Genomic DNA, 51,882 nt, shown 5'->3' on the forward strand with positions numbered 1-51,882 from the left:
AGGTCGACGGCATTGGTGCTCTGGGCAAGCGTCGCTTCGAGGAAGGCCGAGCGGGCCAGCACGGCCGGATCGAAGCCGCCGGTGACACCGCCGGCCGCCGTCAGGATGGTGTAGGTCTGGCCGTCCTGGTAGCTGGTCTGCGCGTCGAGTGCCGTCACTGCCACGGTGCCGCCCCCGATCGTCGCCTTGCCGCCAGCCGCGATGCGGTCGCTCACGCCATTGCCGGCGATCTCGACCTCATAGGTCGAACCGGCGGCCATCGAGAAATCACCGGCGATGTTCAGCGTGCCGATCGAATTGCCGGGCGCGACGATGCCGTCGCCGGTGACGGCCAGGCTGCCTATGGTGCCCCTGCCTTGCAGGCGGCCGCCATCCAGCGCCGTCACCGCGCCGCCAAGCTTGCCGTCAACCGACAGGATGCCGTTCTGGACAAAGGTCTGGCCGGTGAAGGCCGAACTGTCACCGCCGAGCTTCAGCGTGCCCGATCCGATCTGACGGATCGTGCCGCTGCCCGAGACCGCGCTGTCGAACGTCATCACATCGCTGCGGTCGAAGGCCAGCGTGGCGTTGTTGACGACGTCGCCGATGATCGAGCCGGTGGTGCCACCATCGCCGAGCTGCAAGGTGCCGGCGCTGATCGTCGTGCCGCCGGCGTAGCCGTTTGCGCCGGTCAGCATCAGCGTGCCGGTGCCGATCTTCTCCAGCGAGATCGTCGAGAAACCGGAGGGGCCGATGATGCCGGAAAACCGGCCTTCGCCGACCCGCAGGGATGCGTCTGGCACCAGATAATTCACCACGAAGCCGGAGCCGTTCAGGCTGCCGATCGTCTGGGTGATCGGCTTAGGCCCGGCGCCGCCATTGCTGTAGAAATCCAACCGGCCGTTGACGGTCAGCGCCGCATTGGCGGCGAGCTGCTCGTCCTGCAGCAGCGTCAGCACACCCTGTTCCCGGACAAGGACGGGGCCGGCAAGCACGGCCTGCCCTTTCCTGCCGAGTTGCAGATAGCCGGAGTTGATCGTGACCGGTCCTGTGAACTGGCCAGTCCCTGAGCCGGTCAGGAAGACGGCATGGCTGCCGCTGTCGAAGCCGAGCGGGCCGGAACCCTCGACATCGCCGGTCAGGAAGGTGTCGCGGATGCTGCTGCGGATGACTGCGCCATGCGGTCCGACCGACAGCTTGTTCGCCAGGGTGAAGTCAGCGGCGCGGGCAAAGTCGAGAACGCCGCCGTCGACGATGACCTCGCCCGTGCCGAGCGGTCTGGCATCAGTGCCGGCAACGCGGAGAACGCCGTCGAGGATCGACGTCGGCCCGGAATAGCTGTTTGCTCCGGTCAGCACCAGCGTGCCGTTGCCGGTCTTGGCGAGGCTGGTGGCGGCCGGCCCGTCGACAAGCCTGCTGCCGACGAAGGCAGTGGCGCCGCCATCGACAAAGATGGTGCCGGCCGACCCGGCAGCCGGATCGAAGGTCAGGCTGCCGCCCTCGACACGATAACCGTCGGTGAGGAACTGCAGCGTGTCGAAGTTCTGCGTGCCGGCGACGGTGACGGTGCCGGCAGCGCCGGTGAACACGCCGACGGACCGCAGCCAGGGCTGGTTCGTCGCCCCGTCGACGCCTGTCCAGTTTGAACCGATGACATCCCAGGTGCCGGAGCCGCCGTCGACATTGCCGTTTTGCGCGGTGTTACCGCCGTCCCAGAACTGCACGGTCTGCCCGGCGCCGCGCGCGATCAGATAGACCTGTCCCGGGACATCGAGGCCGACGATGTGGTTGGCGACGGTGAAACCGGCATTGGTCGACGCCACCGTCACGCCATCGAATGTGTTGCCGAGGGCCAGCGCTCCGTATTCGAACAGCTTGTAATACCCGGCCGAAGCGAGCTGTGCCTCCAGCCTGCCGCCGAGCACGAGTGTGCCGCCGACCTTGACCAGGTCGTTCGTCGCCCCGCCGGTCATGCCCGGGGTGCCGAGTTCGAACCGTGTCGTCGCGCCGGCCTCCAGAATCAGGCTGCCGGCGATCGTCAGGGTTCCAGGGCTGGCGCCCGGCGCCAGCACGCCATTGTTCTTCACCGCGACATCACCGGCGATGGTGCCGCTGCCCTGCAATGTCCCGCCGGTCACATTGACGGTCGCGGCTTTGCCGGCGGTGTCGCCGAACACGCCTTCGACGCGCAGCACGCCCTGTGCAACGGTTGCCGTGCCGGTGAACTGGTTTGCCGTAACGTTCGATCCGTACAGTGTCAGCGTTCCGGTGCCGGACTTGGTCAGGCCGCCGCTTCCCGTGATCAGGCCGCCATAGCTGGTGCTGCCGGACTGACCGACGCTCAGCCGGCCGCTGCCGAGCGCAACGGTGCCGCCGGCTCCCGACAGCGATGCCACGGCCAGGTTGTTGCCGTCGAGATCGAGCCTGCCGCCATTGACCTGAAAGTCCATAGGATTCAGGAACACCAGCGGCGCGCCAAGCTTCAGGGTGCCGCCGTTCAGCGAGGTGCCGCCGCCGAAACTGCTGAGCCCGGTGAGCGTCTGGCTGCCGCCGGAGATCAGCAGGCTGCCACCGAACCCTTCCATGCTGCCGGCAAACGAGCCGCCGGCATTGGTCAGCTCCAGCCGTTGGCTGCCGAGCCGAACGGTGCCAGCGCCGGCAAGGCGGGTTATGGTGGCACCGGCGTTCGCGGCCGAGATATCGAAGGTGCCGGAGGGACCGAGATTGACGCTGCTGGAGCTGGCGATGCTGCCGTTGCCGGAGAGCGCCAGCGTGCCGTTGATGACCGAGGTTTCGCCGGTATGGCTGCTGCTGCCCGAAAGCGTCAGCGTGCCGGTGCCGAGCTTGGTCAGCGCGCCCGAACCGGTCAGCGTTCCCTGATACTGGGTGCTGGCGTTCTGATCGACGGTGAGAAGGGCGGTTCCCAGATCCACCCTGCCGCCATTGCCGGAAAGCGACGAGATGGAAAGGTCGAGGCCGCCGAGATCGAGCATGCCGCCATTGACGCTGTAGGCCAGGCCGGTGCCGAAAGCACCCGCATTGCCGGCCCGCAGCGTGCCGTCGCTGACCGTCCATCCCTGCGTTGCGCCGCCGTTCAACGTCCAGGTGCCACTGCCCTGCTTCTCCAGGCGCTCGAAACCCTGGATGGGGCTGGCAAGGTCGAACGTAGCGGATTCCGAACCCGTAAGGACAAACTTGTTGCCGGTGCCTTGCGCCACCAGACCGCCATTGAAGACCGCCCCCTTGGTGACGGCGAGCGTGTTGTTGTTGCCGATCAGCTCGACGGCATTGGCACGGGTGGTGCCGTCGCCATAAAGACCTCCCGAGATCGTGCCGGAATTGCTCAGTTCCGCACCATCCGCCAGGATGCGCACGCCAACGCCGCCGACGCCATGCGATGGGCTCTCTGTGCCATCATCGATTTCATAAAGTCCGCCTTTGCCGCCGCTGATGACGCCGGAATTGGTGATCGTGGCAACGCCCGGATTTTTCTCGAACACGATGCCGTCGCCTCCGTGGGCCGCGACCTTGGCGGGGAGGCCGCCATAACTCAGCATGCCGCCGTCACCGCCGGTGATCGTGCCTTCATTGCTGATGCCGGTCGTCCGGTTCCAGCCGGAATCACCATAGAGGCGGATGCCGGCGCCACCCTCGCCGCTTGCAAACAGGCCGCTGCCGCCCGCCCCGCCGACGATCGTGGCCTGGTTGCGATGGTAGCCGCCATTGGCCAGCACACCGGCGCCGCCGGCGCCACCGGTGCCGGGGTCCATTGCGAACTGCAACGCGCCACCCCCGGCCCCGCCGCTGATCGAGCCCGCGCGATTGTTGAGGTCGCCGCCGTCGACGAGAAACAGGCCGGCGCCACCGCCACCGCCATGGGAGCCCATGCCGCCGTCGCCGCCCGCGAGGGTGGCACCGTCATTGGTGAAGGTTTCCGAGAAATACTGCAGGACGAGACCGACGCCGCCGCCACCGCCGCCGAAGGTGAATTCTCCGCCCTTGCCGCCAAGGATGTCAAAGCCCTGGGAAAGCGAAAAGGACGAGGTGTGGGGGAGATAGACCCCGGCTCCGCCGCCGCCGGCTCCGCCGCCCCAACCCCAGTTGATGCTGTTGGGCCCGCCGCTCGCTCCCGCTTCGCCCCGGGTGCGGAGAGCCCATGGATATTGCTGCCAGCCGGATGGCCAGTAATTGCCCTTTCCGCCGGCGCCGCCTGTGCCGCCAACACCCGGTCCGTGTTGGGAATTGAGCGGGGCCGAGCCGCCGCCACCGCCGCCGTCCCATACGTTGCCGCTGCCGGCGGCGCCTTTTCCAGGGGTACCGTTGTTGGCGACACCGCTGTCCTGACCGGATTGCCCACCGTCGCCGCCCGCTCCGCCCATATGCCCTGGAGCTGCGGACGAGCTGGCGCCCCCACCACCACCGCCGCCGCCGATGCCGCCGGCTCCACCCGGAACGATCGCGCCGGCACGGTCTCCGCCGCCGCCGCCAGCCCCGCCGCCAACGGTGATGGGTCCACCGGCCTGCGCGGCAGAAAGCGCGCCGATCAGGAGCGCCAGGGCCGATGTGCTGGCCAGCGCCGTCCTGCGCAGGCCGGCATGCCGGCAGCTCGTCGCCGCAGTGCCCGCGGGATATGTCGCCCCTTGCATGCGCGTGTCGCTGCCGCCGGAAGGACGGGCTGGTCGGATCATGATTTCCCCTCGCCGGCCGCCTGCCGGAAACCAAAGCGCAGTTCGACCACAAGGAAGGCGGCCGAAAAATACGGCAGATGCCGTATATCGACACCCGGCCGGCCGCTATTTTGCCGCGGCGCCGATGGCGGAAGGTTTTGAGGGCCGCCCGCCACCCTGGCCCAAAAGCGTGGCGGCCGAGGTCGTTGAATGCCTGCCAGCCAGGGCGATAATCCGGCGCGACACCGATGGAGATGCCCATGACCCCGCCCATGGACTGGAACGCCTTTGCCGAGCGCTGGTGCGCTGACTGGAATGCGCACGATCTCGAGCGGATCCTGTCGCATTTCGCCGAAGACGTCGTCTTCACCTCGCCGATCGCCGCAGGCCTGTTGCCGCACAGCGGCGGCAGGCTGGTCGGCAAGGCGGCGTTGCGCGCCTATTGGCAGCTGGGGCTGAGCCGCATCCCCGACCTGCATTTCACCATCGAACGCATTTTCGGCGGCATCGACACGCTGGTGATCCAGTACCGCAACCAGAAAGGCGCCAGCGTCAGCGAAGTGCTGCGCTTCGAGGACGGCAAGGTGGTGCGTGGCGACGGCACCTATGCGGTCGGCGCCGACAACCCGGCCGGGCTCAGCGGCTAGATCCCGAATTCAGCCAACGCCTCGGATCACTTGCCGGAGCAGGGAGCGGAATGGATCGCGTTCCGTTCCCTGCTCGCCCGGCCTGAGCCGGGCGGGCAGAACACGAGCTAGCTTCCCCAGCCGCTGCCCACCGTCTTGCAGCCGAATGGCGTGCAGACCTTGAACGAGCCACCTCCACCGCGGCCTGACCCCGGCTTGTTGTGGACGAGCATCGCCTCGGCCGGCCTGGCGTCCTTGACTATCACCGCCTTTGCCGGAACGCCGGCGGAAGCCGCGCCGGTCAGCATGAAGACGGCGGCAGCGGCCACGATCATCATTTTCATCTCATCCCTCCTGTTTGATGCATTGCGGCCCGGACCATGCCGCGGCGGAGGAAACGGCGACATACGGCAGATGCCGTAGATCGGCGGAAAGGCGGGAAAGATGGTTAGCGGCGGCTGAACGCGCACTGTCGCAAGCAAGCAGTGGCGGATGGCCGGCAACGATCGTTGCCGCGGTTGCCTTATCGCTGCGCCGGGGCGCTACCCTGCGGCGCCTTCTTCCGCTCCAGGACGGCGAGCTTCGCCTTCAGCGCCTCGACTTCCCCCGCCAGCCTGGCGGCCTCGGCCTTGTCGGTGGCGGCCTGGATCTCGGCTTGCCTGGCGGCGATCTGTCGCTTGAGCGCGGCTTCGGCCAGCTGGCCGAAGCCGGGGAAGATCGGACGCGGCGGCGCGAACGAGATCGACGAAACCATGAGCGGCCCCTGTTGCGGATCGCCCGATGGAAGGCGACGAAAATCGAGACATGGTCGAGGAATCGTCGAGATGTGGCGCAGGAGATGCGGCCTTCCACCACCGGCAAGACCAACACGCTGACGAAGAAGAAAAACTGGAGATGAAGAGAAAACCGGGCCGATACGGTCAACGGCCCCTGCAGCCAGCGCCCGGCGCATGGCAGGAAACAAGGGGAGGGCGAGGCCCGATCTGGGAGCATGCCGAAGCAAAATCGGGCCTCAGCCCACTGACTTACCCCTCGTCAGCAGATTGAAGTTTGCCAGCAAACGGTGAGTCGGACAATTGCCGGCCGGTCCGGCAACAGTGGACTTTAGGCGAAGCCCGGATGGCGCCGGCAGGGGCTTGCGGCACCCAGTCCAGCCGGCTCTTCGCGATCGCCAATGACCATCCGCTTGTCCGGCCGCATCATTACCCCACGAACCTAGCCTGCCGACGCGCCGGACCTGCGCTCGTTCTGGATCGTGTCGATCAGCGCGCGCAGGCTGCTCGAAACATGGCGGCGGCCGGGGTAATAGAGGCACACGCCCGGGAAGACCGGGCACCAGTCGACGAGAAAGCGCTCGAGGCTGCCTGCCGCAAGCGCGTCCCGAACCAGGAAATCGGGCACGAAGGCGATGCCGATGCCATCGATGGCCGCATCCACCATCAACGCCTGATCGGTGAGCGTGAGCGGGCCGCTGACGGTGATGGTTTCTGCAATGCCGTGGCGCTCAAACTCCCAGCGGTAGAGCGCGCCGCTTTCGAAGCGGAAGCGGATGCAATCGTGCTGATGGAGATCCTGCGGGACGGCAGGACGGCCGCGACGCCGGACGTAATCGGGGGAAGCGACAGCGGCGAACTGCACCGTTTCGGTGAGACGCACCGCGATCATGTCCTGTGGCACGGCTTCGGCAAGGCGAATGCCGGCGTCGAAACCGGCGGCGACGATATCGCTCAGCCTGCCATCGGTGACGATGTCGAGATGGATCTGCGAGTACTGACCGAGGAACCGCGCTAGAAGCGGGCGCAGGATCATCCGTATCGCCGCATCGCTGGCATTGATACGCACCGTGCCGCTCGGCACTTCGCGGAAATCGTTGGCCTCCTGCAGCGCCTCCGCGATCGAGGTCACGGCGGGGCGCAGCCTGGCTGCAAGGCGTTGTCCCGCCTCGGTCAGCGAAACACTGCGCGTGGTGCGGTTGAACAGGCGTACGCCCAGGCGCTGCTCGAGGCTGCGGACGGAATGGCTGACGGCGGAACCGGTGACATTCAGTTCGATCGACGCCGCGCGGAAACTGCGATGGTTGGCCACCGCGAGAAACACGTTGAGCGCGAAAAGATCGGTCGATTGATGAGCATTGTTCATCACACCACCAAGGATTGGCGAGATTGTTGCGACAGTCAAGGTTGCCTAGTTTTCAGCAGGTCCCCTCTGGGCGACGTCGCGGTCGCGCAGAGGGGATGGCCTATCGGACTGAAAAACGAGGACAACCATGTCAAAGACAATCCTGATCACCGGAGCCAGCTCCGGTTTTGGCCGCGGCGCGGCGATCGAGCTCGCCCGGCGCGGGCACAAGGTCGTCGCCACCGCCGAGACCTGGCCGCAAGTTCGCAGCCTGCGCGCCGATGCAACCGATGCCGGCGTCTCGCTGGAGGTGATCAAACTCAACCTGCTCGACGATATCGATATCGCGCACGCCGCGACTTATGACCCCGACATCCTCGTGCTCAACGCCGGTGTCATGGAAAGCGGATCGGTGCTCGACATCCCGCTGCAACGCATACGCGAATCCTTCGAAATCAATGTCTTCGGTCACATCAGGCTAGCACAGGGCATCGTGCCGAAGATGGTCGCCCGCAAGGCGGGGAAGGTGGTCTGGACCTCGTCGATGGGCGGCATCCTGGTCATCCCGTTCCTCGGCGCGTACTGCGCCACCAAGCACGCCATCGAGGCCATCGCCGGGTCCATGCGGGCGGAACTCGCGCCTTACGGCGTCAAGGTCGCTACGGTAAACCCCGGCGTCTTCGCCACCGGCTTTAACGACACCGGCGCCGAGAGCCACACGCAATGGTACGACCCCAAAAGCGCTGTCGTTCCGATGCCGGACTTCGGCGCCGCACTCGCCGATCAATTCGACCCGCAGGAGATGATCGACGCGATGGTCGAGATCATCCCGGCCGAGGAACACCTTTACCGCACGATGCGTCCGCTCGGCACCATCGCCACCGCCAGGCAGTGGCAGGAAACGGAGTGGACCCAGAATGCCTGAGTTGACGCTCGACCACGCACGGCGCCTGGTGGCGCAGGGTGAAACCGCTGCCAGGGGGATCGGACTGAAAGCGGTGTTCGCGGTGCTCGACACGGGCGCCAACCTGGTGACCTTCTCCCGCATGGACGGCGCCTGGCTGGCGTCGAATGAACTGGCCATCGCCAAGGCGCGCACTGCCGTGATGTTCCAGGCACCGACCGAAACGCTGAACGCGCCGCTGCAGATCGGCGAACCGGCCCTGCATTTTGACCATATCCACCATGGCGGGCTGCTGTTGATCGGTGGCGGCGTGCCGCTGCACGACAGCGATGGAACGCTGATCGGCGCCGTCGGCGTATCGGGCGGCGCCCCGGAGCAGGATGCGGCGATCGCGCGCGCGGCTGCTGCGGCATAGGGGTCGGCCCGGCATGATTGCCCGGATCAGCCCGCTGATGCGATCAGTGGGCTGATCCGTCAGATCATTTGTGCTGGAGCGCGACTTTTACCAGCCGCCGCGCCAGACGCGCTCACGCCAGCAGCGCACGCGCCATTCGCCACGACGATAGACGCGGCGGCAGACACGGCGCCAGCGCGGGCCGCGGCCGTAACGTGGCCCGTCACGCCAGTGGTGGCGGCGCCAGCCGGGGCGACCGTCCCAGCCGGGGCGGCCATCCCAGCCGCGGCGATGCCAGCCGCGATGGTCGACCTGCTCGACCTGCGCCTCGGCGTCGCCGTCGAGAACCGCGGGCTGCGCCCTGTCCAGTTCGTCCAGGATGCCGGGCCCGGGGGCTGCGACACCCGCGAGGGCCTGGGCGGGCCGCATGGCGGAAACCGCTACTGCTGCTCCGGCGAGACCGAGAGCCGACATCAGAAACTGCCGTCGTTCCATTGTATCCTCCAAGAAAAAGCGTCCCTGAGTCACTGAACAGCCGGAACGCTGAATGGTTCCTGAACGATGATGCCGGCTTTTTATGGGTCCCGGCACCAGGCGCCGCAAAAACCGTGTCGCCCGCTGGGCGATGGACGTTCGCCCTCCCAAAGAGGCGGATGAGCGCCGATGCGCCGACCGTTGAGCCGTCGACGGGATGCAAGAAGGGACCCCGGCCGAAGCCGGGATCCCTGCCTCCTCCACCTATGCTTTCATGGCCGGCGGCGCCACGTCCTTGCGAAGTCTTGCGGATGGGCGAGGCCTTGCGGATGGCCGCCGCGCGGTTCAGGGCAGACGGCTGAACCAGCTGTCGACGTCGTTCCTGGCGCGATCCTTGGCGATGCCGTAGCGCTCCTGGATCTTGCCTTCGAGCTGGTCGCGGCGGCCGGCGATCTGGTCGAGATCGTCGTCGGTGAGTTTGCCCCACTGCTCCTTGACCTTGCCCTTGGCCTGCTTCCAGTTTCCTTCGATGCGGTTCCAGTCCATGGTTTCTTCTCCATTGGGCGGGGATCGCCCGTTTGCGGTTTGCGGCCTCACCGGCCGCATTCTTGGGTATTGGCCTTCACGGCCATCGCGCGGCCGGCCGGCCGCGCTGCCCCGATCATCCAACCCTTGTTCCGGCCCCGAGGGTCAGTGCCAGAACAAAAGGATCAGGATGATGATCGGGATGGGAATGCCGAGCAGCCACAACAGAATGCCACGACCCATTGGCAGGTCCTCCTTGCAGGGATGGCCTCAACATGGACCGCGCGAGCACGGTCCGGCGAAGATGGATGGTTCCAGCGCAAAAAGAGGGCTGGAGCGTTGCCGCGTTTGCGTGGAAACGCTCTAGATGCGGCTGGAGCGCAACCGCTGCGCCGGCGCGGCGCGCGCCTTCGGCTGGCCCGGCAGCCTGATCGCCGGCGCGGCAAGCCCGGCCAGCCTGACCGGCGTGGCCGCCCTGCCCCGCTTGCGTTTCAGCCCGATATCCTTCCGCAGGGTATCGTCATGGGCCGCATCCTCGCGGTCGATTTCGCGCAGGGCCAGCAGCCAATGATGCTCCTGCTGGTCGCCGGGGCATCCTTCCCGCAGCCATATCTCGGCTGCCCGGGCCCGGATGCGTGCGTAACGCTCATTGCGTGCGTGACCCAAAACAGCCTCCTGGTTGAAATTCGTCATGGAAGGGCAACCGCTCAAAAGAGAGATGGTTCCGAAAAAGTTCGGCAGTCGGCAGAGAGCATGCGCGACAAACCGGGGTGCAACACTTTCGCAGCCCGGCTGCCCGCCATCTGCGCCAACAGGGGGCGAGCGACTGCGCCGTGCTTTGCCATTGCAGCCTGCCGGCGGGAAAGGCTACCAGTGCAGTCGGCTTCCCGAAGGCACGCTGCCGGGATCGGGACAGGCGCGGGAGACTTGCATGACTGAAGAGCTCGTCACGCTCTGGCGACCGGTGGGACCGGAAGAGCTGGAACTGATCCGCCAGGCCGGCATGAAGGCCTTCCCGCCCCGGCTGCCCGACCAGCCGATCTTCTATCCCGTGACCACGCAGGACTATGCGGTGAAGATCGCGCGCGACTGGAACGTGCCGCGCAGCGGCGTCGGCTATGTCACGCGGTTCGCGGTGCGCCGCGATGTGCTCGACCGCTATCCGGTGCAGGAGGCGGGCGGGCGCGCGCACAGCGAATACTGGGTGCCCGCCGAGGAACTCGATGCCTTCAATGCCGCGATCGTCGGCGACATCGAGGTCATCCAGCAGTTCGGCGGCGACACCGGCGCGGCATGACCGGCGCCCGCTGCCCCTGCTGCGGCTTCCGCACGCTCGGTGAAAATGGGGCGTTCGAGATCTGTCCCGTCTGCCTCTGGGAGGATGACGGCCAGGGCGACAGCGATTGCGACACCGTTCGCGGCGGCCCGAATGGCGACCTCTCCCTGCAACAGGCGAGGTTGAACTTCGCGGCGTTCGGCGCCTGTTCGACGCGGGCCGTGCGGCATGTGCGGCCGCCGCTGGATGCCGAACGGTAGCGTGGAATGTCGTACGCGGAGGAAAATGGCCAAGGGCCGGTTTCAGACATGATGGAGAAGATCCTCGTCAGCGCCTGCCTGCTCGGCCGACCGGTCCGCTACAATGGTTCGGCCAAGCCTCTCGAACATCCCGCGCTGGAGCGATGGCGGCAGGAGGGGCGGGTCGTCGCGATCTGTCCTGAACTGACCGCCGGCTTCAGCGTGCCGCGCCCGCCTGCCGAGATTGCCGGGGGCAAGGACGGCCAGGCCGTTCTTGCCGGAAGCGCAAGGGTGTTCGAGCAGACGGGCGGCGATGTCACCGGCCTCTTCGTCGCCGGCGCGCAGGCAGCGCTGGCGCTGGCGCGCCAGCACGATTGCCGGTTTGCCCTGCTGATCGATGGCAGCCCTTCCTGCGGCAGCGGCTTCATCCATGACGGCAGCTTCAGCGGACAGAAACATGCCGGCGCCGGCGTGACCGCCGCCCTGCTGCGCGAGCACGGCATCGAGGTGTTTTCCGACGGGGACATCGAGGCGCTGGACCACCGGCTGACACGGAAGACCTGAGTTTCGTATCATGGCCTGGCGGGCCGGTTGCGTGCCATCAAAAGACGGGTGCGGGATGTGGGATGAAAGGGAGATTGGCGAGAACCTGGTTGCGGCGGGATTCCGCAAGACCCGCCCGCGCAACTGGGTGCGGCGCACGGACGATGTCGTCCAGCTCGTCAACCTGCAGCGCTCGCAATGGTCGAAAGAGGACAATTATCTGAATTTCGCGCTTTGGCCGCTGGTTATGGGCGAGCCGCCGTCGCTTTCGGAAAGCAGATTTCCGTTCCGGCTGCGCGTGGAGGGCAACCTCGCCGCCCTCCTGCCGCGGCTGGAGCGCGACTTCGGCTCGCTGCAGCGGCTGCGGCAGTCGATCGAGGCCTATCGCACCGCCTGGGTGACGCTGGAACTGCGGGCCATCCTGGACGGCAACGGCTGAAGGCTGCCCCGGAGCGCGCGCGGCCGGGTCATTTCAGGTGCCCGATGACGCGAAAGCCCAGTTCGGTCTCCTCGATCGGGTAAAGCTTGCCGGTGGCTTCGATCGCCGCCCGGATGGCGTCTATGTCCTGGGCGACAAGCCTATCCGGTAGATTGTTCGACCTTTTGAACTTCACGATCCGCCTGAATTCGATCCACTCGATCTCGACGAGCGGGTAAATGTTCAAAGGCCACAGATCGATGAATGCGTGAGGCGGATAGACGCCGGGAAACACCGGCGGATATTCACGGGCCTCTTCACCGACGAACTTCACCGCAACGCCCTTGACCTCATCCTCGATTGTATCCAGCGCCTCGAAAAGCGCGCGCCACTTCGAATTGGACATCAGCGAGGCGGTATAGTTCCGGGCCACCTCTTTCTTCGCCTCCAGGCGATAGGCTTCCATGTCGACCGCAGCTTTTGCCATTGGTTCTCTCCGGGGCCTCAAGAGTAGAGCAAAAGCAATTTCCCGTCCAACGCTGCAAGGCGAACGACCTGCAGCATGGCCGCAGCCAGTGAAAACGCAGGCGCCCCCCGCAGCGCAACAGCAGCGCGCCACTCACATCCGGATGTCGCCATCGCACTGGTAGGTGAGGCTGACCTGCTCGCGGGCAATGCTCACATCCACCACGCTCTCGAACATGCGCGTGCCGATGCTCATGACGAGGACGATCAGAGAGCCGAACCTTGCCTCGCAGATGACGCCGTTGTCGCCCGGCACGCAGCCAAGCGTTTTCGGCGCCGACGGCTTGCCGTTGAATGTGCCGGTCACGGCGATCCTGTTGCCGATCACCTCGATCTGGCGCACGGCGCTAACCCGCATGTTGCCCCAGCGCCCCTCGATCGAACGGCATTCGACTGCGCTCGCCACCGTGGGGATGAACAGCAACAGCCCGGCAATGCGCAGGATTTTCCGCATCGCGATTTTCATGGCAACGAACCGTAATCCCGCCGTTTCAGCCACAGCGATCTAAGCCGCTTTCGCCAGGGCCGACAAGCGGCCGCGCGAGCGGCGGGCTCCTCACGCCGCCCGTATCGCCGCGATCCGGCTGTCGATGGCCGCCTTGCGGGTCGGCACGTCCATATGGGCATCGGCATAGTCGAGCAGGTCGCGCTCGGCTTCGAGACTGTCGATCATGTGCTGGCGCTCTCCGGGCGAGGTCGCGGCAAGCGCGCCCTGCGCCGTCTCGTTCCTGGCCCTGGCGATGGCGCAGGCTTCATGATGGAAACGGGCATGGTCGGCGCAGGCGTCGAGCGCGCGCTGGAACGACCAGTGGCGATCGCGGCAGCCGATCCAGGCGATGAAGGACGAACCGTCCTTGGTGACGGTGCGCTCGTGCACGCCGTCGATGGTGACCAGCCAGCGGTTCTCACCCGTCTTGCGGAACACCAGACCGTCGGTGGCATCGATGTGGCTGGACATATCCATCCCCTGTTGAGCATGGATACAATTATCACATTGCGTGAAGTTATCAATCTCAAAATTCACACTTTGTGAATATCATCAACCGGGATTGCGTCCGACCGAAGACGGTGCGCGCCCGCAAAAAGAAAGCCCGCGCGAGGCGGGCACCGTCAGGATGTGACGCTCGGCTCGCCTTTGCCACCACCCGCGGAACGCCGGGGATCTGCAACAGCGCCCGGGCGGCGCTTCAGCCCGCCTGGCGCGGCGCGGCAATGGCGCGCGCTCCTGCTGATCCCGCCCGAACATCAGCCCTCAAGACCAGGACCAGCGCCCGCCCGCCGGAGACGCATGAAAGCCGGGCCCGCCGTCGCGGCAGCCCGGCCGTCACCCTGAAGCCGGCTGCGACGCTTCAACGGCGGCGAACCTGCCGCGACAGAACGCCTGGCGCGGAGCGCGCCCGGAGCATTTCCGGCGACAGCAGAATCGCCCGCAACGCTCTCGTTGCTTGACGCAATTCCGGACGCAAAACCGCTGTGCACTTTGCTGGAATTGCTTTAGCTGGATCCAGTCAGAACGAACGCACGCACGGTTTCGGCTCTCATCCGTTGCCCGGACACACCCGGCGCATCCGCCAGCACCTTGAGGAACTTCTGGTTCACTTCGCAGGCACGAGGATCCTGCGCGCCGGCAGCCAGGCTCTTCAGTTCCGCCGCGGTGCCGCCGCTGGCGACAAACTGCGCTGCAATGGCTTGCCAGTCATCCGCCGTCACGGCACTGATTTCCACCGCCGACTTTTCGCCCGCCCCCATGGCCCGCATGACGGCGGCGGCAAAGCGATCGGCAGGCGCGGCATAGGTTGCGCTCTTCGCCTGCATGGCAGGGGTCATGGTGCCCGTCACGATCCAGCTGCCACAATCCTGCGCCGTTTCGTTGGCCTTGACCAGCTCGAGCATATCCAGCTTGGCCTGGAGCACAGCCAGCACCAGCGCAGGGTCTGCCTTGCGCAGCGCATCCGCATGGCGCCGGCGGATATCAGCCAGGTTCTTGCCGATGAAAGCAGTCGTCTCCTGGGCGCTGCGGCCCTCCTTGGCCAGAGCGAGGTATCCGGCCATGAATTTATCGTACTCGGCGGGCAGCGCCTCCTGCAGCGCCGTGAAGATGGTCAGCCCCGATTTTTCGGCTTCGGCGGCCACGCCCTCCACAGTGGGAGCCGGCGGCTTCGAGAAGCGCGAGACGATGCCCGACACCGAAAACGCGGCGACGACGAGCAGAAAAGCAACAACGATCTTCCAAGGTTTCATCGAATCCCTCACCGGAGCACCGCGTGTCCGCCACGCAAAGGATGCCCGCCCCTTGATCTGGCGCATGAACTCTTCCCGGAATCGACGCCGATTTCGAGCCCATGCGCTTGGCCCGGACGCGACATGATCAGCTTTTCCAGCCTTCCACAAGATGAGTATAAGTTCTTGTTTCGTTCTTGACAAGCAGCACAGGAATTGGTTCCTAATACCGGCTCCAATCAGGAGTGCAGCGGGTGGGTGGAATGGATGCAAAGCTGGACGCCGACGGCCATCTGAAACGGGTGGCCTGCCAACTCTACACGCAGCTGCCGGAAGACAAGCGCGAGGCGCTGCTGGTGCTGCGTTATGTGCGCCAGATCATCTTCTGCCTGGGCGAGGACTGGGAAGCGGTCACTCGCTCCGCGCCGATCCTGCCTTTTGCGGGCGATCGGAAAGGTCGGGCAGAATCTCCAACATCTTTGCGGGTAATCCAGACCGGTCGCCAAGATACAGCCAATCCAGAGTGACCCCGGTCTTCGACTGGATGGCGATGGCCACGTCGAGATCCGGGCGCCTGAGCCCTTTCAGATAATTGTTGAGCGCCGGCTGGCTGATGCCGATCAGCTGGGCAAAGGACGTCTGGTTGCGATTGAGCGCCGCAAGCAGCGCCGCCAGCCGCATCGCTATGTCTTGATTGGAACGTCCGCCATCAGCCATGGCCTGTTTTGCCATATTCACGCCGTGAAAAGAATTAACGCATATGGGCTTGCAATTAGTTCACATAGCGTGATATTCAGGATCATGAACAGCGCCTCCCGGCGACGGTGATCCCACCCAAAGCCGGGCGCCCCAACGCAGCTTTCCGTCATGCGCCGCACCACCGGCGCTTCCCCATCCGCGGCCCTGTCGCGGACGGCCGACGCCTGGGCAGGTCTCCCCTCCCGCCGCCCGGGCGTCGGCTGCCTCTGAGCGAACGGCCCCGAACAAAGAGGAGTTCCGCCGATGAAATACGATTTCGACGACGACCTGCGCGGCCCCGAGCCCTCAGAGAAATTGCATCTGCTGGTCATGGCCGGGCTCGGCGCCGCCGTGGCGCTGCTGACCGGCTTCATCTTCTTCTGCTTCGCCTGGAGCGTGCTGACGTTATGACCGGGGCGCTTTGCATGAAGGCCCGCGCCCTGATCGCGGCCGAGCCGCGGCTGGCCCGCGAAGTGGTGCGGCAGCTGGCGCGCGAGCGCGAGAACAAAGGGGCGGAGTGCCTCCGCGGTTCCGTGAAAAACGGAAACCCTCCGGGCAGAACCGGCGGTATGACCGCGCGCCAGCGCGACCTGCTTATGTTCGTCAAGACTTACATAAACCAATATGGCTTCGCGCCCTCCTTCGAGGAGATGAAAAGCGCGCTGGGGCTGGCCAGCAAGGCCGGCATCCACCGCATGATCGCCGGACTGGAAGAGCGCGGCTTCCTCACCCATGCGCCCCGCCGCGCCCGCTCGATCCGCCTGGTGGCTGCGCCATGACGGAACGCGCAAGCGAAGGTCTCGGCACGCCTCAAGACAGACGCATCCCCACCCGCGACATCGCCGATGCGCTGGAGCGCATGGTGCATGGCAAGCAACTCACGGATTTCAGCCGCCGCAAGCGCGCCGACCAGGAGGTCCGGCAGAAGCCCGCCTTGCCGGCCGCGAAGTGCTCCTTTCATGGGCTCCAGAAGCGCCGGGAGCTCGCCGTTCTGCAACAGGCGGCTTTCGGCCACCGCCAGACGGTGGAGCGCCGGCCATGAGCAAGAAACGCTGGTTCCGGCTCTACATCGAACGCTGGCGCGACGGCACCTTCGGGCTGACGCCCAACGAGATCGCCGCCTACATCACGCTGTTGTGCGAGCTCTACGACCATGACGGCATCCTCATCCGTGCCGATCTCGCCCTTCTGGCGCGCCGCTGCGGCATGCGCCCAAGCAGTTTTCGGAAGGCTTTCGAAACGCTGACCCGGCGCGGAAAGCTTACCCTTGACGGTGATGTCATCACCTCCAAGGCGGTCTCCGAAGAAATCATAAGCCGGGAGAGACTCGACGGGAAATCGGCGGAAGGCCGCCAGAAACTCGCCGAAAAACGCAGTGTTATCAACGGAATCAGACAAAGACTGCCGACTGATACAGAGGAAAGAATCAAGACAAGAGTCTTAGATTCTCTGCCGCTTGCCGCCGGCCAATCCCCTTCCGTCCAGAACTTCATCAAGCGCCGGGAAATGGCCCGGCGCAGGAGCACTTGAGCCATGTTCATTGCCCGTTACGAAAACACCATGCGCAACGCCAGGCCGAAAGGTGTCGAGCCCGAGCCGCGCAAACCAGGACCCCAGCCCACCCGCCAGGACCCTGCCGTTGCCGCCTATCGCTCGATCGACGTGCTGGAGCCGAAAATGCCGGCGCGCGAGATCATCAGCCGTGTCGGCGCGCTGCATGGCTACACGCTTGCCGAGATCACCGGGCCGCGGCTGGAGAAGAAGCTGGTGCAGGCGAGGTTCGACGCCATCAAGGCGGTGGCCGATGCCCGGCCGGATATGTCGCTGCCGCAGATCGGCCGGATCTTCAACCGCGATCACACCTCCATCCTGCACGCGCTGAAGAAGCGCGGCGGCCGCCGCCAGGAAACCGCAGAAGCCCGGGAACAGGGAGCAGCCAAATGAGCGCGCCGCAGAATGACAATTACGGCGACAATCGCGGGGACGGCGGCTGGTACATCGTCAGCTGCCATCCCCAATCGGAACGCCAGGCCTGCGCCGAGATCGCCGCGCTTGGCCAGACGGTCTACCTGCCCGCCTTCCGCAAGGAATTCCACCACCGCCGCTACCGCAAATGGATCCGCCAGCACTATCCGCTGTGGCCGGGCTACCTGCTGGTGCTGGCATCCGAGCACTGGTCCCGCGTGCTCGACTGCCAGCATGTGACGCGCGTGCTGCGCAGCCAGACCTATGCCGGCGCCGGCGCCCCGATCGCCATCCGCGACGCCGACGTACAGGCCATCCGCCTCGCCCAGGACGCCGGCGAGTTCGACCAGATGCGCATGGACCGCGCCGCGGTGAAACCGGGCGACAGGCTGAAGCTGCACGAAGGTGCGTTCACGGGGCAGAACGGCACGGTGGAGAGCGTTGGAGATGACAGGATCGTGCTGCTGATCAATGCGATGGGGCGGGAGTTGCGGACAGTGGTGCCGGTGGAGAGGGTAGGGTGTAGATACGAAAATCGGACTGACGCACCTATCGTTGAAATTAGTTGTGATCTGAAAAACAAATCACCGCGCTCAACCGGAACAAAGTGCGAACAATTGCTTGCCAGACGGGAATCTAGGTGACAGAGTGTCAGAAAACGACCCAGAAAAGAATCGAGACGAACGCATGCGCGCAACTGTAACTACTGAATTCACTCGATTGCGCGAACAGGCCGGCCTCACCCCGGAAGAAACGGCGGATCTTATCGCTGTCACTCGACGAACAGTTTACCGATATGAGGATGGTACAAGCGAGCCGAGGAAGCTTGCACTCCGCATCTTGCAGGATGTCGCCCAAGAGCGCTTCAGAGGGCACGACGAAGAGACTGTAGACTTCCGTTTCGTCGATCTATTCGCAGGTATCGGGGGGCTGCGGCTGGGCTTTCAATCAATCGGCGGACGGTGTGTATTCACATCCGAATGGGATCGGTTTTCGCGGGAAACTTACGCGCTCAACTTCCCAGACAATCATGAACTCGGTGGCGATATTCGGGAGTTTTCACAGGACCCCGACAAGATACCCGAGCATGACGTGCTCTTAGCGGGGTTTCCATGCCAACCATTTTCAATTGCGGGAGTCTCAAAGAAGAACGCGCTCGGGCGCAGTCATGGCTTCATGGACGAGACTCAGGGAACATTGTTCTTCGACACAGCCCAAATCATAGCACATCATCGCCCTGCAGCCTTTGTCCTTGAGAACGTGAAAAACTTGGAAAGCCACGACCAAGGCCGAACCTTCCGCACGATCATGCGCGTGCTTGAGCAGGGGCTGAATTATCATGTTCAGGCAAGAGTTATCAGCTCTGAGCCTTGGGTGCCACAAAAGCGGGAACGCATTTTCATAGTCGGCTTTCGGGAACACAGCGAGTTCGACCTATCGAAGCTCGTCGTACCACCTTCCGGCTCCGGTCCAAAGCTGGAGAGTATCCTACTACCACACGATGAAGTAGACTCGAAATACACCCTAACCGAGCACCTGTGGACCTACCTCCAAAATTATAAAGAGAAACACCAGTCTGCAGGCAATGGCTTCGGGTACAGCCTATTCGGTCCGAATGATGTCGCCCGCACCCTGTCGGCGCGATATTATAAGGATGGTTCGGAAATCCTGATCGCCCAGCCGGGAAGTCGTCCACGCCGCCTTACCCCCCTAGAGTGCGCTCGATTGATGGGATTTGACCGACCGGGAAAGCCTTTTCGTATTAAGGTTTCTGATACACAAGCCTATCGACAGTTTGGCAACGCGGTGGTGGTGCCTGTAGTGGAATTTATCGCGAACTCGATGAAGCCGTACCTTATGGCCGCCATCAATAGTCAGAAGGCCAGTGCACCGAGATTTGATGCCATCTCGCATTTGGAGCAGGCTCGCGCGGAGAATGGCTGACATCGTACCACCGGATGTAAGAAGCCGGATGATGTCCGGCATCCGGGGAAAGAATACCAAACCTGAGCTAGTGATCAGGAAAGGCTTGCATGCCATAGGCTTCCGTTTCCGTCTGCACGTCAAAGCGCTGCCGGGCAAGCCTGACTTGGTTCTTCCAAAATATCGAGCAGCGTTGTTTGTGCACGGCTGCTTTTGGCATGGACATAACTGCCATCTCTTCCGACTACCGAGTACACGGCAAGATTTCTGGCTCGCCAAGGTTGATGGAAATAAGCAGCGGGACGCTCTGGCCGAATCGCACCTTGTATCGGAGGGTTGGCGTGTCGGGGCGATATGGGAGTGTGCTTTGCGTGGGAGAAACGCATTGCCGTTTGAAGATGTTATCGAGCTGTGCGCTCACTGGTTAAAAAGCGATGCGCCATTAATGGAGATACGCGGAAGAGATGAAGCGGGGAATGCTCTCGGACTACTTTACCGGCGTGGTGGTGAAGCGCCTTTCGATGGTTGAGACTGCTCCAAGGGGTAAAGGCTCAAATCAGCACGAATTCAATAGCTCCAAGGCACTCAAAGAGCTCTTGGGCAACGCTGATCGCAAGGAGATACCCGTTCGTTTCATCTGGCTTGGGGAAGAACAGGAGGGAGTCGCCGAAGATGGGATCATAAGCTGGTATGATAGTCGCAAGGCCCATCCGAAACGATCGGAATTCCGTCTCTACTATCAAGGCAATGCTGTGACAGAATTAATGAGGAAAGACGACGCTTTTTTCCTCGCGATGCGAACGGATAATACAGGCCTCGCCATTATAGCACCGGCAAGCAGTACCGTCGAGAACCAGCTTCTCTATCTATTCGGCTTGGATGAGGAGCTACAGGAGGATTTCTTCTACAAGCCTGTAGCAGGCAACGAAGACATGCGAATGGATTTCGCTGCCCGCTATATTCTTGATGAGCTTGGGGTGGAATTCGAGGAGCCAGAGTCTGTCCTGCTGGATGAGCTTGTCGCACCGTTCGGACTTAAATTTCCCAAGACTCAGCCCTTCTCCGAACTGGCTCGGAAATCCCTGCCGCAGGTTGACCCCCGCGACAACCCTGATGCGGCTCTTATGGCATGGATCGAACGGGAGGAGATGATGTTCCGCCGTTTGGAGCGAAAGATTGTTTCCGAACGATTGAAGGAAGGCTTCATTGCCAAAAATAAAGCCGATGTAGACGGCTTTATTGACTTCTCGCTAAGTGTACAAAATCGGCGCAAGTCCCGTGTCGGGCAGAGTCTAGAACACCACCTGAAAGCGTTATTTACGGCTTGCAAGGTTCGCTTCTCGCACGGTGCGGTAACGGAAGCCGGAAACAAACCCGATTTCCTTTTTCCAGGGATAGCTGAATATCACGATAGCGATTTCGATCGAGCAAAACTGACCATGCTGGGCGCAAAATCCACGCTCAAAGACCGTTGGCGCCAAGTTTTACCAGAAGCGGACAAGATCCAGACCAAGCATGTTCTCACGCTTCAGCCCAGTATCTCAACGAAACAGACGACACAAATGGAAGGCGTTGGCGTTAGATTGGTCATACCTCTAGCCATCCACGCCTCATACAAGCCAACGCAGCAGAGCTGGCTGATGAACGTGACTGAGTTCGTGAAACTGGTCGCGTCAAGGCAATAGTTCAGTTAAGCTCGCAGCTACCATCTTCCTTCGAAGGTGTAGCGTAGGTCGGAATCTGACCGAAGCGCCTCGAGAAGAACCTCGATTGCTTCGGCAACCAGCGTGTTATTACGATCAGAATCCCTGTTGCCAGACTTTCCTCCATGCACGAGATTGTTCCTGACACGGCGAACGGCTGCCATCAAATCTTGCACACTTACTGGCGGCGTAGCATTCTCCCAGGCGAGGGTCTGGCCGGCCAGAATCTGCTTGCTAGGTGGCTTGGCCAAGATGGTCGGCGCAATGTTCTCGTCACGGACTTTCTTAAGGAAGGTGGCCTTGAGAGCCTTGTTAGCAAACCCATCCCAATCCACCCCGACTTCGCCATTCTTCCCAGATTTGCCGAACCCGTTTTCCTTCAAAGCATACTCAAACCGCGTCACAACACGTAAGAGTTCGTCCCCTCGTGCCGGTAAATGATTGGCCTTCGACATATCAATCGCAGCATTGGTAGTCATGTAAGCCCCGCTCAATTGTGCTCAGTTCTGATTACCCAATCCTATTCCCTCCAGAAACCCCTGCAATCTTGGCACCACGAAATCCAGGAACACCCGCACCCGCTGCGGCATCCTTTGCCCGCCTAAAAACACCGCGTGCATCTCCTCCTCGTCGGGTTCCACGACATCGGCCAGCACTTCCACCAGGCGGCCGGCGTTAAGGTCGGCGCGGGCGTGGTAGCCGCCGAGGCGGGCGAGGCCGACGCCGGCCAGCGCCATGCGGCGCACCGTCTCGCCATTGTTGGCCAGCAGCGAGCCGTTGACGGCGCGGTCGACGATGCGGCCGCTTTCCTTCAGCGGCCACACCGGCTCGGCGCGGCGGAAGTTGAAACCCAGGCAGTTGTGGCCGGCAAGATCCCCCACCGAACGCGGCACGCCGGCGCGCTCGAGATAGGCAGGGGCGGCGACGATCTTGCGGCGTGAGCTGCCGATGCGGCGCGCCAGCATGCCGGAATCCGGCAGCGTGCCGATGCGGAAGGCGATGTCGGTGCGGTCGAGATAGAGGTCGACGATCTCGTCACTCAGGGAAAGATCAACGGCGATGTTGGGATAGGCGCGCCAGAAGTCGGGCAGGATCGGTTCCAGCCCCAGAACGCCGATGGCGACCGAGACGTTGACCCGCACCGTGCCGCCGGTGGCCACAGCGCCGCAAGTGATCTCCTGCTCGATCCGGTCGAGCTCCTGCAACAGCGCCTGGCCGCGCTGGTAATAGAGCTGGCCCTCGGCGGTCAGCGACAGCGCCCGCGTCGAGCGCTCGATCAGGCGTACGCCAAGGCGCGCCTCCACACGCGACACCAGCTTGCTGACGGTCGATGGCGTCAGCCGCAGCAGCCGGGCGGCTTCCGAAAAACTGCCCGCCTCGACCACGCGCAGGAACACCTGCATTTCACCGGTGCGGTTGTCCATGGCTTGCCTGCCTGTGATTTCGTTTCACAGATGATGGGAATGGCGACGGGATAATCAAGCCTCGGGCGGCTGATTATGTGATGGCCTGAAACAAATCGCCGGGTTTGCGGCGGCTGAAAGAAGGACATCGCCCATGTTAACCGTCACCGCCCATGGGGCCAGCATCCCGGCGCTCGGCTTCGGCGTGTTCCGCATGGCGGACGCCGAGGTGGAGCGGGTGGTGCCGGCAGCGCTCGAAGCCGGCTTCCGCCATTTCGACACCGCGCAGATCTACCAGAACGAGGCGGCGCTTGGCCGCGCGCTGGAGCGCGCCGGGGCGCGGCGCGAGGAGCTGTTCCTGACCACCAAGGTGTGGGTCGACAATTACAGCGCGGGCCGGTTCGCCGCTTCGATGGATGAAAGCCCGGAGAAGCTCAAGGTCGACCGGGTCGACCTTCTGCTGCTGCACTGGCCGGCCGACACGGTGCCGGTCACCGACCAGATCGACATGCTCGATGCGGTGCAGGCCGCGGGCAAGACACGTTTCGTCGGTGTCTCCAACCAGAATATCGCGCAGATGCGGCAATCGGTCGAACGCTCCTCGGTGCCGATCGTCACCAACCAGGTCGAGTTGCATCCCTATCTGCCGCAGCAGGCTCTGGTGGCGGCGGCGCGTGCAGCCGGCGTTGCAGTCACCGCCTATTACGGCATGGCCGACGGCGCCGTGCCGCAGGACGAGATGTTGCAGGTGATCGGCGCCAAATACGGCAAAAGTGCCGCCCAGGTCGGCCTGCGCTGGCTGGTGCAGCAGGGTTTCATCGCGCTGTCGAAGACGGCGAACCCGGCGCGCGTGGCCGAAAACATCGCCATCTTCGATTTCGCGCTGGACGACGCCGACATGGCGGCGATCGCCGCCCTGGCGCGGGCGGATGGACGGCTGGTCTCTCCTCCCGGGCTGGCGCCGACGTGGGATGTGTGAGGCGGGCGTCACATGAAAGGCCCCGTCGCTGACGACCCCTTCTCCCCTTGTGGGAGAAGGCAAGACGAGCCGCGCAGCGAACCAAAGAATATGCCGAACACCGGGGAGCGTGTTCCGGCTGATCGTTTCAACAACCCGATGCCCAAAAGGGCGCAGTGAAGGCTGAAGCCATGAACACTGACGTGATGAACACCAAAGATAGCAAAGGCGCCGCCGCGACGGCGACCCCCGCGCGGCTGGCGCTGCTGGCGCTGGCGATCGGCGCGTTCGGCATCGGCACTACGGAATTCTCGCCGATGGGGCTGTTGCCGGTGATCGCGCAAGGGGTCGACGTGTCGATCCCGACGGCGGGCCTTCTGATCAGCGCCTATGCGATCGGCGTACTGGTCGGCGCGCCGTTCATGACGCTGGCGTTCAGCCGCTTCGGCAAGCGCACGGCGCTGATGCTGCTGATGAGCATCTTCACCATCGGCAATCTGATGTCGGCGATGGCGCCGGGCTATTTCACGCTGCTGGCCGCCCGCCTCGTCACCAGCCTCAACCATGGCGCCTTCTTCGGCCTGGGCGCGGTGGTGGCGGCCAGCGTGGTGCCGAAGGACAAGCAGGCCAGCGCGGTGGCCGCCATGTTCATGGGGCTGACCATCGCCAACATCGGCGGCGTGCCGGCCGCCACCTGGGTCGGCCAGCAGGTCGGCTGGCGCATGGCCTTTGCCGGCACGGCGCTGATCGGCCTTGCCGCGATCGCAGCACTGTGGTTCGCGCTGCCGAAGGGCGAGCGCGGCCAGATGCCGGATGTGAAGCGCGAGCTTCAGGTGCTGACGCGCCCGGCCGTGCTGCTTGCCATGGCCACCACGGTGATGGGCGCGGGTGCGATGTTCACGCTTTACACCTATGTCGCGCCGACGCTGGAAACATTGACCGGCGCTTCCGGCAGCTTCGTGACGCTGGCGCTCGCCCTGATCGGCGTCGGCTTCACCATCGGCAACTGGCTGGGCGGCCGGCTGGCCGACTGGTCGCTCGACGGCGCCACCAAGATCTTCCTCGCCGCGCTGGCGCTGATCATGCTGGTGCTGCCGCTGCTGTTCGCCAGCCATGCCGGCGTCGCCATCGGCCTGCTGGTCTGGGGCGGTGCTGCCTTCGCAATCGTGCCGCCGGTGCAGATGCGGGTGATGCAGGCGGCATCGGAAGCGCCCGGCCTCGCCTCCTCGATCAATGTCGGCGCCTTCAACCTCGGCAACGCGCTGGGCGCGGCGCTCGGTGCCGCCGTCATCAGCCTCGGCCTCGGCTACGCCGCCGTCTCCATCGCCGGCGGTTTGCTTGCCGCGGCCGGCCTCGGGCTGGTGTTCGTGGGTGGATGGCAGAAGGCAAGGACGATGGCGGTGTGCGGGGCTTGAGGGGTGGTGACGCTGTTTCCGGCGGGCGCATCAGGTCGATTGGGCGCCACGCCGGAAGACGAAACGCTGCAGGCGCGGCGCCTCTATCTCCCCCCTTGCGGGGGAGAAAGCGATTTCAGCATCTTAGACGAGCACGCCCTTTAGGGCGGCGCAGGCTAAGTGCTAGAAATCGCAAGAGAGGGGATTTTCAGCCGTTACGCTGACAATCTGCGTCCCTCGCATTCGACAAAGAGAGGGCTCTCATTTGCGAAGCACCTCAGCTGAATATCCCCTCTCTTGGATTTTCTACGACTTAGCTGTGCCGCCCTGCGGGCGTGCTCGCTAAGATCGTGAAAATCCTTTCTCCCCCGCAAGGGGGGAGATAAGAGGCGCCGCGCCTGGCCTCGGCTGTTCGCCCCCCTTAAACGCCTGGCACACAAATTCAGCGCGCGTCCCCGGATGACCATTGCCGGAGGAGCCTCTATAACTATGTTCAACCAGTGAAGGGGAGACGATGCGCTACATACGTCCGCTTACGATCGAGGATGCCGTCGGCCAATTGGTCGGTTCATCCGGAACGGCCGCCATCCTGGCGGGAGGCAGCGACCTGCTGGTGAGGATGAAGGGCGGGTTCGTCGAACCAGACCTGATCGTCGACATCAAGGCGATCGCGCATTTGAGTGAAATCCGGGAAACCGCGGAAGGCTTCAGCATCGGCGCCGCCGTGCCCTGCGCGGTGCTGGGCGAAAACAAGGTGCTGAAAAAGGCATGGCCGGGCGTCGTCGAAGCGGCGAAGCTGATCGGTTCGAAACAGGTGCAGGGCCGCTGCACCATCGTCGGCAATCTCTGCAACGCCTCGCCGGCCGCCGATTCGGTGCCGGCGCTGGTGGCGGCCGGCGCGAGGGCCGTGGTGGCCGGGCCGTCGGGCAAGCGCACGGTTGCCGTCGAAAGCGTGCCGACCGCGCCGGGCCGGACCTCGCTCGCCAAAGGCGAGATCATCGAGGCGATCCTGCTCGACAACAGAGCACCGCGTTCGGGCGATGCCTATCTGCGCTTCATCCCGCGCACCGAAATGGACATCGCCGTGGTCAGCGCCGGCATCAACCTGACGCTCGACGAGGCGGGCACGGTCAAGTCGGCGCGCGTGGCGCTGGGTGCCGCCGCGCCAACCGTGCTGCTGGTCGAGGAGGCGGCCGAAGTGCTGGTCGGCTCGAAACTGGACGAGGCGACGCTGGAGCGGCTGGCCAAGGTGTGCTCGGGCGCCTGCCGCCCGATCGACGACAAGCGCGGCACCATCGAGTTCAGACGCAAAGTCGCGGGCGTGCTGGCCAGGCGCGTGGCCACCGCCGCTTACGAACGTGCAGGAGGCAAATGATGGCCGGTATCGCGGTTTCCACGACGATCAACGGCGATGCCGTCGAATATCTCTGCCAGCCCGACGAGACCCTGCTGGAGGTGCTGCGCGACCGGCTCGGCCTGACCGGCGCCAAGGAAGGCTGCGGCACCGGCGACTGCGGCGCCTGCAGCGTCATCGTCGACGACCGGCTGGTGTGTTCGTGCCTGGTGCTGGGCGCGGAAGCGGAAGGGCGGCAGGTCGAGACCATCGAAGGCATGGCGCATGGCGAGAAGCTGCATCCGCTGCAGCAGAAGTTCCTCGAACATGCCGCCCTGCAATGCGGCATCTGCACGCCGGGCTTCCTGATCGCGGCCAAGGACCTTTTGGCCAAGAACCCGGACCCGACCGAAGAGGAGATCCGCTTCGGCCTGGCCGGGAACCTGTGCCGCTGCACCGGCTATGACAAGATCGTGCGCGCCGTCCAGGACGCCGCCAGCGTGATGAGGGGCTGAGGCGATGAATTTCGATCCGCGTCTGACCAACCGCAGCTTCACCGCCGTCGGCACCCGGCCGATCCGCCCCGACGGCATCGACAAGGTGACCGGCCGCGCCCGCTACGGCGCCGACTTCAACATGGCCGGGCAACTGGTCGGCCGCGTGCTGCGCAGCCCGCATGCCCATGCCGTCATCCGCGGCATCGACACCGCGAAGGCGGAAGCGCTGCCCGGCGTCAAGGCGGTGATCACCGCCGCCGACCTGCCGGACCTTACCAATGGCGACAGCGCGCTGCGCGACATCCTCGACAACTGCATGGCGCGCGGCAAGGCGCTCTATGACGGCCATGCCGTGGCGGCGGTGGCGGCGATCGACGCCCGCACGGCCAGGCAGGCGCTGAAGCTGATTTCGGTCGACTACGCGGTGCTGCCGCATGTCACCGATGTCGACGAGGCCTTCCGCCACGGCGCACCGCTGATCAACGAGGCGATCTTCACCGAAGGGCTGGAGGAAAAGCCGGTCAAGCCGTCCAACGTCTACAAGCGCACGCAATATGGCCATGGCGACGTGCGCAAGGGGTTCGCAGAGGCCGATTACATCGTCGAACGTTCGTTCAGGACCGAACAGACGCACCAGGGCTATATCGAGCCGCATGCCTGCGTGGCGAGCGTCAGCTCCGACGGCATGGCGGAGCTGTGGGTCTGCACGCAGGGTCCGTTCGTCTACCGCCAGCATTGCGCCCAGCTGCTCGGCATGGAAGCCTCGAAGCTGCGCGTCACTTCGTCGGAGATCGGCGGCGGCTTCGGCGGCAAGACCCATGTCTGGGCCGAACCGGTGGCGCTGGCGCTGTCACGCAAGGCGGGCCGGCCGGTGAAGCTGGTGATGACGCGCGACGAGGTGTTCCGGGCGTCGGGCCCGACCAGCGCCACCTCGATCGACGTGAAGATCGGCGCGCGCAAGGACGGCACCATCACCGCGGCGGAAGCGACGCTGCGCTACAGCTGCGGCCCCTATCCCGGCATGTGGGCCGAGGTCGGCGCCATGACGGCGTTTGCCTGCTACAGGCTGGACAATGTCAGGACGGTCGGCTTCGAGGTGCTGGTCAACCGGCCGAAGACGGCGGCCTATCGCGCGCCGTCGGCACCGATGGCGGCGTTCGCGGTGGAAAGCAGCATCGACGAGCTGGCCAGGAAGGTCGGCATGGACGCGGTCGACTTCCGCATCAGGAACGCGGCGCAGGAAGGCACGCGCGCCTCCTACGGCCCGGTCTACGGCCCGATCGGCATCGGCCCGACGCTTGAGGCGGTAAAGAAGCATCCGCACATGCAGGCGCCGCTCAAGGAAAACCAGGGCCGCGGCATGGCCTGCGGCTTCTGGTTCAACTTCGGCGGCCAGACCTGCGTCGACCTCAACATCGGCATGGACGGCTCGGTCTCGCTGGCCGTCGGCACCGTCGATGTCGGCGGCTCGCGCGCCTCGCTGTCGCTGGTGGCGGCCGAAGAGCTCGGCATCGACTATGCCCAAGTCAAGGCGATCGTCGCCGACACGTCCAGTCTCGGCTACAACGACATGACCGACGGCAGCCGCGGCACCTTCTCTTCGTCGATGGCGACGATTTCGGCCGCGCGCAACGCCATCAGGATCCTGCGCGAACGCGCCGCGCAGATGTGGGACATCCCCGCCGACGACGTGGTCTGGGAAAAGGGTCATGCACTGGCCCGAGGCGAGAAATACGGCAACCTGTCGCCGCTGTCGCTCAAGGAGATCGCCGCCCAGTCCGGCACCACCGGCGGGCCGATCGCCGGCCACAGCGAACTGGTCGCCGACGGCGCCGGCGTCTCCTTCGCCACCCATATCTGCGACATCGAGGTCGACCCCGAGACCGGGGCGACCCGGGTGCTGCGCTACACGGTGGTGCAGGATGCCGGCAAGGCGGTGCACCCGACCTATGTCGAGGGGCAATACCAGGGCGGCGCGGCGCAAGGCATCGGCTGGGCGCTCAACGAGGAATACATCTACGGCAAGGACGGGCGGCTGCAGAATGCCGGCTTCCTCGACTACCGCATCCCGGTGTGCTCGGACCTGCCGATGATCGACACACAGATCCTCGAGATCCCCAACCCGAACCACCCCTATGGCGTGCGCGGCGTCGGCGAGACCTCGATCGTGCCGCCGCTGGCGGCGATCGCCAATGCGGTGTCGAACGCGGTCGGCGTGCGCATGACGCACATCCCGATGTCGCCGCCGCGCATCCTGGCGGCGCTCGAGCAATTCCGGGAAAAGTGAGAATGGGATTGCGTGAAAACAAAGGGTCAGAGCGTTTCCGCGTTTCCGTGACAGACGGAAACGCTCTCGAACGAGGCGGCTGATGGTCGCCGTCACGCTCTGGGGGTCGCTCGCGGCTGCCACCGGGGGCCGGGACAAGCTCGACATCGAGGCCAAGGACATCAGGGAACTGTTCAGGAAACTCGCCGAACAGTTCCCGGCCATCGAGCCGTTCATCGACCGCGGCATCGCGGTCGCCATCGACGGCACCATCTACCGCGACACCTGGTCGAAGAAGCTGCCGCAAGGATCGGAGATCTTCCTGCTGCCCAGACTCGCTGGTGGCTAGAGGCCCCGCCTTTGGAGCCTGGCGATCGTTGCCGGCAAGTCCTCATACAAGGTGCGTCCTTCGAGGCTCGCTTCGCGAGCACCTCAGGATGAGGGCCGCTGTGCCTTTCGGGCGAGAATCCGGAACGTCCTGGAGCATTTTGTAGCCGAGCGGAATCGCTTGGCATTACAAAAGCTGCGAAAACAAAACTTAGAGCGTTTCCGCGTTTCCATGAAAGATGGAAACGCTCTTGGGATTGAGCGCCGTTTCGCCCAACGCCCCTCATCCTGAGGTGCTCGCCCGCACATCGACCGAAAGCACAGCCCGGCCCTCTGCGGGGCGAGCCTCGAAGGACGCACCAGGGCGGGTTGGAGGTGCGTCCTTCGAGGCTCGCTTCGCGAGCACCTCAGGATGAGGGCCGCTGTGCCTTTCGGGCGAGAATCTGGAACGTCTTGGAGATGGCGCGCCGTTTCGCCCAACGCCCCTCATCCTGAGGTGCTCGCCCGCACATCGACTGAAAGCACAGCCCGGCCCTTGCCGGGCGAGCCTGGACGCACCAAACGGCGGGTTGGAGGTGCGTCCTTCGAGGCTCGCTTCGCGAGCACCTCAGGATGAGGACCGCTATGCTTTTCAGGCGAGAATCCGGAACGTCTTGGAGATGGAGCGCCGTTTCGCCCAACGCCCCTCATCCTGAGGTGCTCGCCCGCACATCGACCGAAAGCACAGCCCGGCCCTTTTCGGGGCGAGCCTCGAAGGACGCACCGATGCCGGCAAGGATCCGCGCGGCGGCCCGGATTTCGCGCCGCTGTGGTCGGCCCTCGACCTCACGCCCGAAGGCCGCGGCGAGACATGGTACCCCAGGCTGGACTATTATTGAGCACGGGCGTCCCTGCCCGGCGCCGGCAGTCGGCGCGAAGCGTGCCGTGCCCTCACGCGCGCTTGACGTTGGCCGCCACGACCTGCCTGATGTCATCGACCTGGGCGGGTGTCAGCACCCGCTTCGGCAGCATGTTGAACACGCGTGGCCCCTGAAAGAGGAGGATCACCTTGTCGTCCTCTGCCCATTTCAGGTAGTCGCTCCAGGCGTTGTTCCAGTCACCCTGCTGCGCAGTGCTCCTGAAGCCGTCGGCCGACCATGAAACCGTCATCGGGTGCTGCAGGGTTTTCTGGGCTGCGTAGGCCCGGCGGGCAAAAACGGCCGCGCCGACGAAATACTGGTAGAACGGCAACGCGATCACGACCGCGAAACCGATATAGACAAGCGGCGCATAAGGCGCATCGTGCATCTGCAATGCCGGGACGAAGAGCATGCCGAGCAGCAGCGCCACGAAGCCCAGCCAGGAAATCAACGGCCAGCGCGAGGTCGCGTATTTCAGCATGAAAAGCCTGTTGGCCGCGACATAGTCATCCGCGGTCAAGGTAAGGGTGACACTGCGGTTCAGATCGTGCTGGCGCTGATTCATTTCGCTCTTCCTGCCAAATACGTCGCCGCAGGTTAGTGGAAGCGGGTGGATGCTGGCCACCCGCTTCTCGTCAGGTCGAATGGCGTTGAGAAAGCGCGGCGCCCCTTATCTCCCCCGCAAGGGGGGAGATAAGGAGCCTCGCTTGACCCATGAACATACGAACCATATATGCTCCGTATATTCAACGGAGACGACCATGGGCATCGTGAAGATCGACGAGGAACTGCATGAGGAGGTGCGGCGCGCCTCGACCGTGATGTGCCGTTCCATCAATGCGCAGGCCGAATTCTGGATGAAGATCGGCATGCTGGCCGAGGCCAACCCGACGCTGTCCTTCACCGAGATCGTCAAGCGGGAGCTGGCCACGGCCCACGATCCCTCCTCTCTCAATCTGGCGGTAGCCTGATGCTGGTCGCGATCTTTCAGATGCGCTCCTGGCGCCTCAGGTCTCTAGTTTTGCGCATGCCGTTCTCGCAAAACCGCTTCGCACTTTTGCGCGGCATGCTGACATGGTGAAAACCCCGGACGAGCTGGCGCTGATGCGCCAGTCGGGCAGGCTGCTCGCCTCCGTCTTCGAGATGCTGGACGGGCTGGAGCTTGCCGGCATGTCGACGCTCGAGGTCGACACGCTGGTCGACCGCTTCATCACGCAGGACCTTGCCGCCCGCCCCGCCAGCAAGGGGCAATACGGCTTCAAGCATGTGCTGAACTGCTCGATCAACGACGTTGTCTGCCATGGCGTGCCGGACGCGGCCGCGATCATCCGCAACGGCGATATCGTCAATTTCGACATCACGCTGGAGAAGAACGGCTTCATCACCGATTCCTCCAAGACCTATCTGGTCGGCGATGCCTCGCCCGTTGCCAGACGGCTGGTGCGCGTCGCCCAGGAGGCGATGTGGCAAGGCATCCGGCAAGTGCGGCCCGGCGCGTTTCTCGGCGACATCGGCTACGCCATCGAGAAACACGCGAAGAAGAACGGCTATTCGGTGGTGCGGGAATATTGCGGCCACGGCATCGGCCGCGAAATGCATGAGGAGCCACAGGTGCTGAACCACGGCCGGCCGGGCACCGGCGTGCGGCTGCGCGAAGGCATGGTGTTCACCGTCGAGCCGATGGTGAACCAGGGCACGCGCCGGGTCAGGACCGCGGACGACGGCTGGACGGTGCTGACCCATGACGGCAAGCTCTCCGCCCAGTTCGAGCACACCGTCGCCGTCACCGCCACCGGCGTCGAGGTGCTGACGCTGCGCAGCGACGAAAAGCTGGTGGCGTAGGGCAGCCACCAGCGCACACCATTCCTGCCCGACGCTATTTCAGCGGCAGGAACAGTTCCACCACCACTTCATGCGCCGGCACCTCCGGGATGAGGGCGAGCCGGCGCCGGCAATAGACAGGGAAGTCACGCACCTCCTCGCCGCTGGCCGGAAGCCACTCGCGATAGAGGTAGAGTGCAGCAGGTTCGAGATTGTTGGTGTTGCCGGGATAGCGCAGCACCGCGCAGCGTCCGCCGGGGATGATGCCGGCCTTCATCAACGGATCGTCCGGATCGACCGGCTGGTCCGTCTCGACGCACAGGTCCATCGCGTAGTCGGCCGGATTGGCGGGACAGCGTTCGGAGCGGAACACCATGAAGGTCGAGCGCATCTCGGCCGACAGGCCGGCGGCCTTGCCCCAGGCCCTGAAGCGCTCGGCTGTGGTGCCGAGCATGGCCCTGTCGCCGCGATGCTCCAGCATCGCCACCGGGGTGGGCTCCTCATCGCGGATCGTCACGTCGTCTTCGCTAAAAATGATCTGCATCAGCTTGCTCCTCGCAACATCGAGAGGCCCGAAGGCCACAAGCCACGGTTCCCAGTCGGGCGACTTCCGGAACGACGAAGGCGATTGGCCCAGCCGTTGCCGGAAGGCGCGGGCGAAGGCGTCGGGTGCGTCGTAACCGGCATCCATCGCGATCTCCGTGACGCTTTCGGCGTCGGGAGCGGCCAGCCTGCGTGACGCGCGCTTCATGCGGGCCAGCTGGACATAACGATGCACGGACAGCCCGAAGGTCGCCGTGAACTGCCGGTGGAAGTGGAATTTCGAGAAGGCTGCAACCCGGCTCAGCGCATCAAGATCCAGATCGCCGTCGAGATGACGGTCGATGTGGTCGAGTACACGCAACATGCGGGCATGATAGGTCCGAAGCGCCGCCTTCATCGTCTTTCTCCGTGGCCGCCCCAGATAGCCAACCGGCGTCATGATGCGCTCGACCGATCTTGCGGTTTTAAACGCGGGGGGCGAGACGGCTCAAGCCGGGCCTGCACGCAGCCGGGGCTTCCCTGAAGCCGTTCGATTGAACCCGGCGGCCGCTTGCGGCGTTGAGCACCGCAAACCCGTGCCAAGGAGCCCCGCATGACCGTTCGCAAATTCTCCGTGTCCGACGCAAATTTCGAGCATGTGCCTGGACTGGATGGGGAAGTCCTCACCGGCAACCTGGTCGACCAGCGCCACGGCGCCCCGATCACCATCGGTTATGGCCGCTACGGGCCCGATGTCGGCATCGACATCACGCTCGCCGTCGACGACGTCATGGTGGTGCTGAAAGGACAGCTGTCGGTGTCGAGCGAAGCCGGCACGGTCACTGCCGGCCCCGGCGAGATCGTGCACATGCCGAAGGGCGACAGGGTCACGATCCGTGCGCATGGGGAAGGCGCGATCACCGCCTATGTCACCTATCCGCACTGGCAGGAGGCCGAGAGCGGGTGAGCGCTCCGAATGCTGCCGCGCGGGTTCCAGCTTCAACCCGCCAAACCGCCATCCAGCGTCGCCAGCCGCCCATAGAGTTCGGGCCTGCGATCGCGGAAGACGCCCCAGGAGCGGCGCTGGTGGGCGATGGCGTCGAGGTCGAAGGAGGCGGTCAGCACGGTCTCGGTTTCGCGATCCGCCTCGGCCACCTTGGCGCCGGTCGGATCGGTGATGAAGGACGAGCCGTAGAAGGTGATGCTGGTGCCGGCGCGGCCGTGTTCGGTGCCGATGCGGTTGGAGGCCAGCAGCGGCATGATGTTGGCGCCGGCATGACCCTGCATCACGCGCTGCCAATGAGCGCTGGAATCCAGCCCCGCATCATGCGGCTCGGAGCCGATCGCGGTGGGATAGAGCAGGATCTCGGCGCCCTGCAGCGCCATCGAGCGCGCGGCCTCGGGAAACCACTGGTCCCAGCAGATGCCGACGCCGATCACGCCCGCCCTGGTCTTCCACACCCTGAAGCCGGTATCGCCCGGCGAAAAATAGAACTTCTCCGTATAGCCCGGACCATCCGGCAGGTGGCTCTTGCGGTAGTTGCCGAGCACGGTGCCGTCGGCATCGATGACGGCAAGGCTGTTGAAATAGCTCTGGCCCGCGCGTTCGAAATAGCTGACCGGCAGCACGACGCCGAGCTCTCTTGCCAGAGCCGAGAAATGTCCGATCAAGGGGTTGTCCGCGAATGGCCGGGCGAGATCGAAGAAACCGTGGAACTGGTCCTGGCAGAAATAGGGCGCGGCGAACAGTTCCTGGATCAGCACGAGATCGGCGCCTCTTGTCTTCGCCTCCCGCACCAGCCGCTCGGCCCGCGCGACATTGTCCTTCTCGTCCCAGACACAGGCCATCTGTGTGGCGGCGACGGTTACCTTGCGCATGATGTGGCGAACTCCCTTGTCACGGCTGACTTATAAGCTGCTTGCTTGATGGGTTGCATCGGCTATCGTTCAGGACATGCAGCCGATGTTTTCTCCAGAGCGTTTCCGTTCTTCACGGAAACGCGGAAACACTCCCTGTTCCGACGCGATTCCGGACGCAAAACCGCAAGGCACTTCTGCTGGAATTTCCCTCGAGCAGTTCGGACGCTGGAGCCAGGGCCTGGCTGCAGCCGCGCAAGCTTGCTCGACTGAAGAAATCTCGGCCACCTTCACCGCCGCCGCCAGCGGACTGCTGGCCTGCGACCGCGCCTATGTCGGGCTCTACCTGCGCGACAACAGTTCCGTCACCATCGACGACCGCGGACCGGATCCGTGGAACCGCAACTACGACGCGCGGCTCTACCGGCAGGATCCGTTCTTCCGCATGTTTACCAGCACACGGCAGGATTTCCTGCTGCCGCTCGCCGCGCTCGACACGGGCGACTTCCAGCGGACCGCCTACTACCGGGATTTCTACGAACCGTCGCGGAGCTTCGACGAGATCACCGGCGTCTTCAACCTCGATGCCAGGGCGGCCGGCTACATCACTTTCCTGCGGTTTCGTGGTGCGCCGGCGTTCGGCGCGGACGATCTTGCTCTGGCGGAAGCGATCAGCGGCGCGACGCGGCTGGTGCTGACACAGCTGTGGCATCAATGGCGCGCCGAACAGCAGATGGAAGCCGAGCATGCGCGCTCGGCATTGCGCCTGTCACGGCTCAGCATACGCGAGCGCCAGATCGCGGACCTGCTCATCGACGGCGGCTCGGCCAAATCCATTTCACGCAGCCTCGCCATATCGCCCGGAACCGTGCGCAACCACATCAAGAAGGTCTACGCCAAGCTCGGCTGTCATTCGCAGGTGGAACTGATGGCGGCGGCAAGGGCATCCGATATGGTGCCCTTGCCGCAGGCCGGCATCCCGCTTACTGCCCCGTGACGACACGCGTCCACAGCCGGTTCTGCAGGCGCAGCTGCTTGGCGTCTGCGGGGTTGAGCGCGAACAGCTTGGCCTTGACCTCGGCCGGCGGGAACACGCCGGGGTCCTTGGCAACGGCCGGATCGACCAGGGCCAGCGATTCCGGGATCGGGTTGGCGAAGGAGATGTAGCTGGAATTGGCGGCCGCGATGTCGGGGCGCATGTTGAAGTCGATCCAGGCGTGGCCGTTCTGCGGATGCGGCGCATCCTTAGGGATCGCCATGGTGTCGAAGTTGATCAGCGTTCCTTCCTTGGGGATCGAATAGGCGATCTCGCGCTTGTTGGCGGCGGCTGCGGCACGTGTCCTTGCCTGCAGGATATCGCCGGACCAGCCCAGCACCACGCAGATGTCGCCATTGGCGAGATCGTTGATGTATTTCGAGGAATGGAAATAGCGGATGTAGGGCCGCACCTTGGTGAGAAGCGCCTCGACCTTGGCGAGATCGTCCGGATCGGTCGATTTCGGATCGATCTTCAGATAGTTCATCGCGATGGGAATGATCTCGGCCGGCGCGTCCAGCATGGTGACACCGCAGTCGGCGAAGTTTTTCACCACATCGGGATTGAAGACCATGTCGAGCGAATCGACCGGCGCGTCGGGCATGCGCTTCCTGACCGCCTCGACATTGTAGCCGACGCCGTCGGTCACCTCCATGTAGGGCACTGCATGGACATTGCCCGGGTCGGCGTTGCCGACCAGCTTCTGCGCCTGCGGATCGAGTTTCGCGAAATTGCCGAGCTTCGCCTTGTCCAGCGGCATGAAAGCCGCGGCCGTGACCTGGTTCTTCAGGAAGGGAAAGGCGGAAGGATAGACGACGTCATAACCCGACCCGCCGGTCAAAAGCTTGGTTTCCAGCACCTCGTTGCCGTCATAGACGTCGTAGACGACCTTGATGCCGGTCTCCTTCTCGAACTTCGCCGCCGTGTCCGGCGCGATGTAGTCGGACCAGTTGTAGACGTTGACGACCTTTTCTTCTTCGGCCCGGGCGGCACCGGCGAAAACACAGCTCGCCAAAGCAATTCCAGCAAAAATGCGCAGCGGTTTTGCGTCCGGAATTGCGTAGAAACAAGAAGTTAGAGCGTTTCCGCGTTTCCGCGAGGAGCGGAAACGCTCTAGAAATGCCGAGATCATGGATGTGCGCATAATATCTCCCATTGTGGTGGCCTGCGGGGCGTTCGCTCTCTTCAGGCCGGTTTCTGCCCGGCATAGACGGGCAGCGTGATGCAGGCGACGTTGCCGCCGCCAAGCAGAATTTCGCGCGAGTTTTCGATGCCGACAATATGATGATGCGGAAATAGTTCGGCGAGCTTCGCCTTGGCTTGCGTGTCGAGCCTTTCGTCGGCGAACTGCGGCACCACCACGACGCTGTTGCCGGGATAATAGTTGATGTAGGTGGCGGCGACCCGGTTGCCTTCCGGCCGCGCCCAGGTGGCGTCGACGCGGTCGACGCCGGCGGCCTCTTCGGCCGTCATCTCGATGGGCAGCGGGTGATGGATGCGATGCACCTCGAGCCGGCGGCCGCGCGCGTCGGTGGCCGAGCGCAATATGTCCTCGGCCTCGCGCACGATCTCATATTGCGGGTCGTCGCGCTCCTCGGTCCAGCTCAGCGCCACCACGCCAGGCCTGACGAAGCAGCAGAGATCGTCGATATGGCCATCGGTCTCGTCGAAGGCGAAACCGCGCGGCAGCCAGATCACATGATCGAGGCCGAGATAGTCGCAGAGCTGCCGCTCGACCTCTTCCCTGCCCAGATGGCCGTTGCGGTTGCGGTTCAGCAGGCACTGCTCGGTGGTCACCAGCGTGCCCTGCCCGTCGCACTGCAGGCCGCCGCCTTCCGCGATCAAAGGCGAGCGGTAGCGGTCCATCCGCTCCGTCTCCAGCACCTTGCGGGCGACGAGGTCGTCGAGGTCCCAGGGGGCATAGAGGCCGCCGTCGAAGCCGCCATAGGCGTTGAAGGTCCAGTCGACGCCGCGCACCGCGCCCTTGCCGTCGATGACGAAGTTGGGACCGCTGTCGCGCAGCCAGCTGTCATTGGTGGCCATCTCGACGAGGCGGATGTGGTCCGGCAGCATGGCGCGGGCATTCAGCCACTGCCGGCGCGATACCGCGATGGTGACCGGCTCGCTCTCCGCAATGGCTGCGGCCACCTTGACGAATTCCTTCTGCGCCGGCTTGGCGCCCAGCCGCCAGGTGTCGGGCCGCTCGGGCCAGATCAGCCAGCAGCCGGCCTTGGGCTCGAACTCGCCCGGCGCCCGGAACCCGTCCTGTTTCGGCGTGGTGGAAAGCGTACGTGACATGCAGGCCCTGTCCCTTGAAAATCCGGGCTGGATGAGGCCGCAACGGCAGGGTGTGGTCAATGTCCCAATTGGGACATAGCCGGACCTAGCAACGACGGTGCGCGGCGCGCCGTCACATTCGCTAACGCCGATCTCTCGACAAGTTCATTGTCGCGTTACAGCGCGCTCGCGTAAGCATCGCAGCGATATCTTCGGCCAAGGATTCCCGAGCCATGCAGCCGCAACTGCTCAGCATCATGCGCGTGGCGATCGCCCTGACATTTTCCCAGCACGCGGTGGTCAAGCTGCTTGGCTGCAGCAGCAACGCCTGCATTCCGCAACCCTTCACGCCGCTGTGGCTGAGCGGCATCGTGGAAATCATGCTGGGCTCGATGCTGCTGTTCGGCCTGGCTTCGCGTTCCGTCGCGCTTCTGCTGGCCGGCGTCACGGCCATCGCCTATATCACGACGCAGACGCAGCAGGGCTTCTTTCCATACCTCGACGACGGCAAGCTGGCGATCGTCTACGGTTTCGCGTTCCTGTATCTCGCCGTGGCAGGGCCCGGCCCGTGGAGCATCGACGGCATCACCGCGACCAGACCCGCGCGGGCGGGCTGAGGCTCTTTATCGCTTCCAGGGCAATCCCTCCTGCCCCGGGCGGCGGGATCACACTGCCCGCCTGCGGCTGTACCAATACACCGCCACGGCGATCGCCGCGGCGACTTCCAGCTGCGAAATGGTGAAGCCGAGCCAGACCGGTATGTTCAACGGTGATTTCGTGAACCCCTCGATAACTCCGAGAGGGAAGCTGACGATGAACGAGATGATGAAGTGGGCCACGGACCCGACAATGACTGCCCAGAAAATCTGCATGACAATCCCTCCGCGAGGCAGCTCAAACGAACCACATAGGCGAGGGAGCGGCAAGCCTTCAGATGTGACGGTGCCAGCAGAGGCGACGGGCCGGCGGGTTGAAATCCTCGACCGCGTTGCGAGATAGGCACAGTTGTCGCCCTCGGCGCGGGCTTTCCCCGTGGAGCATCGACGCCATCACCGAGACCAAACCAGCGCGGGCGGCCGGACGTCTCACGAAACGACACCATACCCGGGTCTCGACGCAGTTCAGGGCCTCGTCATCGGCCTGGCGACACATCCTCGACGAGCGCCATCTCCTGCGCCTCCAACGCGATTGAATGGCTGCGATAGCTGCCGTCGTCGTTCCAGCTCTTGCTGACCCATGGGTGACCGTATTCGTCGATCTCATCGACGGTAAAGACTTCGCCGATCATGGATGCGACATCGACCCGCTCATCCGGCGCAAGTCTGTCAAACCAGTCACCGGAAAGGCTGAGGATGCGCACGCGTGAGCCGATTGCAACGGGCCTTCCATTCCTGTCGACGGGCAGATCTGGCATCGGCTTCAATCCATTTTCACCCGCGCTTGTGCACGAGCGCCTCGAGATAGGCGCAGAACATGTCGGCCATGGCATCGGCATAGGTGTCGATCTCGGCAGCGCCGCGCGGACTCTCGGAGAACTCCTTGCCCAGCGCCGCCATGGTCGACAGGATCAGGTCGGCGGCGGTGTCGCGCGTGGCCTGCGGCACGTCCGGCAGCGCTTCCGCCATGAAGGCTTCGATGATGCCATCGCCTTCCGCTCTCGCCTCAAGCGCCTCGGGCGCGTCGCGGTAGAGCGGAGCGACGCTGGCCAGGGCAACACGCACCTCGGCTTCGTCGCACTCCGACCGGATGAAAGCCCGCACGAGTGTACGCAGGCGCTCGAGCGGCGGCCGGGCGCGATCCTGCAGGACGGTGCGCAGCATTCGCGTCGTCTGTCGCCACTCGTCGCTCTGCAGGCGAAACAGGATCGCGGCCTTGTTGGGGAAATACTGGTAGAGCGAACCGATGCTGGCGCCGGTGCGCTCCGCCACGCGCGCCATGGTGAAACGCCTGATGCCCTCCCGCGCCAGCACCTGGACGGCGGCCTCGAGGATCGCCGCCACCAGTTCGGCAGAGCGGGCCTGCTGCGGTTTCCTGGTCTGCGAAATCGTGGGGCGTCGTGGTGGCATGCCGGTCCTGACGATGAAGACCCGAACAGCTAGAGCATTTTGTAGCCAAGTGGAATCACTTGGCGTTACAAAAATGCGACGAAAACAAAAACTTAGAGCGTTTCCGCGTTTCCGTGAAAAACGGAAACGCTCTAGGCCCATGGCGGGCAACGCGCAAGGCCGCGCCAAATCTGAACATTCCAGCCACGCATGCGTCCGCAAGCATGCTCTGCGGGTCGTTCGGCGCCAGTTTCATTCATGAAACCAATCGGTTGGCTTCAATCCAGGATACCCCTGGTCAATGCGATTAGCGGGCCCGGCCGGCGCGTCGTACCTAAAGGCACCAGAACGAAGCTCAAGAAACATCGATCGGAGACCGACGTGAACACGTTGACCACAACCCCGCTGGCGCCTTTGCTGGAGCGCCTGTTCAGCGAGGCGGCGACATCCGGCTCGAGTGCGGCCAGCATCGGCAGTGCCGATCGGGCCCGGCTGTTCAACAGCAAGACCGAATATCTCGACCTCTACGGACGCATGAAGGACCTCTGGCTTCCCGTCTCCGAGAAGACCGGAACCCTGCTCTACATGCTGGCGCGGGGCAGCGGCGCCCGTTCGATCGTCGAGTTCGGTACCTCGTTCGGCATATCGACGCTGCATCTGGCGGCGGCGCTGCGCGACAATAGCGGCGGCCGGCTGATTACGACCGAATTCGAGCCGTCCAAGGTGGCGCGCGCCAGGCAGCACATCGAAGCCGGCGGCCTCGCCGACCTCGTCGAGATCCGCGAAGGCGACGCGCTGAAGACGCTGGCCGCCGATCTTCCGCAGGCGATCGACCTCGTGCTGCTCGACGGCGCCAAGGCGATCTATCCGGAAGTCCTCGGCCTGCTGGAGCCCCGGCTGAAGCCGGGCGCCATCGTGGTGGCCGACAATGCCGACATGTGCCCCGAATATCTGCAGCGCGTGCGCGACCCGGCGCAAGGCTATCTGTCCCTGCCCTTCGACGAGGATGTCGAGCTTTCGGTGTGGGTGGGTAGAGGCTGATCAAGTCACAGGCCGGGGCGCTGCTTGCCCCATCGTTCCGGCATGGATCCCCGACACTCTTCGCTTCGCTACGAGGTCGAGGATGACGAGGGTAATGAGCGCTTCGGCCAACCTCCAGCGCGATGATGACAATGAGCGCCGGCAGCTCATGAAGCCCGTCATCCTCGACCCCGGAGGGAGCAAAGCGACCGAAGGGTGTCGGGGATCCATGCCGGAACGGTGATGCCACCAAGGCCGGATCAAACTTCGGGCATGCGATGCGAAGCCGCGTGCCCCTTTCAACAGTCAATTCAACAGGCGGCACCCGTCGGGTGCGTGCAACGGAGAACCATTGCCATGCATGTATTCGTAACAGGCGCCACCGGCTGGGTGGGCTCGGCCGTCGTCGACGACCTGATCGAGGCGGGCCACACGGTGACCGGCCTTGCCCGCGATCCGGAGAAGGCGGCGGCGCTTGCCTGGAAGGGCGCGCATGTGGTTCGCGCGACGCTGGAAGACGATGACGCCCTGCGCGGCGCGGCCGCCGAAGCCGACGCGGTGATCCACACCGCATTTAACCACGACTTCTCGAGGTTCCTCGAAAGCGCGGCGCAGGACCAGCATGTGATCGGGATTCTGGGCAGCGCACTGGCCGGATCGCGGCGCCCGCTCCTGGTGACGTCGGGCCTGCTCGGGCTGCCGCGCGGCGCGACCGAGGCCGACATCCCCAACCCGGGGTCGCCCCGGAAATCGGAAGTCGCGGCGCGAGCGCTGGCCGAGCGCGGCATATGTGCGGCAACCGTGCGGCTGGCGCCGTCGGTGCACGGCCTCGGCGACTACGGCTTCGTGCCGCTGCTCATCCGCATGGCACGCGAAAAGGGCGTCTCGGCCTATATCGACGACGGTTCGAATGCCTGGGCCGGCGTATGCCGCACCGATGCGGCGCGCGTCTACCGGCTGGCGCTGGAACAGGGCGTGACCGAGCAGGCTTACCACGCGGTGGCCGACGAGAGCGTTCCGTTCAGGGAGATCGCCAAGGTGATCGGCCGCCGCCTCGGCCTGCCCGTCGAGCCGCGCCCGGCGGAGCATTTCGGCTGGTTCGCGCATTTCGCCGGCACCAGCATGTCAGCGTCGGCCGAGCAGACGCGCAGGCTGCTCGGCTGGAAACCGAAAGGTCCCGACCTCATCGCCGACCTCGACCAGCCCGGCTATTTTGCCGGGTGATGGAATGGGGCCGAACGACCCGTTCGGCCTTCTCATGTGACACGCATGTCCCGGCTCAGGCCGGCGCGACACGCATGACTTTCAGACTTCGGAACTCCGTCAGCATGATCGTCTCTTCCATCGTCAAGCGGGTCGCGATCATCCCATGTTGCCGACGGTCCGGCGAAGTATCCAGCGGATTTGATGTCGGGTTGACGTTGCAATCACGCCTGGCTGACGCTCGCGCAGTACGACGTTCCAGATATTCAACTGGACCAGTACTGGCGTGGAAAACCTGGGCTTGATGTACGATGCAGTCCCCCCGCCCGTCGCGCTTTCGATGCAGGGGCAGCATCCTCGCCTGCTTGAAGCGCCAGCCTGCGTATTTCCAGCCGTTCACACGCCAACATCCCTTGCCAGACAGTATCCAAATGATACGCTGAAGTATTCAGATAGCACGCAGGGGGCTGCGGGCGTGCACCGGGCGACGGTTAAGCTTTGCCTGAGAGGGCCGTTCCAGATGATGGGCGCCCATGGCGAGAATTTGACTCCACCCGGCCAGAAAGCACGTGCCCTCATTGCTTTGGTGGCCACAGCCGAACGGGCGCAACGATCCCGGGCCTGGCTTTGCAGCAGATTGTGGAGCGATCGCTCCCCTGCCCAGGCCTTCGCCAGCCTGCGCCAGACCCTCACAGAGATCCGCAAGTCGCTTGGTCCCTATGCGGAGCATGTGTTCAGGACAGACAGCTCGGTTGTCGCCCTGGACATGTCCGCGATCTGGCTGGACCTGCGCGATGGCGGCCAGGGGCCTGAGCAATCGCGTGGCGAGTTCCTCGAAGGCATCGACGTGCGCGACGGCGAGTTCGAGGACTGGCTCTCGGTCGAGCGCAGCCGCTGGGAAACCTCCAGGACTGCCGCGTCAGGGGCTTCGCCGGACACCGCGAACAGCGAATTTCCACAAGCACGGCCGATGCCGCTGCTGACCGCTTCAGTCGACCTTCTCGACACGGTGGTGGCTTCTGCGGACATGCGTGCGCAACATGCCGGCGACATCCTGCGTTCCATGCTGATCCAGCATCTTGCCGATCATGCACATCTGACCATCCGTGACCGCCAGGCGGCATGGACGGACTGGATGCCGCCCCGCTCCCCCCTGGCGGTACAGATCCAGGTCGCCGGCGACGGCTCGCCATTCCTGGCAACCTTGCGCATCCTCAACATCTATTCCTCGAGTGTCGAGTTCCAGGCCGAGGCACCGATGCCATACGGCCACATGGCCAGCAACGCCAATGCCGACCTCATCTCGAAAATCCACCTGCTGTCGGAGATGCTGCACCGCGCCATGCAACGCCTTGCGGAACGCATGGACTGGGACGGCCGCGAAGCGGCACGGCTTCTTACCTTCGTGGCGCTGGATGACATGTTCAGCATTTCGCCCGAACGCCTCGGGCGGGCCGAGGCTGCCCTGGTCCAGGCGGGCGCTGCCGAGGCAAGCGGCCAGAACCTCGCCTGGCGCGCCTATCTGTCGACGTTCAAGCTCGGACAGAAAATGCCGCGCTTTTCGGAAGCCAATGTGGCGGAGTCGGAAGCGCTGGCGCGGCGAGCCCTCGAACTCGACGGCCATAACCCGCTCACGCTGGCGCTTTGCGCGCATGTGTTCAGCTTCGTGCTGAAGGACCACGACCACGCGACCGATCTCTACGTCAAATCGCTCAGGCTCAACCCGAACCGGGCGCTGACCTGGGACCTGTTTTCGGTGCTGCACAGCTATGTCGGCCGGCCTGAAACCGGCCTGAAATGCGCGAAATGGGCTCGCGAGATCGGCGCCTACAGCCCCTATTCCTATTTCTACGACACCTCCTACTGCATGAACGCAGCGCTTGCCGGTCATCATGACGAGGCCGTCGCGTTCGGCATCAAGGCCTTGAACAGCAGGCCGAATTTCAGCCCGGCGCTGCGCTATCTGGTGGCCAGTGCAGGGCATCTGAGACAGCCGGACAAGGCAGCACTCTGGGCAGAGCGGCTGCTGCGGCTGGAGCCGGGGTTCACCGCCGAGCAGTTTCTGGGCAGGCAGCACCTGCGCCTCGACCGCAACCAGACGGACATGCTGCGGCAGGGATTCGACATGGCCGGTGTGCCGGCGCGCTGACGCAACCATTAGGGGGACATTTTGGAAATCTTCAACCGCATCCAGCTTCTTCTGAGTATGCCTGCCGAGGACTTCGGCATCGCGGACGGCATCTTTCGCTACAACGGAGGCGCAGACGGACAAGCCGCCACCGTGCTCAACCGCAACCGCAATCGCAATCGCAATCGGAACCGCAACAGGAATCGGAACCGCAATCGCAACCGGAACGGTGTCGTCGACGGGCTGATCGGCCCATCCGAGGTGCTCGTCCCCTACAAGGAACTGCTCCGCCTTCATCATGGCGAACAACCCTATGATCACGACCGCTGGACGCCGCAGGATGGTTACTCCGCGCCTTCGGAACCGACGCGGTTTGCCTGGGAGACCCACGTGGTCCTCGACATCCTGCCACCGCCCGGCCCAAGGGAAACCCGCGACGAGGCGGACTATCTGCTGACGCTTCAGCACAACGAAAAACTCCGCGCCGATCGTCTGGACGACATCATGCGCGAGGCAAACCTCAACCTCAGCGACCTGACCCGGCCGCTCGGCATCGAGGATATCGACGGCTACGGCTCGACCGAGGCGCTGCTGCTGACGGCGATACAGGTCACCGAATATGTCGGGCTGATCTTCAAGGACCGCTTCGGCCGCATCCGCCCCAACCAGTTCGACACCCGAATCCGCCCGGTGCTGCCGGTGCCGGCGCACTCATCCTACCCCAGCAATCACGCCTTCCAGACCTTCTCGGCAGCGCATCTTTTCGCGGTCATCCTGCCCGAACACCCGGCGGCGGAAGAACTCTTCCGCGTCGCGGCGCGCGTCGCCGAAAACCGGGAGATCGCGGGCCTGCATTACCCCAGCGACACCGAAGCGGGCAAAGACCTGGCGCGCAAATTCCTTCCTTTCCTCGTCCATGCCTGCCGCGACCTGATGTTCGACGCGCAGCGCGAGTGGCTCTAACAGAAAGCAACGGCAATGAACGACACCATCAATACCGCGACCAGCGCCGTGGCCGCGACGCCATTCCACGGCCTTTGGCATCTGCAGCAGATCAACTGGCTGGAGGGCCTCAAGAAGGCCTATGCGGGCGAATGCGCACCGTCGCGCGTCTTCCTGATCGATGTCGGCGTGCATCTCGGCCACCCCTATCTTGCCCGGGCGCTGGACAGGACGCTTGCCATCGATTTCAGCGCCTTCCCCTTCGGGCTCGCCTATTCGACGGCGGCGCAGAAAACCGCCTTCGACACCGGGCTGCCGGCCAGGCTGGGCCTGACCAGGGACGTCGCACAAACCGTCTCGGGGCTCATTGCCGCCGCCAATCAGGCGAGCCTAAAGACGCCGCTGCAAAGCGCCTATCACACGGCATTTCCGAGCCACGGCACGGCGTGCGCGGGGCTGATTGGTGCATGTCCGCCCAATCCCGCCGGCGGGCCTGTGACGATACCTTATTTCGGGGTCGACCCTTTCTGCACCATTGTTCCGGTGTCGACTTCGCTCAATCCGACGCCCGGCCAGCTCATCCTGGCACTGCTCTACGCCGTCCAGCACGAAGCGGACGTCATCCACATGCCGCGCGGGGTTTTCGGCGGATGGGATGATGATACCGGTCAATACGACAATCCCGGCCTCTCGCTGAGCAAGAACCTTGACGACAGGGCGTTGTGGGAAGCGTTCGAGGCGGTCATGTATACCGTATCGCGCGGCACGCCGATCATCTGCGCGGCGGGCAATTCGGGAGAAGCCGGGCTGGCCTATCCGGCGAGCCTCAGCCTCAGCGAAGGCGACAACGGCATCATCAGTGTCGGCGCGATCAACAATGCCGGCTATCGGTCTAGCTTCAGCAATTACGGCGAGGGGCTTTCGCTGACCGCGCCGAGCGACGACGCCAGCGTTTTCAACCGCTACCAGATCCGCATGAACAAGGCCGGCCGCCGTTACCAGTCGCACGACTATGCCGGATATGTCACCGCCGGCCTGGCGGAAGCGGATTATGGCCGCAACGCTCTCCTGACCACCGACATTCCCGGTCGGGCCGGCTATACCGGCTACAACCCGATGGGTGACGATGAGGACGACGACAGCTTCAGCCAGGCGCATGATCCGCTGCAGGGCATGTTCACGCTGTTCGGCGGCACGTCCGGGGCCTCATCGATCGTTGCCGGCGTCGCCTCGCTGATGGTGCGTCGGGCCAGGCTGCAAAACAAGAAACTCGACGGACCCGAGATCAAGGCGAAACTCATCGGCTCGTGCGGCCAGGCAAGCCTGAAGACCGACAACATGAACGGCGAGAATCCCCAGCCTTCGATCCAGCAGCTGTTCGGCGGCGGACAGGTGGATGTGGACAAGGCCGTCACGTCGGTTTGAGCGTCTCTTCTGGCAGCGAGCAGAGGGCGGCATCTTCGGATGCCGCCCGTTTTCATTCGCACCAGCAGCCCTCGGGACATCTCGGGCAATTTCTGACGCCGCTCTCGCGCCGCCATCACGCCGAGCGAACGGCATCCCGATAGGCTGATCCTCGCTTGGATTTTCAGGCAACCCCAAAGAGAGGAAAGACGACCATGGCAAAGAAACTGAGTTTCAAACGGAAGCTAGTCAACGCACGACCGTTCGAAAATGAAGCGCTGAATGTGATTGCTACGGAGGCCGGGATCGGAGGCTACTATCCAATCGAAAAGCTCGTGAACGGACGTCTGGAAGCACAGATGACCCGTCCAAACATTCCGGTCGGCACCAATACGATCGACGTTTTCTTCCTCCTCGAAAATCTCGCAGGCGATTTCGAAATCGAAATCGCCCTGCGAACGAGCGAAGGAGGTTGGCGCTACGGCGGTTTCATCTGGACTGCGGGCGACAAGTCCGCCAACCTGACCATCGAAAACGAGGTGGTCAACGGACACCACGTGCTGTCCTCCGTCATCAATGGCAACAAGATGCGCTTTATCTTCTCAAATGTAGTTTATCGCTATCAGCTCGAGGGAGAAGGCACATTGAACAAGATTCTCGATGTCTACACTTCCCGCAAGGGCCACAGGATTCCCGAGCCTGCCTGACGAGAGTCGCCATCTTGCAGATCCATACCGCTCACTCGTTTTGTGAGCAAATGAGGGCGATCGGACAAACCGGTCGTCCTCTGCCCATCAGCCCTGTCGAGCGCAGCATGCCGACCGATCCTCCCGAACAGCTTATGTTCCGCCGCGTACGTGCCGATGTACGCGCCATGCTGTTTGACGTCCTGCGGGAAACCAGACGCTGTAGCCCCTCCACCGACTCCGAACATATGATTCCCAAGAGCTCGCCGCCTTCGGGATGGAGGGAAAGAAGCGGGGCCAGCTGGGCCGGACTGTTGAAGACAGTCGAACAAAAACTGCGGTCTGTGAGAATGGAATATCGGGATCTGATCATGACGGCGACCGACGGTCACAAGACCTGGAACATGCCACTCACCGTCACTATTCATCTGATAACATCCAAGATCCTGGCGGCGAACAGTGCAGCGCGCGCCGCCACGCGCTTTCAAATCGACCGCTGACGTGTTTCGTCCCGCTCAGCTACACCGACCGACTGGGCAAAAAAATACCGCCGGAGGCATCCCTCCGGCGGGTTTTCACCGTTCAGGCGAAAGAGATCAGCTGCCCTGGCGGCCCGAGAGCTGCGGCACGAACATGTCACTCCAGCTGTCGGGCTTGACCTTGATGGTGCCGGCCCGGTGCATGAAGTCGGCGAACTGCATGACGCCGTTGGGCGTGGTCGCGAAGCGGGCGTCCTTGTCCTCGATCATCTCCTGCACGTCGGCCGGCTCGACCTTGGTCTTGGAGCCGCGGGCGAAGATCTCGGCCGCCAGCTTCTTGTCCCTGGCGATCAGCGCGTTGGCGTCGTCCATCGCGTCGATGAAGGCCTGCGTCATCTTCGGGTTGGCGTCGACGAACTTCTTCGGCGCGAAGGTGACGTCGAGCGTGATGTTGCCGAGATAGTCGACCGAATTCAGCACCGTGTGCACGCCGGGCGATTTCGCCTCGATGTACTGGAAGGGCGGCGAGGTGAAATGCGCCTTGATCTCGGTCTTGCCGCCGACGAGCGCCGCCACCCCTTCCGGATGCGGCAGGCTGACGGTGAGCGGATCCATCTTGGCGTAGTTCTCCTCGCCGAATTCCTTGGCGGAGATCATCTGCAGCACGACGGCGGCGAGCGAGGTCTTGATGCCCGGCAGCGCGATCTTGTCGCTGGGGGTGAAATCCTTCAGTGACTTCAGCTCGGGCTTGTTGCTGTTCAGCCAGAGCGACACCGAGCTCATGCCCGAGACGCCGACGACCTCGACGCCGGGAATGCCCCTGGCCTTCGACCAAAGCGTGATGAAGCCCGGCGCGCCGGTGCCGGCGAAATCGAGCGTGCCGGCCATCATCGCATCGTTGATGACATTGCCGCCGTCCAGCATCAGCCAGTCGACCTTGATGTCGCCGAGACCGGCCTCCTTGGCGCGCTTCTCGAGCAGCTTCTGGTCCTGCATGACGATGAGCGGCAGATAGAGGATGCCGAAGCCTTTCGAGATGCGCACCTCGCTGACCTCGGCCCGAGCGGGCATCGACATGGAAGCGATCGCGGCGGCGGCCAGTGCACCGCATAGCCAGTTCTTCAGGTTCATCCGTTCCTCCCTTGGATTTTGTAATTCAAATTGACGTCCAGATCAGGATGGCGATCAATTGAATCGCCCACCTGATCTAACCCTTTGCCGGAGCATGATCTTTTCCGGGAACCGGCTCCCGCTTCCCGGGATCATGCTCTAGTGCTGCATGCCCCAGCGGCGGATCGTCCGTTTTTCGATCGTGGCGAAGATGACGTATTCGACGAAAAGGCCGATCAGGATCACCGTGAACAGGCCGGCGAAGACATTGGCGGTTTCGAGCTGGTTGCGATTCTCGAAGATGAACCAGCCGAGGCCGCCCGAGCCCGAGGACACGCCGAAGACGAGCTCCGCCGCGATCAAGGTGCGCCAGGCGAAGGCCCAGCCGATCTTGAGGCCGGTCAGGATGGCCGGGAAGGCCGCCGGGATCAGCACGTAGCGCACCAGGCTCAGCCCGCGCAGGCCGTAGTTCTGGCCGACCATGCGCAGCGTGTTGGAGACCGAGCGGAAGCCGGCATGGGTGTTGAGCGCGATCGCCCACAGCACCGAATGCACCAGCACGAAGACGACGCTGCCCGAGCCCAGCCCGAACCAGATCAGCGCCAGCGGCAACAGCGCGATGGCGGGCAGCGGGTTGAACATCGAGGTCAGCGTCTCGAGCAGGTCGGCGCCGATGCGCGAGCCGATCGCCAGCGTGGTCAAAAGCGCCGCCAGCGTGATGCCGATGGAGTAGCCGATGACCAGAGTCTGCAGCGACACCATCATGCGCTGCGGGATGACGCCGTTGGCGATGTTGGTGACGAAGGCCTCGACGGTCTGGCTGAAGGTCGGAAACAGCAGGGGATTGCCGAGCCAGCGGCCATAGGCCTCCCAGGCCAGCGCCAGCACGGCCAGGATGATCGCCTTGCGCACGAAACCGATGCGGTAGATGCGCTCGAACGTGCCGATGGATTTGGCGACGACGGGGGCATCGCTGGACTGGACGTCGTGCACGATTTCCGCGCGCGGAAAGACAAGACTGGTCATGATCTACCCCTCAATGCGTCGCGAAAAGCATGTCGTTGATGCGGGTCTCGAGCGCGGCCTGCGAGCCGGTGCCGAGCGCGTCGGCGGGAATGCTGTTCAGCTCGGCGCGGACCTGCCCGGGATGCGGCGACAGAAGCAGGATGCGCGTGCCGACGCGGATCGCTTCCTCGATGGAGTGGGTGACGAACAGCACCGTGAAGCGGGTGTCGTCCCACAGGCGCAGCAGCTCGTCCTGCATCTTGCGCCTGGTCAGTGCATCGAGCGCGGCAAAGGGCTCGTCCATCAGCAGCACGTCGGGTTCCATCGCCATGCCGCGGGCAATGGCGACACGCTGCTTCATGCCGCCCGACAGCATGTGCGGATAGCTGTCGATGAACTTGGTCAGCCCGACCTTGTCGATGTAGGACCTGGCGCGCTCCCCGGCCTCCGCGGCGGAGGCCCTGCCGCTGGCGGTGAGCGCGAAGACGACATTCTGGCGCACCGTCTTCCAGGGCAGCAGCTGGTCGAACTCCTGGAACACCATCATGCGGTCCGATCCCGGCGTCGAGACCTCGCGCCCTTTCAGGCGGATATGGCCCTCGACCGGGTTCAGGTAGCCGCCGATCGCCTTCAGCAAGGTCGACTTGCCGCAGCCGGACGGGCCGAGCAGCACGAAACGATCGGACTGGTAGACATCGAAGGAAACACGCCGCGTGGCGGTGACCACGACATCGGGCGTCTTGTACTGGAGCGTCACACCTTCGACCGAAAGAATGGGCGCAAAGGTGCCTGTCGCGACTGGAGCGTGCATCGGTCCTCCCTGTTTACCTGTGCACATGCAGTGTCGGCCGTGTTATTAGCCTGGATTCCTGACTCCCACCTGACTCCGGCTAAGGATGACTGCCCATTGCGCGTGCTCGTCGTCGAAGACACCGCCGACATCGCCGAAGCCATCGTCATGCGGCTGGAGAAGATCGGCCACGCCGTCGACTGGGAAGCGAACGGCCGTACCGCGGCGGAGCTGCTCGAAGTGCAGGCGTACGACCTGGTGATCCTCGACCTGACGCTGCCGGGCGAAGACGGCATCCGCGTGCTGAAAGGCATGCGGGCCCGCAAGCTCTCGACACCCGTGCTGGTGATCACCGCCCGCTCCGCCGTCGACGAGCGCATCAGCGCGCTCGACCTCGGCGCCGACGACTATCTGGTCAAGCCGTTCGACTATGGCGAGCTGGAGGCACGTGCCCGCGCGCTGCTGCGGCGCAGTGCCGGGGCGAGCGACAACAGGCTGACCGTCGGACCGCTGGAGATCGACCGGGCCGGGCGCATCGCGACGCTGCAAGGACGTCCGCTGAATCTCACCCGGCGCGAGCTGACGGTGCTGGAGATCCTGGCCATCCGCCGCGACCGCATCGTTTCCAAGGAGGACCTGGTCGAGCAGCTGTTCAATTTCGACCAGGAACCGAGCCCCAACGCCATCGAGCAGTTCGTTGCCCGGCTCAGGCGCAAGCTGGGCGACACCTCGATCGAGATCAGCACCATTCGTGGACTGGGATACAAGCTTGCCACGGCGTGACCTTGGCCTTTCGCTGCATGTCCGCATCATCGCCGTGCTGTCGGCGGTGCTCGGTGGCGGCGCGATACTGCTCGGGCTCGCCGCCTGGCAGTCGACCTCGCTGGCGGCGCAACAGGCCTACGACCGGCTGCTGGCCGGAGGGACGATCCAGATCGCCGAGAACGTCTATGTCCAGGGCAATGTCGTCACCGTCGACCCGCCGGTCGCGGCAATCTCGACGCTCGCGGCCTACGACATGGTGTTCTACAAGGTCATCGATCCGCGCGGCGTGGTCGTTGCCGGCTATGAGGACCTGACCTCCCTGGCCAACAGCGAAGCCATCCGGCGCGGCGTGGTGATCGAGGATGGCCAGTACCAGGGCCGGAAGGTCCGCATCGCGACACTGGCGAAGCAGATCGAACACGCCTCGCCGGGCAGCTGGGCCACCATCGTCGTCGCCCAGACGGTCAATGCGCGGGGC

At 64.1% G+C, this 51,882-nt stretch carries 63 protein-coding genes and 1 pseudogene (1 of these 64 only partly in view); 38 read left to right on the top strand and 26 right to left on the bottom strand.

Annotated elements, in window-relative coordinates; all coding sequences use genetic code 11:
• The coding region (locus tag ACFWYE_RS27270) for a beta strand repeat-containing protein (RefSeq protein WP_379115247.1) at positions 1-4,667 on the bottom strand (4,667 nt) is incomplete at its 3' end.
• 239 nt (positions 4,668-4,906) lie between these two features.
• Between ACFWYE_RS27270 and ACFWYE_RS27275 the strand changes: the two genes are divergently transcribed.
• A complete protein-coding gene (locus ACFWYE_RS27275; RefSeq protein ID WP_379115248.1) occupies positions 4,907-5,293 on the top strand; it encodes a nuclear transport factor 2 family protein in 387 nt (128 codons plus the stop codon).
• 107 nt (positions 5,294-5,400) lie between these two features.
• Here the strand turns inward: ACFWYE_RS27275 and ACFWYE_RS27280 are convergent, their stop codons facing one another.
• From ACFWYE_RS27280 to ACFWYE_RS27290, 3 genes are all read right to left on the bottom strand, one after another.
• The gene (locus tag ACFWYE_RS27280; protein WP_379115249.1) at positions 5,401-5,616 is read right to left on the bottom strand and encodes a hypothetical protein; all 216 of its coding nucleotides are present in this window, start codon (positions 5,614-5,616) and stop codon (positions 5,401-5,403) included.
• Positions 5,617-5,795: 179 nt separating this feature from the next.
• Positions 5,796-6,026 carry a hypothetical protein gene (locus ACFWYE_RS27285; protein ID WP_379063465.1) on the bottom strand — a complete coding sequence of 77 codons (231 nt, stop codon included), beginning with the start codon at positions 6,024-6,026 and terminating at the stop codon, positions 5,796-5,798.
• Between the two features lie 461 nt (positions 6,027-6,487).
• On the bottom strand, positions 6,488-7,411 hold the full coding sequence (locus ACFWYE_RS27290; RefSeq protein WP_379115250.1) for a LysR substrate-binding domain-containing protein: 924 nt from the start codon (positions 7,409-7,411) through the stop codon (positions 6,488-6,490).
• Between the two features lie 127 nt (positions 7,412-7,538).
• Here ACFWYE_RS27290 and ACFWYE_RS27295 point away from each other — a divergent pair, with 127 nt between their 5' ends.
• Both ACFWYE_RS27295 and ACFWYE_RS27300 read left to right on the top strand, forming a co-directional pair.
• Positions 7,539-8,315, top strand: coding sequence for an SDR family oxidoreductase (locus tag ACFWYE_RS27295; RefSeq protein WP_379115251.1), 777 nt, complete (start codon positions 7,539-7,541; stop codon positions 8,313-8,315).
• Complete coding sequence (locus ACFWYE_RS27300) at positions 8,308-8,709, top strand: heme-binding protein (protein WP_379115252.1); 402 nt, start codon at positions 8,308-8,310, stop codon at positions 8,707-8,709. The genes ACFWYE_RS27295 and ACFWYE_RS27300 overlap by 8 nt, the downstream gene beginning before the upstream one ends.
• Positions 8,710-8,796: 87 nt before the next feature.
• On the opposite strand, the gene ACFWYE_RS27305 is transcribed toward ACFWYE_RS27300, so the two are convergent.
• The 3 genes from ACFWYE_RS27305 to ACFWYE_RS27315 form a co-directional block, all read right to left on the bottom strand.
• A complete protein-coding gene (locus tag ACFWYE_RS27305) occupies positions 8,797-9,183 on the bottom strand; it encodes a protamine-2 (modular protein) (protein WP_379063467.1) in 387 nt (128 codons plus the stop codon).
• Between the two features lie 324 nt (positions 9,184-9,507).
• Positions 9,508-9,708: a CsbD family protein gene (locus ACFWYE_RS27310; RefSeq protein ID WP_379115253.1), complete on the bottom strand. Its 201-nt coding sequence runs from the start codon at positions 9,706-9,708 to the stop codon at positions 9,508-9,510.
• Between the two features lie 342 nt (positions 9,709-10,050).
• Positions 10,051-10,353: a DUF2934 domain-containing protein gene (locus tag ACFWYE_RS27315; RefSeq protein WP_379115254.1), complete on the bottom strand. Its 303-nt coding sequence runs from the start codon at positions 10,351-10,353 to the stop codon at positions 10,051-10,053.
• Positions 10,354-10,618: 265 nt separating this feature from the next.
• On the opposite strand from ACFWYE_RS27315, the gene ACFWYE_RS27320 reads away from it, so the two are divergent.
• From ACFWYE_RS27320 to ACFWYE_RS27335, 4 genes are read left to right on the top strand one after another with little or no spacing between them, the layout of a single operon-like run.
• Positions 10,619-10,984 (top strand): ADP-ribosylation/crystallin J1, encoded by a 366-nt coding sequence (locus ACFWYE_RS27320; RefSeq protein ID WP_379115255.1) that lies wholly within the window; start codon positions 10,619-10,621, stop codon positions 10,982-10,984.
• On the top strand, positions 10,981-11,223 hold the full coding sequence (locus tag ACFWYE_RS27325) for a CPCC family cysteine-rich protein (protein ID WP_379115257.1): 243 nt from the start codon (positions 10,981-10,983) through the stop codon (positions 11,221-11,223). Before ACFWYE_RS27320 ends, ACFWYE_RS27325 begins: the two co-directional genes overlap by 4 nt.
• Before the next feature lie 48 nt (positions 11,224-11,271).
• Positions 11,272-11,766, top strand: coding sequence for a DUF523 domain-containing protein (locus ACFWYE_RS27330; protein WP_379115258.1), 495 nt, complete (start codon positions 11,272-11,274; stop codon positions 11,764-11,766).
• Positions 11,767-11,776: 10 nt separating this feature from the next.
• Complete coding sequence (locus ACFWYE_RS27335; protein ID WP_379115259.1) at positions 11,777-12,184, top strand: DUF4304 domain-containing protein; 408 nt, start codon at positions 11,777-11,779, stop codon at positions 12,182-12,184.
• Between the two features lie 28 nt (positions 12,185-12,212).
• On the opposite strand, the gene ACFWYE_RS27340 is transcribed toward ACFWYE_RS27335, so the two are convergent.
• From ACFWYE_RS27340 to ACFWYE_RS27355, 4 genes are all read right to left on the bottom strand, one after another.
• The gene (locus tag ACFWYE_RS27340) at positions 12,213-12,650 is read right to left on the bottom strand and encodes a DUF6678 family protein (protein WP_379115260.1); all 438 of its coding nucleotides are present in this window, start codon (positions 12,648-12,650) and stop codon (positions 12,213-12,215) included.
• Between the two features lie 132 nt (positions 12,651-12,782).
• Positions 12,783-13,142 carry a hypothetical protein gene (locus tag ACFWYE_RS27345; RefSeq protein ID WP_379115261.1) on the bottom strand — a complete coding sequence of 120 codons (360 nt, stop codon included), beginning with the start codon at positions 13,140-13,142 and terminating at the stop codon, positions 12,783-12,785.
• Between the two features lie 102 nt (positions 13,143-13,244).
• Complete coding sequence (locus ACFWYE_RS27350; protein WP_379115262.1) at positions 13,245-13,646, bottom strand: hypothetical protein; 402 nt, start codon at positions 13,644-13,646, stop codon at positions 13,245-13,247.
• 536 nt (positions 13,647-14,182) lie between these two features.
• Entirely contained in the window at positions 14,183-14,995 is an 813-nt protein-coding gene (locus ACFWYE_RS27355; RefSeq protein WP_379115263.1) for a hypothetical protein, read from the bottom strand.
• A gap of 176 nt (positions 14,996-15,171) precedes the next feature.
• Here ACFWYE_RS27355 and ACFWYE_RS27360 point away from each other — a divergent pair, with 176 nt between their 5' ends.
• Entirely contained in the window at positions 15,172-15,435 is a 264-nt protein-coding gene (locus tag ACFWYE_RS27360; protein WP_101939323.1) for a hypothetical protein, read from the top strand.
• Here ACFWYE_RS27360 and ACFWYE_RS27365 read toward each other — a convergent pair.
• A complete protein-coding gene (locus ACFWYE_RS27365) occupies positions 15,320-15,640 on the bottom strand; it encodes a helix-turn-helix domain-containing protein (protein ID WP_379115264.1) in 321 nt (106 codons plus the stop codon). The two genes, ACFWYE_RS27360 and ACFWYE_RS27365, sit on opposite strands and share 116 nt — an antisense overlap.
• A gap of 270 nt (positions 15,641-15,910) precedes the next feature.
• Between ACFWYE_RS27365 and ACFWYE_RS27370 the strand changes: the two genes are divergently transcribed.
• The 9 genes from ACFWYE_RS27370 to ACFWYE_RS27410 are packed head-to-tail and all read left to right on the top strand — an operon-like array spanning position 15,911 to position 21,219.
• On the top strand, positions 15,911-16,057 hold the full coding sequence (locus ACFWYE_RS27370) for a hypothetical protein (RefSeq protein ID WP_379063487.1): 147 nt from the start codon (positions 15,911-15,913) through the stop codon (positions 16,055-16,057).
• 14 nt (positions 16,058-16,071) lie between these two features.
• Positions 16,072-16,425: a LexA family protein gene (locus tag ACFWYE_RS27375; RefSeq protein WP_379115265.1), complete on the top strand. Its 354-nt coding sequence runs from the start codon at positions 16,072-16,074 to the stop codon at positions 16,423-16,425.
• Positions 16,422-16,688: a hypothetical protein gene (locus tag ACFWYE_RS27380; protein WP_379115266.1), complete on the top strand. Its 267-nt coding sequence runs from the start codon at positions 16,422-16,424 to the stop codon at positions 16,686-16,688. Before ACFWYE_RS27375 ends, ACFWYE_RS27380 begins: the two co-directional genes overlap by 4 nt.
• Positions 16,685-17,176 carry a DUF1376 domain-containing protein gene (locus ACFWYE_RS27385; protein WP_379115267.1) on the top strand — a complete coding sequence of 164 codons (492 nt, stop codon included), beginning with the start codon at positions 16,685-16,687 and terminating at the stop codon, positions 17,174-17,176. The genes ACFWYE_RS27380 and ACFWYE_RS27385 overlap by 4 nt, the downstream gene beginning before the upstream one ends.
• Positions 17,177-17,179: 3 nt before the next feature.
• Positions 17,180-17,590 carry a helix-turn-helix domain-containing protein gene (locus ACFWYE_RS27390; RefSeq protein ID WP_379115268.1) on the top strand — a complete coding sequence of 137 codons (411 nt, stop codon included), beginning with the start codon at positions 17,180-17,182 and terminating at the stop codon, positions 17,588-17,590.
• On the top strand, positions 17,587-18,255 hold the full coding sequence (locus ACFWYE_RS27395; RefSeq protein WP_379115269.1) for a transcription termination/antitermination protein NusG: 669 nt from the start codon (positions 17,587-17,589) through the stop codon (positions 18,253-18,255). Before ACFWYE_RS27390 ends, ACFWYE_RS27395 begins: the two co-directional genes overlap by 4 nt.
• A gap of 43 nt (positions 18,256-18,298) precedes the next feature.
• Positions 18,299-19,555, top strand: coding sequence for a DNA (cytosine-5-)-methyltransferase (gene dcm / locus ACFWYE_RS27400; RefSeq protein WP_379115270.1), 1,257 nt, complete (start codon positions 18,299-18,301; stop codon positions 19,553-19,555).
• On the top strand, positions 19,548-20,063 hold the full coding sequence (locus ACFWYE_RS27405) for a very short patch repair endonuclease (protein ID WP_379115271.1): 516 nt from the start codon (positions 19,548-19,550) through the stop codon (positions 20,061-20,063). The genes dcm and ACFWYE_RS27405 overlap by 8 nt, the downstream gene beginning before the upstream one ends.
• Complete coding sequence (locus tag ACFWYE_RS27410) at positions 20,011-21,219, top strand: type II restriction endonuclease (RefSeq protein ID WP_379115272.1); 1,209 nt, start codon at positions 20,011-20,013, stop codon at positions 21,217-21,219. Before ACFWYE_RS27405 ends, ACFWYE_RS27410 begins: the two co-directional genes overlap by 53 nt.
• Before the next feature lie 17 nt (positions 21,220-21,236).
• On the opposite strand, the gene ACFWYE_RS27415 is transcribed toward ACFWYE_RS27410, so the two are convergent.
• Both ACFWYE_RS27415 and ACFWYE_RS27420 read right to left on the bottom strand, forming a co-directional pair.
• Positions 21,237-21,716, bottom strand: a complete 480-nt coding sequence (locus tag ACFWYE_RS27415; protein ID WP_379115273.1) for a hypothetical protein — start codon at positions 21,714-21,716, stop codon at positions 21,237-21,239.
• Positions 21,717-21,737: 21 nt separating this feature from the next.
• Positions 21,738-22,661, bottom strand: a complete 924-nt coding sequence (locus ACFWYE_RS27420) for a LysR family transcriptional regulator (protein WP_379115274.1) — start codon at positions 22,659-22,661, stop codon at positions 21,738-21,740.
• 133 nt (positions 22,662-22,794) lie between these two features.
• On the opposite strand from ACFWYE_RS27420, the gene ACFWYE_RS27425 reads away from it, so the two are divergent.
• From ACFWYE_RS27425 to ACFWYE_RS27455, 7 genes and pseudogenes are all read left to right on the top strand, one after another.
• The gene (locus ACFWYE_RS27425; protein WP_379115275.1) at positions 22,795-23,619 is read left to right on the top strand and encodes an aldo/keto reductase; all 825 of its coding nucleotides are present in this window, start codon (positions 22,795-22,797) and stop codon (positions 23,617-23,619) included.
• Between the two features lie 185 nt (positions 23,620-23,804).
• Positions 23,805-25,013: an MFS transporter gene (locus ACFWYE_RS27430; RefSeq protein ID WP_379115340.1), complete on the top strand. Its 1,209-nt coding sequence runs from the start codon at positions 23,805-23,807 to the stop codon at positions 25,011-25,013.
• A gap of 493 nt (positions 25,014-25,506) precedes the next feature.
• A complete protein-coding gene (locus ACFWYE_RS27435; protein ID WP_379115276.1) occupies positions 25,507-26,367 on the top strand; it encodes an FAD binding domain-containing protein in 861 nt (286 codons plus the stop codon).
• On the top strand, positions 26,367-26,840 hold the full coding sequence (locus tag ACFWYE_RS27440; protein WP_379115277.1) for a (2Fe-2S)-binding protein: 474 nt from the start codon (positions 26,367-26,369) through the stop codon (positions 26,838-26,840). The genes ACFWYE_RS27435 and ACFWYE_RS27440 overlap by 1 nt, the downstream gene beginning before the upstream one ends.
• Positions 26,841-26,844: 4 nt before the next feature.
• Positions 26,845-29,109: a xanthine dehydrogenase family protein molybdopterin-binding subunit gene (locus ACFWYE_RS27445; protein WP_379115278.1), complete on the top strand. Its 2,265-nt coding sequence runs from the start codon at positions 26,845-26,847 to the stop codon at positions 29,107-29,109.
• A gap of 82 nt (positions 29,110-29,191) precedes the next feature.
• Positions 29,192-29,437: a MoaD/ThiS family protein gene (locus ACFWYE_RS27450; protein ID WP_379115279.1), complete on the top strand. Its 246-nt coding sequence runs from the start codon at positions 29,192-29,194 to the stop codon at positions 29,435-29,437.
• Between the two features lie 742 nt (positions 29,438-30,179).
• Positions 30,180-30,293: pseudogene (locus tag ACFWYE_RS27455) on the top strand (DUF899 domain-containing protein); the annotation flags it as partial.
• 52 nt (positions 30,294-30,345) lie between these two features.
• Here ACFWYE_RS27455 and ACFWYE_RS27460 read toward each other — a convergent pair.
• The gene (locus tag ACFWYE_RS27460) at positions 30,346-30,879 is read right to left on the bottom strand and encodes a YcxB family protein (RefSeq protein WP_379115280.1); all 534 of its coding nucleotides are present in this window, start codon (positions 30,877-30,879) and stop codon (positions 30,346-30,348) included.
• A gap of 196 nt (positions 30,880-31,075) precedes the next feature.
• Here ACFWYE_RS27460 and ACFWYE_RS27465 point away from each other — a divergent pair, with 196 nt between their 5' ends.
• Both ACFWYE_RS27465 and map read left to right on the top strand, forming a co-directional pair.
• A complete protein-coding gene (locus ACFWYE_RS27465) occupies positions 31,076-31,285 on the top strand; it encodes a ParD-like family protein (RefSeq protein ID WP_379063523.1) in 210 nt (69 codons plus the stop codon).
• A gap of 103 nt (positions 31,286-31,388) precedes the next feature.
• Positions 31,389-32,156, top strand: coding sequence for a type I methionyl aminopeptidase (gene map, locus ACFWYE_RS27470; protein WP_379115281.1), 768 nt, complete (start codon positions 31,389-31,391; stop codon positions 32,154-32,156).
• Between the two features lie 34 nt (positions 32,157-32,190).
• On the opposite strand, the gene ACFWYE_RS27475 is transcribed toward map, so the two are convergent.
• Positions 32,191-33,075: a GyrI-like domain-containing protein gene (locus ACFWYE_RS27475; protein ID WP_379115282.1), complete on the bottom strand. Its 885-nt coding sequence runs from the start codon at positions 33,073-33,075 to the stop codon at positions 32,191-32,193.
• A 195-nt stretch (positions 33,076-33,270) separates the two neighbouring features.
• Between ACFWYE_RS27475 and ACFWYE_RS27480 the strand changes: the two genes are divergently transcribed.
• Positions 33,271-33,624 carry an AraC family ligand binding domain-containing protein gene (locus ACFWYE_RS27480; protein WP_379063527.1) on the top strand — a complete coding sequence of 118 codons (354 nt, stop codon included), beginning with the start codon at positions 33,271-33,273 and terminating at the stop codon, positions 33,622-33,624.
• 32 nt (positions 33,625-33,656) lie between these two features.
• Here ACFWYE_RS27480 and aguB read toward each other — a convergent pair whose 3' ends face one another.
• Positions 33,657-34,538: an N-carbamoylputrescine amidase gene (gene aguB, locus ACFWYE_RS27485; protein ID WP_379115341.1), complete on the bottom strand. Its 882-nt coding sequence runs from the start codon at positions 34,536-34,538 to the stop codon at positions 33,657-33,659.
• Positions 34,539-34,620: 82 nt separating this feature from the next.
• On the opposite strand from aguB, the gene ACFWYE_RS27490 reads away from it, so the two are divergent.
• On the top strand, positions 34,621-35,511 hold the full coding sequence (locus tag ACFWYE_RS27490) for a LuxR C-terminal-related transcriptional regulator (protein WP_379115283.1): 891 nt from the start codon (positions 34,621-34,623) through the stop codon (positions 35,509-35,511).
• On the opposite strand, the gene ACFWYE_RS27495 is transcribed toward ACFWYE_RS27490, so the two are convergent.
• Together ACFWYE_RS27495 and aguA are read right to left on the bottom strand one after the other, a co-directional pair.
• Positions 35,498-36,565 (bottom strand): polyamine ABC transporter substrate-binding protein, encoded by a 1,068-nt coding sequence (locus tag ACFWYE_RS27495; RefSeq protein WP_379115284.1) that lies wholly within the window; start codon positions 36,563-36,565, stop codon positions 35,498-35,500. The two genes, ACFWYE_RS27490 and ACFWYE_RS27495, sit on opposite strands and share 14 nt — an antisense overlap.
• Before the next feature lie 170 nt (positions 36,566-36,735).
• Positions 36,736-37,848 (bottom strand): agmatine deiminase, encoded by a 1,113-nt coding sequence (gene aguA, locus ACFWYE_RS27500; protein WP_379115285.1) that lies wholly within the window; start codon positions 37,846-37,848, stop codon positions 36,736-36,738.
• 212 nt (positions 37,849-38,060) lie between these two features.
• Here aguA and ACFWYE_RS27505 point away from each other — a divergent pair, with 212 nt between their 5' ends.
• Complete coding sequence (locus ACFWYE_RS27505; RefSeq protein WP_379115286.1) at positions 38,061-38,444, top strand: DoxX family protein; 384 nt, start codon at positions 38,061-38,063, stop codon at positions 38,442-38,444.
• A gap of 48 nt (positions 38,445-38,492) precedes the next feature.
• On the opposite strand, the gene ACFWYE_RS27510 is transcribed toward ACFWYE_RS27505, so the two are convergent.
• The 3 genes from ACFWYE_RS27510 to ACFWYE_RS27520 all read right to left on the bottom strand — a co-directional run bounded on the left by ACFWYE_RS27510 (position 38,493) and on the right by ACFWYE_RS27520 (position 39,893).
• Positions 38,493-38,699, bottom strand: coding sequence for a hypothetical protein (locus tag ACFWYE_RS27510; RefSeq protein ID WP_379063537.1), 207 nt, complete (start codon positions 38,697-38,699; stop codon positions 38,493-38,495).
• Between the two features lie 260 nt (positions 38,700-38,959).
• Positions 38,960-39,241 (bottom strand): hypothetical protein, encoded by a 282-nt coding sequence (locus ACFWYE_RS27515; protein ID WP_379115287.1) that lies wholly within the window; start codon positions 39,239-39,241, stop codon positions 38,960-38,962.
• A gap of 16 nt (positions 39,242-39,257) precedes the next feature.
• Positions 39,258-39,893 (bottom strand): TetR family transcriptional regulator, encoded by a 636-nt coding sequence (locus ACFWYE_RS27520; RefSeq protein ID WP_379115288.1) that lies wholly within the window; start codon positions 39,891-39,893, stop codon positions 39,258-39,260.
• Positions 39,894-40,253: 360 nt separating this feature from the next.
• On the opposite strand from ACFWYE_RS27520, the gene ACFWYE_RS27525 reads away from it, so the two are divergent.
• Together ACFWYE_RS27525 and ACFWYE_RS27530 are read left to right on the top strand one after the other, a co-directional pair.
• Positions 40,254-40,913, top strand: a complete 660-nt coding sequence (locus ACFWYE_RS27525) for an O-methyltransferase (RefSeq protein WP_379115289.1) — start codon at positions 40,254-40,256, stop codon at positions 40,911-40,913.
• A 336-nt stretch (positions 40,914-41,249) separates the two neighbouring features.
• Entirely contained in the window at positions 41,250-42,116 is an 867-nt protein-coding gene (locus ACFWYE_RS27530; protein WP_379115290.1) for an SDR family oxidoreductase, read from the top strand.
• Between the two features lie 55 nt (positions 42,117-42,171).
• Here the strand turns inward: ACFWYE_RS27530 and ACFWYE_RS27535 are convergent, their stop codons facing one another.
• Entirely contained in the window at positions 42,172-42,495 is a 324-nt protein-coding gene (locus ACFWYE_RS27535; protein ID WP_379115291.1) for a hypothetical protein, read from the bottom strand.
• A gap of 237 nt (positions 42,496-42,732) precedes the next feature.
• Here ACFWYE_RS27535 and ACFWYE_RS27540 point away from each other — a divergent pair, with 237 nt between their 5' ends.
• The 5 genes from ACFWYE_RS27540 (at position 42,733) to ACFWYE_RS27560 (ending at position 47,755) form a co-directional block, all read left to right on the top strand.
• A complete protein-coding gene (locus tag ACFWYE_RS27540; protein ID WP_379115293.1) occupies positions 42,733-44,244 on the top strand; it encodes a hypothetical protein in 1,512 nt (503 codons plus the stop codon).
• Positions 44,245-44,376: 132 nt separating this feature from the next.
• Entirely contained in the window at positions 44,377-45,186 is an 810-nt protein-coding gene (locus ACFWYE_RS27545; RefSeq protein WP_379115294.1) for a phosphatase PAP2 family protein, read from the top strand.
• Between the two features lie 15 nt (positions 45,187-45,201).
• Positions 45,202-46,590 carry a S8 family serine peptidase gene (locus tag ACFWYE_RS27550; RefSeq protein WP_379115295.1) on the top strand — a complete coding sequence of 463 codons (1,389 nt, stop codon included), beginning with the start codon at positions 45,202-45,204 and terminating at the stop codon, positions 46,588-46,590.
• Positions 46,591-46,784: 194 nt separating this feature from the next.
• Positions 46,785-47,276: a hypothetical protein gene (locus ACFWYE_RS27555; RefSeq protein WP_379115296.1), complete on the top strand. Its 492-nt coding sequence runs from the start codon at positions 46,785-46,787 to the stop codon at positions 47,274-47,276.
• 14 nt (positions 47,277-47,290) lie between these two features.
• Positions 47,291-47,755, top strand: a complete 465-nt coding sequence (locus tag ACFWYE_RS27560) for a hypothetical protein (RefSeq protein WP_379115297.1) — start codon at positions 47,291-47,293, stop codon at positions 47,753-47,755.
• Between the two features lie 96 nt (positions 47,756-47,851).
• Here ACFWYE_RS27560 and ACFWYE_RS27565 read toward each other — a convergent pair whose 3' ends face one another.
• From ACFWYE_RS27565 to ACFWYE_RS27575, 3 genes are all read right to left on the bottom strand, one after another.
• A complete protein-coding gene (locus ACFWYE_RS27565) occupies positions 47,852-48,865 on the bottom strand; it encodes an ABC transporter substrate-binding protein (RefSeq protein ID WP_379115298.1) in 1,014 nt (337 codons plus the stop codon).
• Between the two features lie 138 nt (positions 48,866-49,003).
• Complete coding sequence (locus tag ACFWYE_RS27570; RefSeq protein WP_379063553.1) at positions 49,004-49,870, bottom strand: ABC transporter permease; 867 nt, start codon at positions 49,868-49,870, stop codon at positions 49,004-49,006.
• A 10-nt stretch (positions 49,871-49,880) separates the two neighbouring features.
• A complete protein-coding gene (locus ACFWYE_RS27575; RefSeq protein ID WP_379115299.1) occupies positions 49,881-50,660 on the bottom strand; it encodes an ABC transporter ATP-binding protein in 780 nt (259 codons plus the stop codon).
• A 96-nt stretch (positions 50,661-50,756) separates the two neighbouring features.
• On the opposite strand from ACFWYE_RS27575, the gene ACFWYE_RS27580 reads away from it, so the two are divergent.
• Together ACFWYE_RS27580 and ACFWYE_RS27585 are read left to right on the top strand one after the other, a co-directional pair.
• Positions 50,757-51,422: a response regulator gene (locus ACFWYE_RS27580; protein ID WP_379063557.1), complete on the top strand. Its 666-nt coding sequence runs from the start codon at positions 50,757-50,759 to the stop codon at positions 51,420-51,422.
• On the top strand, positions 51,409-51,882 hold the start of the coding sequence (locus ACFWYE_RS27585; protein ID WP_379115300.1) for a sensor histidine kinase. The gene runs 897 nt beyond the window's last position; 474 of the gene's 1,371 nt are visible here — the first part of the coding sequence; it begins with the start codon at positions 51,409-51,411; the stop codon falls past the right edge of the window. The genes ACFWYE_RS27580 and ACFWYE_RS27585 overlap by 14 nt, the downstream gene beginning before the upstream one ends.

Origin of the sequence: Mesorhizobium sp. NPDC059025, from assembly GCF_042739655.1 — a bacterium.
Lineage (GTDB): Bacteria > Pseudomonadota > Alphaproteobacteria > Rhizobiales > Rhizobiaceae > Mesorhizobium.

What these genes read in the sequence shown, in the direction of transcription:
- ACFWYE_RS27275 (WP_379115248.1), top strand. Translation starts at nt 4,907, where the DNA reads ATGACCCCGCCCATGGACTGGAACGCCTTTGCCGAGCGCTGGTGCGCT.
- ACFWYE_RS27280 (WP_379115249.1), bottom strand. Translation starts at nt 5,616, where the DNA reads ATGAAAATGATGATCGTGGCCGCTGCCGCCGTCTTCATGCTGACCGGC.
- ACFWYE_RS27285 (WP_379063465.1), bottom strand. Translation starts at nt 6,026, where the DNA reads ATGGTTTCGTCGATCTCGTTCGCGCCGCCGCGTCCGATCTTCCCCGGC.
- ACFWYE_RS27290 (WP_379115250.1), bottom strand. Translation starts at nt 7,411, where the DNA reads ATGAACAATGCTCATCAATCGACCGATCTTTTCGCGCTCAACGTGTTT.
- ACFWYE_RS27295 (WP_379115251.1), top strand. Translation starts at nt 7,539, where the DNA reads ATGTCAAAGACAATCCTGATCACCGGAGCCAGCTCCGGTTTTGGCCGC.
- ACFWYE_RS27300 (WP_379115252.1), top strand. Translation starts at nt 8,308, where the DNA reads ATGCCTGAGTTGACGCTCGACCACGCACGGCGCCTGGTGGCGCAGGGT.
- ACFWYE_RS27305 (WP_379063467.1), bottom strand. Translation starts at nt 9,183, where the DNA reads ATGGAACGACGGCAGTTTCTGATGTCGGCTCTCGGTCTCGCCGGAGCA.
- ACFWYE_RS27310 (WP_379115253.1), bottom strand. Translation starts at nt 9,708, where the DNA reads ATGGACTGGAACCGCATCGAAGGAAACTGGAAGCAGGCCAAGGGCAAG.
- ACFWYE_RS27320 (WP_379115255.1), top strand. Translation starts at nt 10,619, where the DNA reads ATGACTGAAGAGCTCGTCACGCTCTGGCGACCGGTGGGACCGGAAGAG.
- ACFWYE_RS27325 (WP_379115257.1), top strand. Translation starts at nt 10,981, where the DNA reads ATGACCGGCGCCCGCTGCCCCTGCTGCGGCTTCCGCACGCTCGGTGAA.
- ACFWYE_RS27330 (WP_379115258.1), top strand. Translation starts at nt 11,272, where the DNA reads ATGATGGAGAAGATCCTCGTCAGCGCCTGCCTGCTCGGCCGACCGGTC.
- ACFWYE_RS27335 (WP_379115259.1), top strand. Translation starts at nt 11,777, where the DNA reads ATGGCCTGGCGGGCCGGTTGCGTGCCATCAAAAGACGGGTGCGGGATG.
- ACFWYE_RS27340 (WP_379115260.1), bottom strand. Translation starts at nt 12,650, where the DNA reads ATGGCAAAAGCTGCGGTCGACATGGAAGCCTATCGCCTGGAGGCGAAG.
- ACFWYE_RS27345 (WP_379115261.1), bottom strand. Translation starts at nt 13,142, where the DNA reads ATGCGGAAAATCCTGCGCATTGCCGGGCTGTTGCTGTTCATCCCCACG.
- ACFWYE_RS27350 (WP_379115262.1), bottom strand. Translation starts at nt 13,646, where the DNA reads ATGTCCAGCCACATCGATGCCACCGACGGTCTGGTGTTCCGCAAGACG.
- ACFWYE_RS27355 (WP_379115263.1), bottom strand. Translation starts at nt 14,995, where the DNA reads ATGCGCCAGATCAAGGGGCGGGCATCCTTTGCGTGGCGGACACGCGGT.
- ACFWYE_RS27360 (WP_101939323.1), top strand. Translation starts at nt 15,172, where the DNA reads ATGGATGCAAAGCTGGACGCCGACGGCCATCTGAAACGGGTGGCCTGC.
- ACFWYE_RS27365 (WP_379115264.1), bottom strand. Translation starts at nt 15,640, where the DNA reads ATGGCAAAACAGGCCATGGCTGATGGCGGACGTTCCAATCAAGACATA.
- ACFWYE_RS27370 (WP_379063487.1), top strand. Translation starts at nt 15,911, where the DNA reads ATGAAATACGATTTCGACGACGACCTGCGCGGCCCCGAGCCCTCAGAG.
- ACFWYE_RS27375 (WP_379115265.1), top strand. Translation starts at nt 16,072, where the DNA reads ATGAAGGCCCGCGCCCTGATCGCGGCCGAGCCGCGGCTGGCCCGCGAA.
- ACFWYE_RS27380 (WP_379115266.1), top strand. Translation starts at nt 16,422, where the DNA reads ATGACGGAACGCGCAAGCGAAGGTCTCGGCACGCCTCAAGACAGACGC.
- ACFWYE_RS27385 (WP_379115267.1), top strand. Translation starts at nt 16,685, where the DNA reads ATGAGCAAGAAACGCTGGTTCCGGCTCTACATCGAACGCTGGCGCGAC.
- ACFWYE_RS27390 (WP_379115268.1), top strand. Translation starts at nt 17,180, where the DNA reads ATGTTCATTGCCCGTTACGAAAACACCATGCGCAACGCCAGGCCGAAA.
- ACFWYE_RS27395 (WP_379115269.1), top strand. Translation starts at nt 17,587, where the DNA reads ATGAGCGCGCCGCAGAATGACAATTACGGCGACAATCGCGGGGACGGC.
- dcm (WP_379115270.1), top strand. Translation starts at nt 18,299, where the DNA reads ATGCGCGCAACTGTAACTACTGAATTCACTCGATTGCGCGAACAGGCC.
- ACFWYE_RS27405 (WP_379115271.1), top strand. Translation starts at nt 19,548, where the DNA reads ATGGCTGACATCGTACCACCGGATGTAAGAAGCCGGATGATGTCCGGC.
- ACFWYE_RS27410 (WP_379115272.1), top strand. Translation starts at nt 20,011, where the DNA reads ATGCTCTCGGACTACTTTACCGGCGTGGTGGTGAAGCGCCTTTCGATG.
- ACFWYE_RS27415 (WP_379115273.1), bottom strand. Translation starts at nt 21,716, where the DNA reads ATGACTACCAATGCTGCGATTGATATGTCGAAGGCCAATCATTTACCG.
- ACFWYE_RS27420 (WP_379115274.1), bottom strand. Translation starts at nt 22,661, where the DNA reads ATGGACAACCGCACCGGTGAAATGCAGGTGTTCCTGCGCGTGGTCGAG.
- ACFWYE_RS27425 (WP_379115275.1), top strand. Translation starts at nt 22,795, where the DNA reads ATGTTAACCGTCACCGCCCATGGGGCCAGCATCCCGGCGCTCGGCTTC.
- ACFWYE_RS27430 (WP_379115340.1), top strand. Translation starts at nt 23,805, where the DNA reads ATGAACACCAAAGATAGCAAAGGCGCCGCCGCGACGGCGACCCCCGCG.
- ACFWYE_RS27435 (WP_379115276.1), top strand. Translation starts at nt 25,507, where the DNA reads ATGCGCTACATACGTCCGCTTACGATCGAGGATGCCGTCGGCCAATTG.
- ACFWYE_RS27440 (WP_379115277.1), top strand. Translation starts at nt 26,367, where the DNA reads ATGGCCGGTATCGCGGTTTCCACGACGATCAACGGCGATGCCGTCGAA.
- ACFWYE_RS27445 (WP_379115278.1), top strand. Translation starts at nt 26,845, where the DNA reads ATGAATTTCGATCCGCGTCTGACCAACCGCAGCTTCACCGCCGTCGGC.
- ACFWYE_RS27450 (WP_379115279.1), top strand. Translation starts at nt 29,192, where the DNA reads ATGGTCGCCGTCACGCTCTGGGGGTCGCTCGCGGCTGCCACCGGGGGC.
- ACFWYE_RS27460 (WP_379115280.1), bottom strand. Translation starts at nt 30,879, where the DNA reads ATGAATCAGCGCCAGCACGATCTGAACCGCAGTGTCACCCTTACCTTG.
- ACFWYE_RS27465 (WP_379063523.1), top strand. Translation starts at nt 31,076, where the DNA reads ATGGGCATCGTGAAGATCGACGAGGAACTGCATGAGGAGGTGCGGCGC.
- map (WP_379115281.1), top strand. Translation starts at nt 31,389, where the DNA reads ATGGTGAAAACCCCGGACGAGCTGGCGCTGATGCGCCAGTCGGGCAGG.
- ACFWYE_RS27475 (WP_379115282.1), bottom strand. Translation starts at nt 33,075, where the DNA reads ATGAAGGCGGCGCTTCGGACCTATCATGCCCGCATGTTGCGTGTACTC.
- ACFWYE_RS27480 (WP_379063527.1), top strand. Translation starts at nt 33,271, where the DNA reads ATGACCGTTCGCAAATTCTCCGTGTCCGACGCAAATTTCGAGCATGTG.
- ACFWYE_RS27490 (WP_379115283.1), top strand. Translation starts at nt 34,621, where the DNA reads ATGTTTTCTCCAGAGCGTTTCCGTTCTTCACGGAAACGCGGAAACACT.
- aguA (WP_379115285.1), bottom strand. Translation starts at nt 37,848, where the DNA reads ATGTCACGTACGCTTTCCACCACGCCGAAACAGGACGGGTTCCGGGCG.
- ACFWYE_RS27505 (WP_379115286.1), top strand. Translation starts at nt 38,061, where the DNA reads ATGCAGCCGCAACTGCTCAGCATCATGCGCGTGGCGATCGCCCTGACA.
- ACFWYE_RS27510 (WP_379063537.1), bottom strand. Translation starts at nt 38,699, where the DNA reads ATGCAGATTTTCTGGGCAGTCATTGTCGGGTCCGTGGCCCACTTCATC.
- ACFWYE_RS27515 (WP_379115287.1), bottom strand. Translation starts at nt 39,241, where the DNA reads ATGCCAGATCTGCCCGTCGACAGGAATGGAAGGCCCGTTGCAATCGGC.
- ACFWYE_RS27520 (WP_379115288.1), bottom strand. Translation starts at nt 39,893, where the DNA reads ATGCCACCACGACGCCCCACGATTTCGCAGACCAGGAAACCGCAGCAG.
- ACFWYE_RS27530 (WP_379115290.1), top strand. Translation starts at nt 41,250, where the DNA reads ATGCATGTATTCGTAACAGGCGCCACCGGCTGGGTGGGCTCGGCCGTC.
- ACFWYE_RS27550 (WP_379115295.1), top strand. Translation starts at nt 45,202, where the DNA reads ATGAACGACACCATCAATACCGCGACCAGCGCCGTGGCCGCGACGCCA.
- ACFWYE_RS27555 (WP_379115296.1), top strand. Translation starts at nt 46,785, where the DNA reads ATGGCAAAGAAACTGAGTTTCAAACGGAAGCTAGTCAACGCACGACCG.
- ACFWYE_RS27565 (WP_379115298.1), bottom strand. Translation starts at nt 48,865, where the DNA reads ATGAACCTGAAGAACTGGCTATGCGGTGCACTGGCCGCCGCCGCGATC.
- ACFWYE_RS27570 (WP_379063553.1), bottom strand. Translation starts at nt 49,870, where the DNA reads ATGACCAGTCTTGTCTTTCCGCGCGCGGAAATCGTGCACGACGTCCAG.
- ACFWYE_RS27575 (WP_379115299.1), bottom strand. Translation starts at nt 50,660, where the DNA reads ATGCACGCTCCAGTCGCGACAGGCACCTTTGCGCCCATTCTTTCGGTC.